Source organism: Vibrio sp. 10N.286.48.B8, from assembly GCF_003050085.1.
In the GTDB taxonomy this organism is placed as follows: Bacteria; Pseudomonadota; Gammaproteobacteria; order Enterobacterales; family Vibrionaceae; genus Vibrio; species Vibrio crassostreae.
In genome coordinates this window covers 1-43,127 of sequence record NZ_PIGD01000029.1, presented here as the reverse complement: position 1 = coordinate 43,127, position 43,127 = coordinate 1, and the positions used below count along the sequence as shown (strand labels likewise).

Annotated in this window: 35 protein-coding genes, 2 tRNA genes, 2 rRNA genes, 1 riboswitch and 1 other annotated feature; of the genes, 15 read left to right on the top strand and 24 right to left on the bottom strand. The window is 46.0% G+C overall.

Features of this window, described 5'->3' with window-relative positions:
• The 7 genes from CWO08_RS22365 to trxA form a co-directional block, all read right to left on the bottom strand.
• Positions 1-232 (bottom strand): 16S ribosomal RNA (locus CWO08_RS22365); the annotation flags it as partial.
• A gap of 585 nt (positions 233-817) precedes the next feature.
• Positions 818-1,531, bottom strand: a complete 714-nt coding sequence (fre, locus tag CWO08_RS22360; RefSeq protein ID WP_048661170.1) for an NAD(P)H-flavin reductase — start codon at positions 1,529-1,531, stop codon at positions 818-820.
• A 20-nt stretch (positions 1,532-1,551) separates the two neighbouring features.
• A complete protein-coding gene (locus tag CWO08_RS22355) occupies positions 1,552-1,821 on the bottom strand; it encodes a 2Fe-2S iron-sulfur cluster-binding protein (protein WP_008224727.1) in 270 nt (89 codons plus the stop codon).
• Positions 1,818-3,659, bottom strand: coding sequence for a 4-hydroxy-3-polyprenylbenzoate decarboxylase (gene ubiD / locus CWO08_RS22350; RefSeq protein ID WP_108021130.1), 1,842 nt, complete (start codon positions 3,657-3,659; stop codon positions 1,818-1,820). Before ubiD ends, CWO08_RS22355 begins: the two co-directional genes overlap by 4 nt.
• Before the next feature lie 98 nt (positions 3,660-3,757).
• Positions 3,758-4,753, bottom strand: a complete 996-nt coding sequence (locus CWO08_RS22345; RefSeq protein WP_108021129.1) for a hypothetical protein — start codon at positions 4,751-4,753, stop codon at positions 3,758-3,760.
• Between the two features lie 111 nt (positions 4,754-4,864).
• Entirely contained in the window at positions 4,865-6,124 is a 1,260-nt protein-coding gene (gene rho, locus CWO08_RS22340; RefSeq protein WP_017062978.1) for a transcription termination factor Rho, read from the bottom strand.
• Positions 6,125-6,324: 200 nt separating this feature from the next.
• Positions 6,325-6,651, bottom strand: coding sequence for a thioredoxin TrxA (trxA, locus tag CWO08_RS22335; protein ID WP_010440700.1), 327 nt, complete (start codon positions 6,649-6,651; stop codon positions 6,325-6,327).
• 111 nt (positions 6,652-6,762) lie between these two features.
• Between trxA and rhlB the strand changes: the two genes are divergently transcribed.
• Both rhlB and gppA read left to right on the top strand, forming a co-directional pair.
• Positions 6,763-8,073 (top strand): ATP-dependent RNA helicase RhlB, encoded by a 1,311-nt coding sequence (rhlB, locus tag CWO08_RS22330; protein ID WP_019820068.1) that lies wholly within the window; start codon positions 6,763-6,765, stop codon positions 8,071-8,073.
• A gap of 6 nt (positions 8,074-8,079) precedes the next feature.
• Positions 8,080-9,573 (top strand): guanosine-5'-triphosphate,3'-diphosphate diphosphatase, encoded by a 1,494-nt coding sequence (gene gppA, locus CWO08_RS22325; RefSeq protein ID WP_048661173.1) that lies wholly within the window; start codon positions 8,080-8,082, stop codon positions 9,571-9,573.
• A gap of 97 nt (positions 9,574-9,670) precedes the next feature.
• On the opposite strand, the gene CWO08_RS22320 is transcribed toward gppA, so the two are convergent.
• The 3 genes from CWO08_RS22320 to recQ all read right to left on the bottom strand — a co-directional run bounded on the left by CWO08_RS22320 (position 9,671) and on the right by recQ (position 12,782).
• Entirely contained in the window at positions 9,671-10,342 is a 672-nt protein-coding gene (locus CWO08_RS22320; protein WP_055319880.1) for a 7-cyano-7-deazaguanine/7-aminomethyl-7-deazaguanine transporter, read from the bottom strand.
• Between the two features lie 211 nt (positions 10,343-10,553).
• Positions 10,554-10,865: a DUF3630 family protein gene (locus CWO08_RS22315; protein WP_108021128.1), complete on the bottom strand. Its 312-nt coding sequence runs from the start codon at positions 10,863-10,865 to the stop codon at positions 10,554-10,556.
• Between the two features lie 78 nt (positions 10,866-10,943).
• On the bottom strand, positions 10,944-12,782 hold the full coding sequence (recQ, locus tag CWO08_RS22310; RefSeq protein WP_055319881.1) for an ATP-dependent DNA helicase RecQ: 1,839 nt from the start codon (positions 12,780-12,782) through the stop codon (positions 10,944-10,946).
• Positions 12,783-12,961: 179 nt separating this feature from the next.
• On the opposite strand from recQ, the gene rarD reads away from it, so the two are divergent.
• From rarD to tpx, 7 genes are all read left to right on the top strand, one after another.
• Positions 12,962-13,867 (top strand): EamA family transporter RarD, encoded by a 906-nt coding sequence (gene rarD / locus CWO08_RS22305; protein ID WP_102480838.1) that lies wholly within the window; start codon positions 12,962-12,964, stop codon positions 13,865-13,867.
• Positions 13,868-14,233: 366 nt separating this feature from the next.
• Positions 14,234-15,736: a DUF1800 family protein gene (locus CWO08_RS22300; RefSeq protein ID WP_102480839.1), complete on the top strand. Its 1,503-nt coding sequence runs from the start codon at positions 14,234-14,236 to the stop codon at positions 15,734-15,736.
• 3 nt (positions 15,737-15,739) lie between these two features.
• Entirely contained in the window at positions 15,740-17,503 is a 1,764-nt protein-coding gene (locus tag CWO08_RS22295; RefSeq protein WP_108021127.1) for a DUF1501 domain-containing protein, read from the top strand.
• A 181-nt stretch (positions 17,504-17,684) separates the two neighbouring features.
• Complete coding sequence (locus tag CWO08_RS22290) at positions 17,685-18,479, top strand: AraC family transcriptional regulator (RefSeq protein ID WP_108021126.1); 795 nt, start codon at positions 17,685-17,687, stop codon at positions 18,477-18,479.
• Positions 18,480-18,577: 98 nt separating this feature from the next.
• The gene (locus tag CWO08_RS22285) at positions 18,578-19,240 is read left to right on the top strand and encodes a LysE family translocator (protein WP_048662855.1); all 663 of its coding nucleotides are present in this window, start codon (positions 18,578-18,580) and stop codon (positions 19,238-19,240) included.
• Positions 19,241-19,331: 91 nt separating this feature from the next.
• Complete coding sequence (gene ggt / locus CWO08_RS22280; protein WP_102433030.1) at positions 19,332-21,089, top strand: gamma-glutamyltransferase; 1,758 nt, start codon at positions 19,332-19,334, stop codon at positions 21,087-21,089.
• 785 nt (positions 21,090-21,874) lie between these two features.
• Complete coding sequence (gene tpx / locus CWO08_RS22270; RefSeq protein ID WP_017069608.1) at positions 21,875-22,372, top strand: thiol peroxidase; 498 nt, start codon at positions 21,875-21,877, stop codon at positions 22,370-22,372.
• Between the two features lie 121 nt (positions 22,373-22,493).
• On the opposite strand, the gene uvrD is transcribed toward tpx, so the two are convergent.
• Positions 22,494-24,668 carry a DNA helicase II gene (gene uvrD, locus CWO08_RS22265; RefSeq protein WP_102433029.1) on the bottom strand — a complete coding sequence of 725 codons (2,175 nt, stop codon included), beginning with the start codon at positions 24,666-24,668 and terminating at the stop codon, positions 22,494-22,496.
• A 264-nt stretch (positions 24,669-24,932) separates the two neighbouring features.
• On the opposite strand from uvrD, the gene CWO08_RS22260 reads away from it, so the two are divergent.
• The 4 genes from CWO08_RS22260 to CWO08_RS22245 all read left to right on the top strand — a co-directional run bounded on the left by CWO08_RS22260 (position 24,933) and on the right by CWO08_RS22245 (position 27,342).
• Positions 24,933-25,193: a DUF2282 domain-containing protein gene (locus tag CWO08_RS22260; protein WP_060983713.1), complete on the top strand. Its 261-nt coding sequence runs from the start codon at positions 24,933-24,935 to the stop codon at positions 25,191-25,193.
• Positions 25,194-25,257: 64 nt separating this feature from the next.
• A complete protein-coding gene (locus CWO08_RS22255; RefSeq protein ID WP_102433028.1) occupies positions 25,258-26,118 on the top strand; it encodes a DUF692 domain-containing protein in 861 nt (286 codons plus the stop codon).
• Positions 26,115-26,882, top strand: a complete 768-nt coding sequence (locus tag CWO08_RS22250) for a DNA-binding domain-containing protein (RefSeq protein ID WP_102433027.1) — start codon at positions 26,115-26,117, stop codon at positions 26,880-26,882. The genes CWO08_RS22255 and CWO08_RS22250 overlap by 4 nt, the downstream gene beginning before the upstream one ends.
• A gap of 1 nt (position 26,883) precedes the next feature.
• Entirely contained in the window at positions 26,884-27,342 is a 459-nt protein-coding gene (locus tag CWO08_RS22245; protein ID WP_048661185.1) for a DoxX family protein, read from the top strand.
• A 67-nt stretch (positions 27,343-27,409) separates the two neighbouring features.
• Here the strand turns inward: CWO08_RS22245 and CWO08_RS22240 are convergent, their stop codons facing one another.
• Positions 27,410-27,691 carry a hypothetical protein gene (locus tag CWO08_RS22240; RefSeq protein ID WP_009848181.1) on the bottom strand — a complete coding sequence of 94 codons (282 nt, stop codon included), beginning with the start codon at positions 27,689-27,691 and terminating at the stop codon, positions 27,410-27,412.
• Between the two features lie 102 nt (positions 27,692-27,793).
• On the bottom strand, positions 27,794-28,993 hold the full coding sequence (locus CWO08_RS22235; protein WP_198591316.1) for a multidrug effflux MFS transporter: 1,200 nt from the start codon (positions 28,991-28,993) through the stop codon (positions 27,794-27,796).
• 101 nt (positions 28,994-29,094) lie between these two features.
• Between CWO08_RS22235 and CWO08_RS22230 the strand changes: the two genes are divergently transcribed.
• Positions 29,095-30,036 (top strand): LysR family transcriptional regulator, encoded by a 942-nt coding sequence (locus CWO08_RS22230; RefSeq protein ID WP_012605070.1) that lies wholly within the window; start codon positions 29,095-29,097, stop codon positions 30,034-30,036.
• 122 nt (positions 30,037-30,158) lie between these two features.
• A complete protein-coding gene (locus CWO08_RS22225) occupies positions 30,159-31,949 on the top strand; it encodes an aminopeptidase P family protein (protein WP_108021125.1) in 1,791 nt (596 codons plus the stop codon).
• 136 nt (positions 31,950-32,085) lie between these two features.
• On the opposite strand, the gene thiH is transcribed toward CWO08_RS22225, so the two are convergent.
• The 11 genes from thiH to rrf all read right to left on the bottom strand — a co-directional run bounded on the left by thiH (position 32,086) and on the right by rrf (position 41,093).
• Positions 32,086-33,198: a 2-iminoacetate synthase ThiH gene (gene thiH, locus CWO08_RS22220; protein WP_102433024.1), complete on the bottom strand. Its 1,113-nt coding sequence runs from the start codon at positions 33,196-33,198 to the stop codon at positions 32,086-32,088.
• Positions 33,199-33,205: 7 nt separating this feature from the next.
• Complete coding sequence (locus CWO08_RS22215; RefSeq protein WP_108021124.1) at positions 33,206-33,970, bottom strand: thiazole synthase; 765 nt, start codon at positions 33,968-33,970, stop codon at positions 33,206-33,208.
• 2 nt (positions 33,971-33,972) lie between these two features.
• A complete protein-coding gene (gene thiS / locus CWO08_RS22210) occupies positions 33,973-34,182 on the bottom strand; it encodes a sulfur carrier protein ThiS (protein ID WP_102433022.1) in 210 nt (69 codons plus the stop codon).
• Positions 34,179-34,961 (bottom strand): HesA/MoeB/ThiF family protein, encoded by a 783-nt coding sequence (locus tag CWO08_RS22205; protein ID WP_102433021.1) that lies wholly within the window; start codon positions 34,959-34,961, stop codon positions 34,179-34,181. Before CWO08_RS22205 ends, thiS begins: the two co-directional genes overlap by 4 nt.
• Positions 34,951-36,243, bottom strand: a complete 1,293-nt coding sequence (locus CWO08_RS22200; protein ID WP_102478837.1) for a thiamine phosphate synthase — start codon at positions 36,241-36,243, stop codon at positions 34,951-34,953. The genes CWO08_RS22205 and CWO08_RS22200 overlap by 11 nt, the downstream gene beginning before the upstream one ends.
• The gene (gene thiC, locus CWO08_RS22195; RefSeq protein WP_108021123.1) at positions 36,243-38,192 is read right to left on the bottom strand and encodes a phosphomethylpyrimidine synthase ThiC; all 1,950 of its coding nucleotides are present in this window, start codon (positions 38,190-38,192) and stop codon (positions 36,243-36,245) included. Before thiC ends, CWO08_RS22200 begins: the two co-directional genes overlap by 1 nt.
• Before the next feature lie 129 nt (positions 38,193-38,321).
• A riboswitch (TPP riboswitch) is annotated at positions 38,322-38,420 on the bottom strand.
• A gap of 62 nt (positions 38,421-38,482) precedes the next feature.
• Positions 38,483-38,866 carry a fluoride efflux transporter CrcB gene (gene crcB / locus CWO08_RS22190; RefSeq protein ID WP_004736665.1) on the bottom strand — a complete coding sequence of 128 codons (384 nt, stop codon included), beginning with the start codon at positions 38,864-38,866 and terminating at the stop codon, positions 38,483-38,485.
• 100 nt (positions 38,867-38,966) lie between these two features.
• Complete coding sequence (locus CWO08_RS22185; protein ID WP_102433018.1) at positions 38,967-40,349, bottom strand: multicopper oxidase family protein; 1,383 nt, start codon at positions 40,347-40,349, stop codon at positions 38,967-38,969.
• A gap of 347 nt (positions 40,350-40,696) precedes the next feature.
• A tRNA-Trp gene (locus CWO08_RS22180) sits at positions 40,697-40,773 on the bottom strand.
• A 60-nt stretch (positions 40,774-40,833) separates the two neighbouring features.
• Positions 40,834-40,910: transfer RNA gene (locus CWO08_RS22175), tRNA-Asp, on the bottom strand.
• A gap of 67 nt (positions 40,911-40,977) precedes the next feature.
• Positions 40,978-41,093 (bottom strand): 5S ribosomal RNA (rrf, locus tag CWO08_RS22170).
• 116 nt (positions 41,094-41,209) lie between these two features.
• Positions 41,210-42,960 (bottom strand) — a sequence feature (23S ribosomal RNA rRNA prediction is too short).
• Positions 42,961-43,127 lie beyond the last annotated feature (167 nt).

Genomic DNA, 43,127 nt, shown 5'->3' with positions numbered 1-43,127 from the left:
CGCGAGAGGCCCGAAGGTCCCCCTCTTTGGCCCGTAGGCATTATGCGGTATTAGCCATCGTTTCCAATGGTTATCCCCCACATCAAGGCAATTTCCTAGGCATTACTCACCCGTCCGCCGCTCGACGCCCATTAACGCACCCGAAGGATTGTTAGTGTCGTTTCCGCTCGACTTGCATGTGTTAGGCCTGCCGCCAGCGTTCAATCTGAGCCATGATCAAACTCTTCAATTTAAAGTTTTGATTACCTAAATTAATAGGTGTGACTCAACGAATACTGACTTCAAAACTAATATTTACCGAAGTAAATATGTAATTCTAAAGCTATTACCATTCCAACAGAATGGTAATGAATTGACTGTGCCGAATAACTACAAGTAGTTAAACGTATTGGTCACTCAGTTCATTGAAATCATTTTGTTACCGAAGTAACGGTTACTACCTAAGTAATAACGTTTTGATATTCATCAACGAGTGCCCACACATATTGATAGGTTTAAATTGTTAAAGAGCTTAACTTCTTAAGCGTTCCTTTTAAGTAAGGAGCCTCTCGAAGTGGACGGCCATTCTAGCGAATTAACATTCAGTGTCAAACACTTTTTGAAAATTAATTTTTTGTCGCTTTCCGTCTTACTGATTCTTGCTGAAGCCTTGTGGCGTCTGCCGTCTCAGTGGTGTCGCATTATAGGGAACCCTCTCAGCTTAGCAACTACTTTTTCATAAAAAATGAATAAATAGGGGTTAACTGCCTAATAGTTCACCTAAACGTAAAAAAGAGAGCATTTCTGCTCTCTTTTTACTCAAAATCTAAAGGTATTGTTAGATAAATGCGTAAGCATCAGCGTACATATGAGCACGCTTTGCTTCTTTATTCTGAGTAAATAGGTCTCTTGCAGCACCCGCCATTTCAAAACGACCTGCAATATAGATATCAAAATCAGCTAATGATTCGAAACTTTGCGTGATAGCCTCAAGCACATTACCTGTTTGACCGTGCCACACTTCCGGTGCTTCTTCTACTACTGGTACAAAATGTACGTTGCTATGCTTTTCTGCAATGCCAACCAGCTCTTCTTTCGCATATAACTGGCACTCATCTTTCGCGCCCCAATATAGGTAGATCTCTTTCGAGCTATTTTGCGCGATGCAATGATCCAGAATAGAACGCACGTAACTGAAACCAGTACCACCAGCAATCAATAATAGAGGGCGATCGCTTTCTTCTTTAATCCAAGCATCTCCGTGTGGAGCATCAATAGCAATATCGCCATTTTCAGCTTGTGCCTTCTTCATCGCTTCAACCACTTCTAGTGCGTAAGCATTGTGCTCAGCAGCGCCTATGTGTAGTTCAAGTTCACCTTCGTGACGGCAAGGGCTACTTGCGATAGAGAATGGGCGCTTATCTTTCTCGCCCATTTCAACCATCAGATACTGGCCCGCTTTAAAAGCGACGGGTGTTTCTGGGTGAAGTAGGATTTGGTAAGTATTACAAGCCAAAGGCTCGATAGACTTCACTTTACATTTAATAGTCATGTTCTTCCTCTTACTAACCCTTAATCGGCAAAGGTTAGAACTAAATTACTTTCTGCAAATGCTTGGCAAGCAAAAATCCAGCCTTGTTGCTGCTCTTTCTCTGTGAGCATGGGTTCAAGGTGGTAACTCACTTGCCCTTCTAATTTTTTGCACATACACATTGCGCATGCGCCAACTTGGCAACGGTTTGGGAAATAGATATCGCTGTTGAGCGCAGCATCCAAGACCGTTTGCCCTTTTTCTACGGTGAAACTGATGTTTTCTGGGTATAAGACTACTTGGTAGCTCATGAAATTCCTAGCTGTTCCCAGATGCTATCAATCTTTTTGACGACATCAGGATCTTTTGTGATTGGTACACCCCACTCACGAAGGCATTCACCTTCCCACTTATTGGTCGCATCGAGACCCATTTTGGAATGTCCATTTTCATTCTGTAGGAATAACGTATCTCTCTCCGGATCCATTCTTGTCGTTACCGCCCAAATAATGTCATTCCAATCACTCACGTTGACATCGCCGTCACACACGATAACAAACTTGTTCTCATCAAATTGAGACCAAACTGCTTCCATGATTTTCTTACCATTACCTGTAGCTTGCTTATCAATAGACACCACAACCATACTGGCGTTGTCGTTCTGTAGGTGAATATCAATAATTTCAGGGTGAGCCTTAGTTAACTCAGCCAAGCTACCCTCTATATATTCACTATTTGTAGGTGCTGATTGAATATCTGGAGATAGCGCTAACTCTGCATCCCACTTCTTAGTGATATCTAGGCCCATCTTAGAACCTAACCCAACCACGGGCGATGCAAAATCCAATGAATCGATCGGCGTGTTCTCTATCATCAAGCTATCACGTGACGGATCCATATGTTCGCACATCGCTGCGGTTACTTGAGACCAATCGCGTGCATTGACATCTTCATCGCACACCAATACAAATTTGGTGTACATGAATTGGCGTAAGAAAGACCATACACCCATCATCACTCGCTTGGCGTGACCTGGGTATTGCTTCTTCATGGTCACGACTGCCATTCGGTACGAACAACCTTCAGGCGGTAGATAAAAATCTTCAATCTCTGGGAACTGCTTTTGAAGAATAGGCACAAACACTTCATTTAGTGCAACACCCAATACCGCAGGCTCATCAGGTGGACGGCCAGTATAGGTGCTGTGATAGATAGGGTTTTCGCGCATAGTTACATGAGTAATAGTAAACACATGGTGCTTTTCTTTCTCGTTGTAGTAACCAGTATGGTCTCCGTAAGGCCCTTCATCCGCAAATTCATTCGGGTCGATGTAACCTTCCATCACGATTTCAGCACTTGCAGGAACCTCTAAGTCGTTGCTGATTGATTTAACGACCTCAGTTTTACTACCACGTAGTAAGCCTGCAAACGCGTACTCAGATAAAGTATCCGGCACTGGCGTAACCGCACCAAGAATGGTGGCAGGGTCGGCACCAAATGCTACCGATACCGGAAATGGTTTACCTGGGTTGGTTTCTATCCAATCGCGTAGATCCAGCGCGCCACCACGGTGGGCTAACCAACGCATGATGATTTTGTTCTTACAGATCTTCTGCTGACGATAGATACCTAAGTTTTGGCGTTTCTTGTTCGGACCACGAGTAACCGTTAATCCCCACGTTAGCAATGGCGCGACATCGTCAGCCCAACAGCTCATCACGGGGATTTTATCTAAGTCGACGTCATCGCCTTGCCATACCACTTGTTGACAAGCCGCTTTGCGAAGGCGTTTAGCTGGCATGTTTAAGACTTGCTTAAACACAGGCAGTTTATCAAGAGCGTCTTTAAAGCCTTTTGGTGGCTCTGGTTCTTTTAGGTAAGCAAGCAACTTACCCACTTCGCGCAGTTCTTTGACTTCCTGACGCCCCATACCAATAGCAACCCGATTAGGTGTACCAAATAGATTAGTCAAAACAGGCATGTCATAGCCTACTGGATTTTCAAACAAAAGAGCCGGGCCACCAGCACGTAGAGTACGGTCGCTAATCTCGGTCATTTCGTAGTCTGGATCGACTGGGTGAGAAATGCGTTTCAACTGACCAATACTTTCAAGATGGTCGATAAAATCACGTAAATCTTTAAAACTCATAGGACTTCTACATGCTGATTATTCTGCGCTCAGTATATCAAAAAGGGTGACGCTGAGATCCCCCTTTTTAGTGTGGTTATTGAGAGGCAAAATCCACTTTACGGTAATGCTTGCTCGATCAAAGAGCTCTTCACCTGAGGGTTATCATTGACGAGATCTTGCAACCATCGCGTATGACCTTGTTTGGCGAGTTCACGCGCGACTAATGGGGCTTCATCGGCAATCGCCATCCTAGAGACAAGAAACTGCTTCACCTCTTCTGATAACGGGTTAACCTTGGTGAGCAAGGTAATCGCTTCATCTTTCAAACGCGGATTTTTAGTCGCAGCCATTACTTGTTCTAACGCGAACGCTTGTTTGGTGCCAGCAAGGCGAACTAGCTCAGCTTGGCTATGATAATCGGCCTTCATTCGCCATAAAATCTTATAGGCCTCTGGATCTTCGCTCACTTGCGCTAATCGAACCACCACCTCAGTGGAAGGTAACCAGCTAACAATAGAAGATGCGGTGAGTTGCTTAGTTAGATAACCAACCGCTTCAGGAGACAAACTATCTAGCTCTCTAATGAGCAGCGCTTCTCGCGTTTGAACTTGATGTTCAGATCCAGATAACCACTCTTTTAAGTCGAGGTCCTGCTTCTCTGCATCTAGCACAAACACCAGTGTCTTCTGATCTTGACGCCACTGCTTGATGAGACGATTAGCAATTGAAGGATAATTAAAGGCAGGTACCGTAAACTCGTAACCATCTCCACGCTCTAATACTTGATAAGTGGGCGTGATAGCGAGTTGCTGCTCGATGAAGATAGACATCTTGGGTGTGAGTACGATTTTTTGCTGTTCAAGCTTCTTCAAGAGTTGGTAACGAGCCACCTCTTGCTGGGGAAATGTCAGGCGCTCAAGCGCAAAGCGTAGTGAGTTGACTTCGTCACGTGCGACAAGCTCGAGTAGTTCAGCAGTTTTCAGTTTTACTTGATCATTCTCAAGCCAAGACTCTACTGTAAGTGGAGACATCTCGGTGGCATAGCTCATACCAACCGGTGAAAATAACAGTGAAGTAGACAAGAGTAATGATGACAACAGTCCATGTTGCATTTTAACTTCCTTGTAACACTTTTGCTCATTCTGCAAGCTGCCGCTACAAAATGCAAATAAAAAGCGCCACCCGAGGGCAGCGCTTATTAAATAACGATCAGCTAATCAATATTACTGACGACGCATTGCGTCAAAGAACTCATCGTTCGTTTTGGTCATTGCTAGCTTGTCGATAAGGAATTCCATTGCATCGATTTCGCCCATTGGGTGAACAATCTTACGCAGGATCCACATCTTCTGTAGTTCATCGTTCTTGGTAAGAAGCTCTTCACGACGAGTACCAGAACGATTGAAGTCGATAGCTGGGAATACGCGCTTTTCAGCAATCTTACGGTTAAGGTGCAGTTCCATGTTACCTGTACCTTTAAATTCTTCGTAGATAACTTCATCCATCTTAGAACCAGTATCAACCAGTGCTGTTGCGATGATCGTTAAGCTACCGCCTTCTTCTACGTTACGTGCCGCACCGAAGAAACGCTTTGGACGATGTAGAGCATTCGCGTCAACACCACCAGTAAGAACTTTACCTGATGAAGGGATCACAGTGTTGTAAGCACGAGCTAGACGAGTAATAGAATCCAGTAGGATAACTACGTCTTTCTTGTGTTCAACAAGGCGTTTCGCTTTCTCGATAACCATTTCTGCAACTTGTACGTGGCGAGATGCTGGCTCATCGAATGTCGAAGCAACTACTTCGCCTTTAACTAGACGCTGCATTTCCGTTACTTCTTCTGGACGCTCATCGATAAGCAGAACCATTAGTTCACACTCAGGGTGGTTACGAGCAATGCTTTGAGCAATGTTTTGCAGAAGCATTGTCTTACCCGCTTTAGGCGGAGCAACAATCAGACCACGCTGACCTTTACCAATCGGAGATGCAAGGTCAAGAATACGAGCCGTAATATCTTCAGTTGCGCCATTACCCGCTTCCATCACCATACGTTCGTTGGCGTGAAGAGGAGTAAGGTTTTCGAAAAGAATCTTGTTACGAGCGTTGTCTGGCTTGTCGTAGTTAACCGTATTTACTTTAAGCAGTGCAAAGTAACGTTCGCCATCTTTAGGTGGACGGATTTTACCGCCAATAGAGTCACCTGTGCGAAGGTTAAAACGACGAATTTGGCTTGGAGATACGTAGATATCATCTGGGCCAGCCAGGTATGAACTGTCGGCGCTACGTAGGAAACCAAAACCGTCTTGAAGAATTTCTAGAACACCATCACCAAAGATGTCTTCACCACTTTTTGCATGCGCTTTAAGGATGGAGAAGATAATGTCTTGTTTTCTTAGGCGAGCTTGATTTTCAAGACCTAAGCTTTCGCTAAGTTTAACAAGCTCAGACACAGGTCTGTTCTTCAGTTCAGTAAGATTCATAGTGGTGGAAGTTTGTTTAGTCAAAATAGGATCTGTTTTCTTAAGTTAAGAAGGATTTGGTCACAGGATCGACCAAGAAGAGAAATTCGTTCAATTAACGTGCGATAAATTAGCACTAAAACTAAGACTAGTCCATAGCTTAGAAAAAACAAAACCGCGCATTTGTTAACTGCACGGTTTCTTTTCAAATGCTGACCTGATTAAAGGTTAGCGTCTAAGAACTCTTTAAGTTGAGTTTTAGATAATGCACCAACTTTAGTCGCTGCTACGCCGCCATCTTTGAAAAGAAGTAGCGTTGGAATGCCGCGAATACCAAATTTTGGTGGAGTACCAGCATTTTGATCGATATTTAATTTACCGATTGTGAGCTTGCCTTCGTACTCGTCTGCGATTTCGTCAAGAATCGGCGCAATCATTTTACATGGACCACACCATTCTGCCCAAAAATCAACAAGAACAGGGCCTGCAGCGTTGATTACATCGTTATCAAAACCGTCATCAGTTAGCTGCAAAATCTTATCACTCATCTTCCACTCCAATGTGTTTTTTAGAACTGGTTGGATGATAACCAGTAAATAGATGCCCTATTGGAATGTATTTACTTTCGTATTGCAAGCTTAAGCTGATATTCTATAGCAATGAAAAAGACGCATATCACAGAGCAAAAGTTCGCCGACTTGGATTTACTTCCGCAAGTCATTGAAGGATTGGAGAAAAAAGGGTTCGATTATTGTACCCCTATCCAAGCCTTGGCGCTCCCGGTACTGCTCACCGGCCAAGACATTGCAGGCCAGGCCCAAACGGGTACTGGTAAAACGCTTGCGTTTCTTACTGCTACTTTTAACCACCTGCTAAAAACACCTGAGCATGAAGGGCGTAAGCCTAACCAGCCACGTGCGATTATTATGGCACCAACGCGTGAACTCGCGATTCAGATCTACAACGATGCTGACTCTCTGGTTGAAAGCACAGGTATCAAGGCAGCACTTGCTTACGGTGGCGAAAGCTACGACAAGCAACTAGGTAAGATCGAAGAAGGCGCAGATATCTTAATTGGTACGACTGGCCGCATCATCGATTTCTACAAGCAAAAGGTATTTAACCTTAACCACATTCAAGCTGTTGTTCTTGACGAAGCCGATCGCATGTTCGATCTTGGTTTCATCAAAGACATCCGCTTCTTGTTCCGCCGTATGCCTGAGCCAAAAGATCGCCTGAACATGCTGTTCTCTGCGACATTGTCTTACCGCGTACAAGAACTAGCGTTCGAACACATGCACAACCCAGAGCATGTTGTTGTTGAGCCAGAGCGTAAAACAGGTCACCGTATTCAGGAAGAGCTATTCTACCCATCAAACGAACACAAAATGGCACTGCTACAGACGCTAGTTGAAGAAGAATGGCCAGAGCGCGCTATCATCTTCGCTAACACTAAACACAAGTGTGAGTCTGTTTGGGGTCACCTAGCTGCAGATGGTCACCGCGTTGGCCTGCTAACTGGCGATGTTCCTCAAAAGAAACGTGAAAAGATTCTTGAGCAATTCACTAAAGGTGATGTTGACCTGCTTGTCGCAACCGACGTTGCAGCACGTGGCCTACACATTCCTCAAGTAACACACGTATTCAACTTCGACCTACCAGACGACTGTGAAGATTACGTTCACCGTATCGGCCGTACAGGTCGTGCTGGCGCAAGTGGTCACTCGATCAGCTTTGCTTGTGAAGATTACGCAATCAACTTGCCACCAATCGAAGAATACATTGAGCACGCTATCCCTGTGTCTGACTACGACTCTTCTGCACTACTAGAAGATCTACCAGCACCATTGCGCTTACGCACACGTAACCCGCAACAGCGCCGTTCAAACAACAATGGCCCACGCAACGGTAACCGTAAGCCAAACCAAAACCGTCGCCCACGCCAACCGCGTCATAACAAGGAAGCTTAGTCGCTTATGAGTCAAACAGTGTCACCCCCGCTTTACGCTGCAATCGACCTCGGGTCGAACAGTTTTCATATGCTCGTTGTGCGTCATATCGATGGCAGCGTACAAACCATGGCTAAAATTAAGCGCAAAGTGCGTTTAGCTGCAGGCTTAGATGAAAATAATGCGCTTAGTACTGAAGCCATGCAGCGCGGTTGGGACTGTTTGAGTCTCTTTGCAGAGCGACTGCAAGATATTCCGAAAGAAAATATCCGCATTGTCGGTACAGCGACCCTACGTACCGCTATCAATGTGGATATCTTTCTAAAGAAAGCGAACCAGATCCTTGGTTACGACATCAATGTTATCTCTGGTGAAGAAGAAGCTGCGACTATCTATAAAGGCGTAGCGCACACTTCTGGTGGCAGCGGCCGCCGACTGGTTGTTGATATTGGTGGCGCAAGCACCGAGATGATCATTGGTGAAGGCTTCTCAGCGAAAGCACTAACCAGCCTAAAGATGGGCTGTGTTACTTGGCTTGAGCGCCACTTTAAAGATCGCCAATTAACCGCAACTAACTTTAACAACGCCATTGAAGCGGCGAAGTCGACGTTAGCTCCTATCCTCGATAGCTACACTGATATCGGATGGGATGTGTGTGTGGGTGCCAGTGGTACTGTTCAGGCACTGCAAGAAATCATGTTGGCTCAAGGCATGGATGAAGTCATTACTCATGCCAAACTTAAGCGCCTACAAAAACAAGCCATGATTACTGAGCGCTTGGAAGAGCTAGAAATCGAAGGACTGACTCTTGAACGCGCATTAGTGTTCCCGAGTGGCCTTTCTATTCTTATTGCTATTTTTGAGTTGCTTGAAATAGATTCAATGACACTCGCAGGCGGTGCACTCCGTGAAGGCCTAGCCTACGAGATGGTTGATGAGCTGCGCCAAGAAGACATCCGTGCACGTACCATCAAGAGTGTTCAATCGCGCTATCAAATGGACGTAAGCTACGGTGAACAAGTTGCTGTAGTTGCACAAACGCTGTTAGATCAAGCGGGCGCCGAAGCGTGGGTTTCAGAACCTCAAGCTGGTGTCCTACTGCAAACTGCAGCTAAGCTTCATGAGATTGGTTTAACCATCGATTTCAAAAAAGGCGGCGAGCACAGCGCTTACCTACTGCAGAACTTAGACCTACCAGGCTTTACTCGAGCGCAAAAGCACTACTTGGGTGAGTTAACTCGTCGCTACCGCGAGCAGTTAACCTCATTGCCAGAGCAGCACGCAATCTCAGGAACGAGTAGCAAACGTATCTTACGTATTCTGCGTTTGGCTATTTTGTTGACTCACCGTCGTAATCCAGCGCTAGAACCTGAGTTCAAGCTGACGACGGATGATAACAATCTAACCTTGACGCTTTCTAAGCAATGGTTAGCAGATAACCCGCTTACTGCTGCAGAACTAGAGATCGAGTCGAATAGACAAACCGATATTGGCTGGCCACTGAATATTGAATGCCTCTGATATTAATATCTGACGCTAGACATTAAAAAAGCCCAAGTTAGTAGACTAACTTGGGCTTTTTCTTATCTTGGCATTAATGCGTTTCTAACCTGAATCCTTAAACGTTCACGCCTGTCGCTTTAAAGTCTGGGTTTACCGCCGTCAGCTTTTTAACGATGTAGTTCAAAAGCACGCCGTACATCGGAACGAATAAACCTAAGCTGATGATAAGTTTGAAGCCGTAGTCGACTAAGGCAATCTCAGTCCAATGCTCGGCCATGAATGGATCTGGGCTTTGGTAGAAAGCAATCGCAAAGAAAGCGATGGTATCAATCGCATTACCGAACAACGTTGAACACGTTGGGGCAACCCACCACTGTTTAAGCTGACGTAAGCGGTTGAAAACATGCACATCCAAAATCTGACCAAGCAGGTAAGCCATGAAGCTCGCCGCGGCGATACGTGCAACAAACAGGTTGAACTCGCCTAGTTGGTTAAACCCTTGGAATGAACCTTCAAAGAACACAACTGACAAAAAGTAAGAAACTGCCAGTGCAGGTAGCATCACTAAGAAAATGATTTTACGAGCAAGCTGCGCACCAAAAATGCGTACAGTCAGATCAGTCGCTAGGAAGATAAACGGGAAAGTGAAAGCACCCCAAGTGGTGTGCATACCGAAAACGGTAAAAGGTAGCTGAACCAGATAGTTGCTTGACGCAATGATGACTAAATGGAACAAAACTAATAGTGCTAGGGCTTTGCGCTGTTGCGCAGGGGTAAAGTTACTCATGCTGTACCTTTTTAGTTTGGTTTGGGGGTGAGGGAACCCAAATCGAGTCATTTCTTCGAATAAACTAAGAAAGCTCTTACCAATAATGTGAATTTAAAATGTTTCTAAAATTTGCTCTATCGAGCGGCGGGCGATTATACATTAATCAATATTGGCTGCAATGGTGAGAACAGACGCAAACGTTTATTCTCACTTTTATTGGTGAGCGAAGTTAAAAACCGCGTTTGAAAAGCGTCGCGAGATAATCAAACTCTTCTCTGCTTTCTTCAGCGTTTAGCGACTCAAACCAGATTGATTCACTGTAATGCTCAGACTTTAAGAACATCCGACAATCTTCAAAATCAATCAACCAAGAGTGCATGTCAGCGTCCCATTGTTTTTCAACCACAGAAGCAGATGACAATGCCACTAGCTTTTCACCTAATACTTCATAAGAATCAAAATCAAAACTTGGAGACGTAATCAATAAACGTCCTTCCTCAGCCAAATACTCTCTTAAGCCAAATTCTGTTGGTGTCGTCATGTCCCTATCAACCTTATTCTTGTTCTATGATCCAATCGTTTTTATAAACTATGACTTATCTGAAAACGATCCTGAAAATTAGCCGTGTGTCGTGATGTGTTCTTGAATCAAATCTAAGAATGGATCGGCGTACTTATCGAGTTTACGCTGACCAACACCGTTAACCGCCAGCATCTCACCGTATGAGGTAGGCAGTACTTCAGCCATATCAATCAAGGTCGCATCACTGAATACCACATAAGGTGGCAAACCATCTTCATCAGCAATCGACTTACGCAGCTTACGCAGTTTGGCAAACAACTTCTTATCGTAATTCTTGCTGCTGAGTTTATCGGACTTAGCATTACGCACCGCCGTATCCAAACGAGGCACCGCCAATTCCAAAGACATCTCACCACGCAGTAGCGGACGCGCTTCTTCTGTTAACTGTAAAGTCGAATTACGGGTGATGTTCTGGAACAACAAACCTTTATGGATTAACTGACGGAAGATACTGATCCAGTAATCATGGCTGTGGTCGCGGCCAATACCATAGGTAGAAAGCTTGTCATGACCATTATCGCGGACACGAATGTTCTGCATACCGCGCATCACTTCAACCACGTAGCCCATACCAAACGACTGATTCACACGGTACACACAAGACAACGCCTTCTGCGCTTCTTGAGTCGCATCAAAGTGCTTAGGTGGATCGAGGCAGATATCGCAGTTACCACATTGCTTCTCGCGATATTCGCCAAAGTAGTTAAGCAGAACCTGACGACGACAGGTTTGCGCTTCAGCAAAAGCACTCATCGCATTCAGTTTGTGCATCTCAACCTGCTTTTGCGGGCCTTCTTCTTTCTCATCCAGCATACGACGCAGCCAACCCATATCAGCCGGATCAAACAGCATCATTGCTTCTGCTGGCAAACCATCACGACCCGCACGGCCTGTTTCTTGATAGTAAGATTCGATGTTGCGTGGGATATCAAAGTGCACCACAAAGCGCACATTGGGTTTGTTGATACCCATACCGAAAGCTACAGTCGCGACAACGATCTGAATATCATCACGTTGGAAGGCTTCTTGAACATAAGCGCGCTCATCGGTGTCCATACCAGCGTGATAACCCGCGGCGCGAATACCGTTGTTGCAGAGCTTCTCAGTCACCATCTCCACTTTCTTACGGCTACCACAATAGATAATACCGCAATTGCCTTTCTGTGTTTCTAAGTAGCGAACCACCTGTGACACGGGCTTATGCTTCTCGACGAGGTTGTAGCGAATGTTAGGACGGTCGAAGCTGCCCAAGTAGGTATGCGGATCCACAAGCTGCAGACGCGAGATAATGTCTTTACGTGTTGCATCATCAGCGGTTGCCGTCAGCGCCATATAAGGCACATGCGGGAAATATTGCTTAAGTTGACCTAATGATGCGTATTCCGGACGGAAGTCATGTCCCCATTGAGAGATACAGTGCGCCTCGTCTACCGCAATCATCGAAAGCGGTAAACCTTGCAGACGCTCGATAAAGTCGCGCATCAACACACGCTCTGGTGACACGTAAACCATCTTCAATTGGCCTGAATTCATACGATTGAACACATTCAGCAACTGGTCACGGGGCATGGAAGAGTTAATACACTCAGCTGCAACACCATTGGCCTTCAGTTGGTCGACTTGGTCTTTCATCAGCGAGATCAGCGGTGAGATAACCAGAGTCAGACCTTCACGAACTAAAGCGGGGATTTGGTAACACAGAGATTTACCACCACCGGTTGGCATTATCACCAAGCTGTCTTTGCCTTCAACGGCCAGGTCAATGACCTCTTGCTGACCATCGCGAAAGCTTTGATAGCCAAACACATCTTGTAAGATGGTTTGCGCATCATTCGCGGGAGTTGGTATTTGCTCAGCAATCAGAGTGGCGGTCATTGTGGTTCCTAATCGAGGTATGAAATCAGCAAGCATCTTCGGCAAGCAAGTCGCACATTGTAGAGGGGAACGCTGGTGAATTAAACCGCAAATTGTTAGGTGAAAAGGGTTATCGCTCCTATACTGACCAACTCTCTTATAAATCTTATTAATAAGCACTCTGTGCTAGAGAAAGATGCATGACTCCAGAAGAACAACAACGTACGCGCCAAGGTATTTTGCTTGCTGTCGGTGCTTACACCATGTGGGGTATCGCCCCTATATATTTCAAATCTTTAAGTGACGTTTCCCCGTTAGAGATCCTTAGCCACCGTGTAGTATGGTCTTTTTTCCTACTCGCTTTTTTACTACACATTGGTCGCAGCTGGCGTAAAGTTCGCGACACCTTGACATCAAAACCAAAAATGCTCTATTTGGTGGCGACCTCTACTTTAGTGGGTGCCAACTGGCTGATCTTTATCTGGGCGGTCAACTCCAATCACATGCTTGATGCCAGTTTGGGGTATTACATCAACCCGCTGATTAACGTGTTGCTCGGTATGCTCTTCCTAGGCGAACGCTTGCGCAAACTACAATGGTTTGCGGTTGCTCTGGCTGCCATTGGTGTATTAGTCCAACTGATTGCATTTGGCTCAGTGCCGATCGTCGCCATTGCCCTAGCCTTCAGCTTTGGTTTTTATGGTTTGCTACGTAAGAAAGTCAGCTTAGAAGCGCAAACAGGATTGTTCATTGAAACTCTGGTGATGCTACCTCTCGCAGCTACCTACTTACTGTTTATTGCTGATAGCCCAACTTCAGACTTATCGATGAACCCGATGCAACTCAACCTATTACTGATTGCTGCAGGTGTTATTACAACCATTCCACTACTGTGTTTTACTGGCGCTGCAACTCGCTTGAAGCTATCAACACTCGGTTTCTTTCAGTACATAGGCCCAAGCTTGATGCTACTGCTGGCCGTGCTGATTTATGGAGAAGCATTCACCCAAGATAAAGTAGTCACCTTCGCCTTTATCTGGGGCGCGCTGCTTGTCTTTACCTTTGATGCGTATCGAGCGAATAAAAAGAGCAAAAAGCAACTCTAACCTCAAGCGTATAATCAACCTAAACATCAAATCAGAGCTTGGTAATCACACCAAGCTCGCCCCCCTTTAGCTATAAGCCCTGCTACAGCCCACTCACAACAAATGACTCAAAGTAACTCTAAGTGACATTCACCGAATTGATCTATCCAGTAAATTCATACACATAGATAGCATTCCACTTCAACATTTTAATATGAAACACCGAGCATTTCATTGGGGTTTTCACACAGGTTCACACTCTCGGGAAACCCTCAACTTCTGACTAGATTCACCTCCTTCTAGCAACTAATCCTTAATACACCAGAAATATAACTGGAAACCAGCTATTCATTTTCTGGGGATCACTATTTGGCTAGAGGAAATCATATGGATAACTTAACTCACCAACAGGCTTCTCGATTCTTAGACTTGGCAACCATGGGGGTTCGTCAATCGGAGTTAAATGCGTTTAAAGAACAAGACGATCGTTCTTATTGGATAGATCAACAAATTGCTAAACCATACATGCGCCATCTTGAGCGAACTTATCATCAAGCGAACCGAAGGAATCTCACCAACCCAAATCAGGAGTGTCGTGTAGGGGCATGGTTTGACACTGCGTTATGGGACGAAGCACAACTACGTCAACGGATCGCGTTCGCGCTAAGTCAAATATTTGTAGTCAGTGAAAAAGATGCCAACCTTGCTACCGATCCAGAAGCGTTAGCAAATTACTATGATTTGCTTGCCGACAATGCCTTTGAATCATTTGCTACGCTACTTAAGCACATCACTCTCTCTCCTGCTATGGGACAGTATCTCACCATGAATGGTAATAAACCGGAAAGCGTGACCGGACAAGCGCCCGATCAGAATTACGCCAGAGAAGTCATGCAACTCTTTACCATTGGGCTTTATGAGTTAAACCAAGATGGAACTCAAGCCACTTACCCAGATGGTAGCGTTATCGAGACGTATGATGATGTCGATGTAGAAGGTGCTGCAAGAGTCTTTACCGGTTGGGATATCACCAATAACAACACGCTTGAACCCATGACTGCAGACAACTCACTGCATGACATGGATGAAAAATGGGTACTTGGTCAGTATTACCCTCCCGGCCAAACTGCTGAAGAAGATCTTGACCAATTCATTGCCCAAATCACCACCCATACCAATGTCGCGCCTTTTATTTCAATAATGCTGATTAAACAGTTAACGACCTCCAACCCAACTCAAGCGTACGTTTCTCGCGTATCCGCTGAATTTATTAATTCAGGTGGAAATTTAGGCTCGGTGATCAAAGCAATTTTAACCGACTCAGAGTTACTCAAAACTAGTGATATCAATGTCACCAAAGTCAGAGAGCCTATCCTAGCGATGACCTATCTCTATAGAGCAATGGAAGCGTACGTAGGTGGCAGCGGAGATATTGTTTATGACCCAATGAACTATAAAGAAAGCTTTAATCAGTACCCACTTGGGTCTAATTCGGTATTTAATTTTTATCAGCCGAGTCACAGCCCACAAGGCGCGCTTGCAGATGCAGGCCTAACAGCACCCGAGTTAGAGATTATTGACTGGAATCAACTTATCGACATGAACAACATTTTTTACAGAACACTCAAAGACTTTGGGCAGAACCGTGGAAATAGCAACAACAATAAAGAGCTCTATATTGCTCCTTCTGATTTAGAAGATTTAGCGAGGGCAGAAAATGAAACTGAGCTTATTCAAGCGATTAATTTACGCATTCTCAATGGACAAGCATCCCAGGAAATTACTGACCTACTATCCACTATCTATCACGGTCATGGGAACAAATATTACGCAGTACCCAAGATGCTGTTCATGGCGTTCATTTCACCCGATTTCATGGTTCAGGAGTAGATTATGTCAATTACACGCAGAAGTTTTCTCAAAGGAGCCTCAGGTACAGCCGTATCTGGGATGGTCCCACTCTCTTTATCCATCCCAGTCAGCAGCGCCTTTGCTAATGAACAAGGTGGATATAAAGCGTTGATCTGTCTTTTCTTACATGGCGGAAATGACTCGTTCAATATGATCGTACCTACCGACGCTAACAACCAAAGTAACTACCAAACCGCGAGACCAAACATCCAACTCGCCAGCTCTGAAATCTTAGCTATTCCAAGCACAGAATCTGGGCAAGCGCTTGGCATCAACGCCAGCATGTCTAACCTTGCCAGCATGATGAGTTCAGGCCAAGCCGCAGCCATAGTTAACGTAGGACCATTAGTAGAGCCAACCAACAAATCCAACCTTTACGATGTCAGGAAGCCATCGAATCTTGGGGCCCACAATAAACAACAAGCCGCTTGGCAGTCGAGTTGGGGAGGTAATGGTTACCATAGCTACGGTTGGGCAGGAATGATGATGGATGTCCTTCGCAGTGAAACAGCGATCATTTCCGACTCCATTTCATTTGCTGGAAATGAACTATTAACTGGCGCAAATTCTAAAGATATCTCAATGTCTTCTGGTGGTGTAAGAGCTATGGATGCTCTTGGGCATTCAAGTGCAATAAACAATAACTTCATCAAATTGGTTAATGCACCTTACGGTTCACCGTTCAAACAAGAGTATACAAAACGGCTGAAAGGCATATTAGATTTCCAGCAGGAGATCCAACTCGTGCTCGATTCATACCCAGAAGACGGCTCCATTCCAAGTAGCTCACTAGGCTCACAGCTAAAAATGGTCAGACGAATGATCCAAGCATCATCCGATCTCGGTCATAGCCGTCAGGTCTTTTTTGTTAATATTGGTGGATTTGATAATCACAGTAACCAACGTGGACGCCATGATGGGCTTCTTTCTACCATCGACCAAGCCGTTAGCGCTTTCCATGCCTCTCTTGCTGAACTTGGCTTGGAAGACAGTGTTGTGACATCGACCATGTCAGATTTTGGGCGAACCATAGAAAACAACAGTAAATCAGGCACCGACCATGGTTGGGGGAGTAATCAGCTAGTGGTCGGTAATGCCGTCAATGGAGGTAACAGCTATGGGCGATACCCCGAATTTATCAAAGATGGTCAAGATGCTTGGGGCAATAAATTTATCCCGAGCCAATCCTCAGAACAACTTGCTGCGACCTTATGTCGTTGGATGGGGTTGAGTGAACAAGGTGTGGATGTCATTTTCCCTTCGCTTTCGCCAGCCAACAGCAATCCATTTGCTAGTCGATATCTTGGCGTTCTGGGAGATTATCATCAGGAAGGACAGGAAAACGAACTATCCATTGCTAACGTCAGTGCCACTGAAACTCGCACCGACCATACACCGCAAATGGCCGTAGACGGAGACAGTACAACCAAGTGGACGGCGAAAGGGCAAGGTATTCAATATCTAATTGAACTTAGCACGGCAGCGAACGTCACTAAGGTCCTCTACTCTCAAGCTAAAGGGGATGTTCGACAATACCTATTTGATCTCGAAGTGAGTAGCGATGGCATCAACTTCGGTCTGGTAACCAGCGTCTTGACGCCTGGAACTACAACCAATTTGGTGGAACAAGCCGTGAATAGAGCATCGGTTAAGTTTATTCGCCTCACTTGTAACGGTAACAATGGCGATGTTTCAAGCTTAGTTCTATGGAATAACTTCCAAGAACTCAAAGTGGTCGGTTATTAGTATCACGACACTTCAATAATCAGACAAAGCTTTTATTCTCTTTCTCTTTCTCTTTAAGGGATCGATCCTATAAAAACTCAGTCAGAAACAACTAGTACTGATCGTTTTTTACAAGACAATCGCTGAATACGAAGATAAGCTTGGTTGAATTGATGACTATTTAACCAAGCTTTTTTATGCCATGGATAAAGTCCACTACTATTCGACACCTAGCCAAGATATCAGCCTGATCCAAGCTCAATACCAAGAGTTTGCCTTTCAGCGCCACTATCATTTGGACTTTCACATCGGTTTGATTACCCAAGGGCAGCAAAAATTCGCCTATAAAGGGACGAGCCACCATGTTGGTGCTGGCCAAGTTGTTATCATGCCACCTGATGAACTGCACGATGGCCATTCAAAGCTAGAATCTGGCTACCAAGTGAGTGTGTTTGCTGTCTCGCCGCAATGGTTGGGCGATCTTGCCGATCACAGCGGAAATTGTCACGCTTTAGGCTTTTCGGAGTTGATCCTCTCCGATCAAGCGACTTTTTTACAATTGTGCAACCTTCATGGGCTACTTATCAATCCAAACATCAGCCAACTCGCTCAAGATTGCCTACCGTTCGAAGGATTCTCGACAATAGTTGATCGTTACGCTCAGTTTGGATCGAAAACTCAGGTGCAACTTGGTACTCAGTCGGTTAACACGCTAAAAGACTATTTGATGGCAAACCTCGACCAACCGGTACGCCTAGAGCAGCTGTCTGAATTGTGCGATCTCACCACCACACAGTTTCAACGCCACTTTAAAAACAAGATGGGCATTACCCCATACGCTTGGCTGAGCCGTTTACGCATGGAGCAGAGCATGCGCCTGATTAAGTCTGGGATATGTGGTACCAAAGTCGCGCACCAAGTGGGCTTCTATGATCAAGCACACTTCTCCAAGGCGTTCAAAACCACATTCGGTGTACCACCCTCACAAATCAACTAAGTGTTGATAATTTACAATTGCTCGATTTCAAATCACGGTAAGCTACGCTCAATACGATTACTTATTTAAAAATAGCGGCAACGTTATTGAGAACTGACATGAACGAAGTCACCATACTGATCACCCTCGCCTCTATCCACTTCATCGCTTTGATGAGCCCCGGCCCAGACTTTGCGTTAGTCGTGCAAAATGCGACGCGTCACGGGCGCCAGACAGGCTTGTACATTGCGCTTGGTTTATCTTGCGGAATCTTGCTGCATTCGTTACTGAGCTTGACGGGAATCAGTTACCTAGTCCACCAGCAACCAACCATATTTGCCATTATCCAATTGGCTGGCGGTAGCTACTTGCTGTACTTAGGCTACGGTGCACTTAAAGCAACCTGGCAAATCATTCAGAACCACGACGATGACGACGATACGGTCAATTCGAAAGATCTAATTCTAACCAACAAGCGCCAAGCATTTTCGAAAGGCTTTGCGACCAATATTCTCAACCCAAAAGCATTAGTGTTCTTTATCAGCTTGATGTCGAGCCTAGTACCTGCCGACATGTCTCTATCCGGTAAAGGCTTTGCTCTGCTTATCCTATTCGGCCTTTCGCTATTCTGGTTCTCGCTACTGGCTTGGATGCTTTCAACTAAAGCACTGCAGAAAAAGCTGAGCGAAGCAACGGTATACATTGATGGCTTATGTGGCGTGGTATTCAGCCTGATTGGCCTGAGTATTCTTTGGCAGTCGTTGTCTGGTTTAATCGCTTAAATTCGAATCAAGATTACAATTCGTTAACAACATACTGGCTATCTTATCTTTCCACTGCCAATCTAGCTCTGCATATTAAAAGGAGAAGATCATGCAGTGGAAAACAAAACTAACAACCCTCGCCACTTCTACCCTACTTTTTGCCTCTCACGTCAGTTGGGCAAATCAAGCTGCCGATTCCGTCGCTCCCGAACAAAGTAGTGGTTTAGAAACCAAACAACTCGTTAAAGCCAACGACTGGATGGTCACTGCGGCTAACCCACTGGCGACCCAAGCGGGAGCCGATGTACTTGCTCGTGGTGGTAACGCGATTGACGCCATGGTTGCTGTGCAGCTTATGCTTGGCTTAGTGGAACCTCAGTCATCAGGTATTGGTGGTGGCGCGTTCCTTGTTTATTTTGATGGCAAGGACAAGCAACTCAAAACCTACGATGGCCGTGAAACCGCACCACTTGATGCAACACCACGTCTGTTCCAAGACGAAAACGGTCAACCACTTAAGTTTTATGATGCCGTAGTTGGTGGTCGTTCTGTTGCTACACCGGGTACAGTCCAACTATTGTGGGACACTCACCAGAAATACGGAAAATTAGAATGGTCATCCCTAATCAAACCTATCGCTCAACTGGCTGAGAAAGGTTTTACCATCAGTCCACGTTTAGCCACCTTGATTGAAAATGACCAAGAAAGACTAAGCCGCTTTGCCACAACCAAAGCCTACTTCTTTAATGCCGATGGCAGCCCGAAAACCGCAGGTACGCTACTTAAGAACCCAGAATACGCGGCAACGTTAAACGCTATCTCAAAAGATGGTGCTAAGGCTTTCTATCAAGGCGAAATTTCCGCTGACATCATCAATACAGTTCAAACCGCCAAAGGTAATCCTGGCGTATTGGCACAGAAAGACTTCGATGCGTATTCAATTAAGCAACGTGAACCGGTTTGTTCCGCGTATGAGAGTTACGATATATGCGGAATGGGACCACCGAGTTCAGGTGCATTAACGGTTGGGCAGATCTTAGCGATGACCGAACAGTTTGATCTTAAATCATGGGGGCCAAACGACGCGAGATCTTGGCAAGTGTTAGCGGACGCTTCTCGTCTAGCCTTTGCAGACCGTGGTATGTACATGGCAGACCAAGATTACGTTCCGATGCCAACCCAAGGGTTAGTGAATACTGACTATTTGCAGGAACGTGCCCAGTTAATTACTGCTGGAAAGGCACTAGACAGTGCACCATCAGGTACCCCACCGTGGGATCATGCCATGCTGCGCAGCAAAGATGTATCTATTGAATTGCCGTCCACCAGCCACTTCAATATTGTCGATAGCGATGGCAATGTCGTATCCATGACCACCACCATTGAGAATGCATTTGGCTCACGCCTGATGGTAAGAGGCTTCCTACTGAATAACGAACTGACCGACTTCTCATTCAAGACTCATAACGATGGCAAGCCTATCGCGAACCGATTAGAACCAGGCAAACGTCCACGCTCTTCGATGGCACCGACCATCATCATGCAAGACGATAAGCCTTACATGGCAATTGGTTCTCCGGGTGGCAGCCGTATCATAGGTTATGTGTCGCAAGCGATCATTGCCCATACCCAGTGGGACATGGATATCCAGCAAGCGATCAACCAACCGCACTTCCTAAACCGTTTCGGTACGCTAGATTTGGAAAAAGGAACATCAGCGGAAAACTTCAAACCTGAGCTAGAAAAGATGGGATTTGAGGTCAACGTTCGCGATCTTAACTCTGGTTTACACGCGATTCGCATCACAAAAGATGGTTTAGAAGGCGCTGCAGACCCTCGTCGTGAAGGTGCAGCCATTGGTCAGTAGGGAATAACCCTCCCTTTTTACTCGCTGCCTTGTGCGAGATCTCTCACAAGGCAGTGAGTAAATATCGATATTTGATGACGAAATTAGTCACCTAGATATCGTAACCAATTGAAATAAAAAGATACGTACATTTATCATTCAAATAATTATATAGAAATTCGCTTATGCACCATTGCTGATAAATAAGGAATCGGTAATATGAATGGTGTCGGAAGGATGCTGACACGGAACAGGAAACACCAAGGACTTGGTTATCTTCAGGATGAAGATTCGATTACTCAGGATGAATAATCGGCATGGATAGCGAAATGGACATTGAATGGACGCAATAGTAACTAGGATGGTTGCTACTAAGGAAAGACAATGGACACCTCCGGACGAGGAAAGGACTGAACATCAGGATGATGTAAAGGACACCGCTCAAGGAACAAGTGACGCGCGCTAACGAGGATTGTTGGCAGATCAGGATAAGATCAAGGACACCGCTAGGAAGGCGACGAAAGGAATACGCTGAAGGATAACAGCACACTATCATGGATTTGATGCATGGAGCACACTTAGTAGCCGGATTGCTGCGAGTAAGACTATAGACCCCGATGAGCGCAAGCTCTCGGGGTTTTTCTTTATCTGTCGTCTCACCTTTTCTTCATCTAAAACAAATAAATCAAAGACCTTTGATTACAATTCTGACATTTAAACCATTCACTTCTTAACCACTTCCGAGTAACGTAAGTCTTACTAGGCTCAACTAGTTTCATAACCATAATTAAATTAAGGACAAATTCATGTCACACGTTACCTTCAAAGGCGCTGCTGTACCGCTAACTGGCACATTCCCACAAACTGGCGAACAGGCACCAAGCTTTGCACTGACTGCAGGCGATCTTTCTGCACTGACTCTTGCTTCTCTTGCAGGCAAGAAAGTGGTTCTAAACATCTTCCCAAGCATCGACACTGCAACTTGTGCAACGAGCGTACGTACGTTCAACGCAAAAGCGGCAGAACTTGAGAACACGGTGGTTGTTTGTATTTCTGCTGACCTACCATTTGCTGCGGGTCGCTTCTGCGAACTAGAAGGCATTGAAGGCGTTCAACACGCTTCGACTTTCCGCTCTCCTACATTCGCATCAGACTACGGCGTAGCGATTGCTGAAGGCCCACTAGCAAGCCTAACAACGCGTGCAGTTGTCGTTGTGGATGAAAAAGGTGTGGTAACACACAGCGAGTTGGTTGCAGAGATCACTGAAGAACCAAACTACGAAGCGGCACTTGCAGCACTGTAAGATCCCCTCTAGTCAGTCATGTATTGTGATCGCTTAAGGCGGTACACAATAAAAAAGAGCAGCCATTGGCTGCTCTTTTTGTTTTCAATAATGAACGGTTATTAGATGCAGAAGTAATAGATTAAAGCTGCTCTAAACGCGCGTAAGCAGTTACTAACCACTTAATCCCTTCACCGTTAAACGCCACTTGAACTCGACTCTGTGGGCCACTTCCTTCGAAGTTGATGATAGTGCCTTCGCCAAACTTAGGGTGCTTCACGCGAGAACCCAAGCTAAAACCAGTTTCATTGAAGTTCTCTTTCACAGCGGTTTGACTAAAGCGACCACTGCTTGCAGGGCGACTGACTTGCGCTTTCATACGCACTTCATCCAGACAGGTTTCTGGTAGCTCACGAATAAAACGTGATGGTTTGTGGTACTTGTCCTGACCGTACAAACGACGCATTTCTGCGTAAGTGATGTAAAGCTTCTCCATCGCACGGGTCATGCCTACGTAACACAAGCGACGCTCTTCTTCTAAACGCCCCGCTTCTTCGGCCGACATCTGGCTTGGGAACATGCCTTCTTCGACACCCACCATGAATACCATTGGAAACTCTAGGCCTTTGGCACTGTGCAATGTCATTAACTGAACCGCATCGTCAAACTCATCGGCCTGACCTTCACCCGCTTCCAAAGCTGCGTGAGTTAAGAACGCCGTCAGCATGCTCATCTCATCCGCATCTTCCGGCTTTTCAAACTGGCGCGTTGCCGTTACCAATTCTTCCAAGTTCTCAATACGTGCCTTCGACTTCTCACCCTTCTCTTGCTCGTACATCGCAAACAGACCCGACGATTTGATCACGTGGTCAGTTTGTTCATGCAGACTCAGTTCTAAAGTGTCATCTTCAAGCGCATTAATCAGCTCGATAAAGCGGCTCAATGCACCCGCAGCACGACCGGGTAGCACTTGCTCTTCTATCAAAGCAACACTTGCTTCCCACATGGTTGCACCACGATCACGCGCTGCAAGACGAATCGTTTCTAACGTTTTATCACCCAAGCCACGCGTTGGCGTGTTTACCACACGCTCAAACGCCGCATCATTACCGCGATTGCTCATTAGGCGCATGTAGCTCAAGGCGTCTCTAATTTCTTGACGCTCGAAGAATCGCATGCCGCCGTAAATTCGATAAGGTAGACCAGCTTGGATCAAAGCTTCTTCAAGAACACGCGATTGTGCGTTGTTACGATATAGCATTGCCGTATCTTCTAACGCACCGCCTTTCTCCTGCCACTCTTTGATTTTGCTAACCGTGAAACGCGCTTCATCGAGCTCGTTGTATGCTGAGTACACAGAGATTGGCTCGCCATCGTTACCATCGGTCCACAACTCTTTACCCATACGTTCAGTGTTGTTCGAGATAAGCTCGTTCGACGCCTGCAGAATGGTTTTGGTTGAACGGTAGTTTTGTTCGAGTCGAACCGTTGAAGCACCTGGGAATTCATCCAAGAACTTCTGAATATTTTCGATTTTAGCGCCGCGCCAGCCATAGATAGATTGGTCATCATCACCCACGATCATCACACGGCAATCCGGGCCTGCCATCATACGTAACCAAGCGTATTGGATGTTGTTGGTATCTTGAAATTCGTCGACAAGAATGTGCTTGAAACGAGCTTGGTAGTGCTCGCGGATGTGTTTCTTATCGCGCAATAGTTCATGCGATCTCAACAAGATCTCAGCAAAGTCGACCAAGCCAGCACGATCACATGCCTCTTGGTAAGCAGAGTAAATCTTTAACCACGTTTGAGTTATTGGATCATGGTAGGCGTCAATGTGACTTGGGCGCAGCCCTTCGTCTTTCTTGCCATTGATCCACCAAGAAGCTTGCTTGGCAGGCCACTGCTTTTCATCAAGGTTTTGCGCCTTGATTAAGCGACGTAGTAAGCGAATCTGATCATCTGAGTCAATGATCTGGAAGTCTTCTGGCAGTTTTGCATCTAGGTAGTGAGCACGAAGAATACGATGACAGATACCGTGGAAGGTGCCGTTCCACATACCTGACGAGCTGCCCATCATCAACTCTTCAATACGACCACGCATCTCTGCTGCCGCTTTGTTGGTGAAGGTAACCGACATAATAGAGAACGGTGATGCTTGCTCTACACTTTGCAACCAAGCGATACGATGCACCAACACTCGCGTTTTACCACTGCCAGCACCTGCCAGAATAAGTAGGTTTTCTAAAGGTGCCGCGACCGCCTCACGTTGTTTATCGTTTAGGCCATCGAGTAAAAGCGAAGGATCTATCATTGGATATGCTCACTACTGGGTATTTATACATAAAAGTTGATTATAACCTAAACACTAGGCTGCGTTTAGGATAATAAGAAGAAAAAACCATCAAAAATTAACATCATTAATTCAACAACTTAAAAGATAAAACATCATTAATATTGATATTTTTTATAATGCCGTGAAATTATTTCCCGGTTGTTCCTATCCTTTTTAGTAAGCAAGTTAACAAGCCATTAACCTGCGATGTGAAAATACTATTAAGTCCTAGAGGGAATGACTATGAAAAATTCTAATCTTGCTGTTACAGCTGCAATCACAAGTGTACTAGCGTTCGGCGGTGCAGTTCTTACATCAGCACCTGCGGAAGCAGCAGCAAAAGAAAAATGCTACGGCGTGGCAAAAGCTGGCCAAAATGATTGTGCAACCAAAACAAGCTCATGTGCGGGTACAGCAAAAGAAGACAACCAATCCGATGCATTCGTGGTCGTACCTAAAGGGCTATGTGGCAAATTATCAGGTGGTAGCACTCAATCTTCTTAATTGAGCAGCTTAGTATGGTGGGCTGACATACAGCTCACCTCCACTTCTTGTTAGGAGAATCGTTGTGACTCAAACTCTTCACCCCAACGCAGGGGTTGGCCTTAGAACACCACACTTGGACTTCTTTAGCCAAAATCCAACCTTAATAAGTTGGTTAGAAGTTCACAGCGAGAACTACTTCTTAGCTCAATCACCGCAACGTCAACAACTCAGAGAAATTCGTAGTGCCCACAATATAAGTTGTCACGGTGTTGGATTGTCTCTAGGTTCTGTTGAGCGCATCAACCCAAATCACTTACTGCAGTTAAAAGATCTGATTGATGATATCGAGCCGTTCTTGGTTTCTGACCACCTCAGCTGGAGTCAGACCGGCGGTCATTACTTCAATGACTTATTACCGCTGCCTTATACCGAAGAGGCGTTGGAAGTCTTTTGTCGAAATGTATTAGAGGTTCAAGACAACCTGCAACGCCCTATGCTGATTGAGAACCCATCGAGTTACCTTGCCTTCAAGCATTCAACCATCCCAGAATGGGAATTTTTGGCCGAGGTACAGAAGCGCACCGAATGTCGCCTACTGCTCGATTTCAATAATATTTTCGTCTCATCTTTTAATCATGGCTTTAGTTGTGAAGAGTACTTAAGCGGAATACCTGCAGACAAAGTGGAAGAGATTCACTTGGCCGGTTTTACCAAAAAGAAACTTGAACAAGGTGAGATCTGGATAGACACACACAGTAAACCTGTCTGTGACGAAGTGTGGAAACTCTATACTGACTGGATAGCACAACATGGTTCACGCCATACCTTGATTGAATGGGATCTCGATATCCCAGAGCCACAAGTTTTATTGGCTGAAGCAACCAAAGCCAGTGACATCTTGTATCAACACGACAAGTTCAACCAAAGGAGTTGCGCATCATGAGCCACTCCCTAGCAGATGTTCAATTGGAGTTTGCTAACGCCCTGCGCTATCAAAACAATGGTGAGCACTGCGACATAGTGAGCGACCATTTTACCGATGAACAGCGAATCCAGATTTACCGCAATAACTTTGTCATCAGCTTGAGCGAAGTTTTGGCAGCAACCTACCCACTCACTGAAATGTTGGTTGGAGAGGAGTGCTTCCAACAGATGGCTCGTCAACATGTCTTAAGTTATCCATCGACCTCTGGTGATGTCAGTGGTTACGGTGAACACTTTGCACAAACTATCCAAGCCTTTACTGCCGTTATTGAGGCTGCACCTTATCTCAGTGAAGTGGCGTTGTATGAATGGCAGAAAGATAACCTGATGAGGTGCGCTTCAGAATCACATGTCGACCAACGTCCTCTTTCTTGTTTAGCCGATGTGCCACCAGAGCAACAAAGCGCTTTAGTCTTTCACCTCAAAAATTCAATAACGCTAATTAGCTCTAGTTACACGATTATCGCGCTTGAACAAGCTATCTATCAGCAACAACTCGACGGGTTAGACATCAACCAACCTGAATTTGGGGTGTTAATCCGAGCCGAGAATTCACAGGTTGAGAGTCATTGTTTGACAGAAGAATGCCACCAACTATTAACTGAATTGCAATCGGGTCAAACGCTCGCTGAGATTGACCCTTCACGACTACAACACCTGAATACTGTCATGGCGCTTAACGTCATCTCAGGTTTTTCAATCGATGCCGAATTGGAGACATAATATGGATAACAACACAGTCACGAACATGATGGCTCAATACGACAATTTGATTGAGAAATCACAGGCACTTTTTGTTCCTGTCCTACTTCTGTTTTGCCGCCTATGGGTGGCGTGGGTCTTCTTTAATTCTGGGTTAACCAAAATAGCAACTTGGGATAGCACTCTTTACTTGTTTGAGTTGGAATACCAAGTCCCACTGTTACCTTGGGAATTAGCAGCTTACATGGGTACTGCCGCTGAGTTAATTCTGCCAGTGTTTTTAGCACTCGGTTTATTAACACGACCGATGGCCGCAGTGCTGTTCGTGTTCAACATCATAGCTGTCGTGTCTTACCCGGTGCTGTGGGAACAAGGTTTCTATGATCATCAGTTGTGGGGATTAATGATTCTTATCGTTGTGGTATGGGGAGCCGGACCATTTTCATTGGATAGAATCTTAAAGAAGCAATTTAGCAACTAGTCCTCATCGCAAGCCCAAAACGCAAAAAACCACTCAATTGAGTGGTTTCTTTTTAACTGGGATAGGCTTACTTATTCAGAAAAGCTTGTAGCTCTTCAGCAGAGATACCTTGCTCGGCTAGCTCTTTTGCGAGTAGCTGAACCTGCTCTCCCTTACGAGACTCTACCACTCGCTGAAATTGGTAAATGATATCTCGCAAAGTATCGATTGGAACTTGTTTTGCCGCACTGCGAATACGCTCTTCACTTTGGTTGCCTAGCTCTTTAAGCAGTTTACCAAACATGACCTTTTCAGGTGCATCTTCCATTTGTTCTAAGACGCGCGCCATTTCGTAGGTTGTTAATGACATTACAGTATTTTCCGTTGGGGACTAACGTTTCAATGAGTGACAAATATACCATGTTTTAACGTTTCGCAAACCGCCATTTGTATATTTTGTCACCCTTGTAACTTATGCCTTAGCAAACGTTGCGTGCCAAGACTTACCCGCCTTGCTCGCAAGCACTAGTAATGCAGGAACAATCAGGAACATTTGCAACGCGATCATCACTTGCGACGTTAAATCAAGACGTTGCATGGTACCCACAAGAAGTCCTGAACCACTCATTTGGAACAAGCCTAGTAACGCAGCTGCGGTGCCCGCACGGTCACCGAAAGGTTCCAGAGCTTTACCCGCCGCAGCACCAAGAATCCAAGCAAAGCCAACCGACGATAAGAAGATCGGTAGCATGAACGCGATTGGAGTCGCGTGTTCAGCAAGCACCAACATAATCACACCCGCTAAGCCCAGCGTTGAAATACCAACAACCAGTGCTTTATAAGTACCAAAACGGTCCATGAACTTCGGTGCAGTGAATGCAGCCGTGATGTTGATAACCGCATTAATACCAAACCAGAAGGTAAACTCGTTCATCGTCAAACCTAGGTTCTCCATCAACACAACCGGTGCAGAGGTAACGTAAGCAAGGATTACTGCCATCGCCATCAAGCACAATGTCGCATGGAAGATGAATGATGGTGTTTTCAGCACTGACCAGTAACGCTCTAGTTTGAACACAGCAACCTTCTCTGTCGCCGGGTTAGACTCTTTCATTTGGAAGAATAAGATACTGCCAACGACTACCGCGAAGCCAGCCATAAAGCTGAAGTTCGAGCGCCAGCCAAATTGATGCGTTAACCAAGCGCCAAGAATTGGTGCCAATGCAGGGATAAAACAGATCGCACCATTGAGGTAACTGATCATTCGGCCACTCTTCTCTGGGCCAAATAGATCGCGAACCGTTGCAAAGGCTGCTACAGAAGTCGCACAAGCTCCTAAGCCTTGTAGCAGCCGAGCTATTAGCATCATATCAATCGATTGAGCTGCCCACGCCAAGCAAGCACTCAATGCATAGATACTAACACCTCCCAATGCAACGGTTCGACGTCCTAACTTATCAGCCAAAGGGCCAGCAAACAGTTGGCCGACACCCATGGCAAATAAAAACCAAGTAATCGTATCTTGTGCTAGTGCATGTTCCACGTGAAACGCTGTCGAAATTTGTGGCAGAGCTGGTAGGTAGATATCAATAGCCAAAGGGCTAAATAGAACCAGCATTGCCAATAAAGCAACCTGCAGTTTACTAGGGGTAGGAAGCGCGTTAGAAGGCACAAGATTCTCCGAATGAGTTAATTTAGGTGCATAATAACCAACTAAAGATATGAACAAAAATGGCATATACTCATTAGCATTATTCCAAATAGGAAACTCACATGAATATCGAGAAACTATCGCGCCTCGACCTAAATCTATTAGTTTGCTTACAAGTACTGATGGAAGAGCTGAGTGTTACTCGCACTGCGCATCGATTATGCCTTAGCCAGTCAGCAGTGAGTAAGTCATTGGCCAAACTTCGTGAGCAATTTAATGACCCCCTTTTTACGCGAAGTGCTCATGGTCTGCGACCAACACCAAAGGCAGTCTTTCTCAAACCTAGATTAGAAACGCTGATCAACCAACTTGATGTGCTCACCCAACCAGAGACGTTTATTCCCAACAACAGTGACCACAGTTTTCACATTGCAGCGGTTGAAAGTGTCTACCCGTTGATTCTTCCTCACTTCTTACCTGCAATCTTTCGACAAGCCCCTAAGGTGAATATCAACACCCATGCTTGGACAGAGCAAACCTTTAAAAAATTGCAGCTTGGTGAACTGGATATCGGACTCACGGGTAAAGACATCGACATCAACGACGCGCGTTTAACCATGTTGCCGCCAGATGATATTTGCGAACAAGAGATCTACCGAGATGCACAGATGTGTGTGCTAAGACGCAACCACCCTGCTCTGAGTGGCAAATGGGATCTGGAAACCTACCTTGCACAGCGTCATGTACAAGTAAGGTGTGACGGTAACGATCGTTGGTTACTCGACTACAAACTTGCCGACCTTGGCCACCAACGTGATATCGCTATTTCTGTTCCTGACTTCAATAGCGCCGCAAGCCTGTGCACCTACACTGACTTTGTGTTTACCGCACCAAGTCACTTCACCTACCTTGTCGCCAAGCAACTCGACTTAGTTGTTGTCCCTCTGCCGATGGAATTTCCACCGATGGCATACACTCTGTTTTGGCACCGCGATAGAGAAAATGACCCGGCGTTAACTTGGTTGCGAGATATCATCAAAGAAAAAACTCTGCACCTTAGATAAAAATGGCGTACAGCGTTTGCAGCAAACGAACAAAAGCGCTAGCTTATTGACCTAATAAGTCCCCTCACATGTATATCTACTGTGAGTGTTAACAAGGACCCTAACAATAAGGATAAACACAGATGCACAATATCACTGCAGAACGCGTTACTGCGGTTCGAGCTTGGCTTGAAGTAAACCAACTAGATGCGGTTATCATCCCACACGAAGATGAGTACCTAGGCGAATACGTTCCAGCTCATAACGAGCGACTTCACTGGTTAACTGGTTTCACTGGCTCAGCAGGTGCAGTGGTTATCACTCGTGAAAACGCTGCTATTTTTGTTGATGGTCGCTATACCGTTCAAGTTCGTAAACAGGTACCAGCAGAGTTATTTGAGTATCGCCACCTTATTGAAGAGCCGGCTTTAGGTTGGATCATCAATTCACTAGCCCAAGGCAGCAAGGTTGCATTTGACCCACGGATGCATACAGCAGCTTGGTTGAAAGGCGCACAAGCGAAACTGGCTGATAAAGTCGAACTCACCACATTAACAGCAAACCCTATTGATGAGCTTTGGTCTGATCGTCCTGAGCCTGTTGTATCTGATGTTCGCCTAATGGCTACTGACGCCGTTGGTCAATCAAGTGAAAGCAAACGCGCTGAAATTGCAGGTCTACTAAAAGCCAAAGGTGCGGATGCCGCTATCCTTACTGAACTAGACTCTATTTGCTGGTTACTCAACGTTCGCGGTTTGGACGTGTCTCGCCTGCCGGTTGTCTTGTCTAATGCCATCATTCACGCAGATGAAAGTGTCGATTTCTTCTTAGACCCGGCTCGTATCCCTGCTGGCTTTGAAGCGCACGTTGGTAATGGCATTCGTGTTTCTCACCCATCCGAACTTGAAGCACGTCTTTACTCTTTAGAAGGTAAGAATGTGTCAGTTGATTCAGGCACAAGCAATGCTTGGTACACGCTTGTTCTACAAAACGCTGGCGCTCATATCATTGAAGCAGCTGACCCATGCTTAATGCCAAAGGCTGCTAAGAACGCAACTGAAATTGCAGGTATGAAAGCGTGTCACATTCGAGATGGCGTTGCGATGGCCAAGTTCTTGTCTTGGATTGATGCTGAAGTCGCGCAAGGTAACCTACACAACGAAGCGGTATTGGCTGACAAAGTACAATCGTTCCGCGAGCAAGACCCAACGCTGATGGACCTAAGTTTTGACACCATTTCTGCAGCAGGCGGAAACGCAGCTATGTGTCACTACAACCATGAGAACCAACCTGAACCAGGTCAGCTAGAACTGAATACTCTGTACCTAGTCGATTCAGGCGGTCAGTACTTAGATGGTACAACCGACATCACCCGTACTATCGCAATTGGCCAACCAAGCGACGAAATGATTCAGCAGTTCACATTAGCGCTTAAAGGTCACATAGGCATTGCACGTGCGCGTTTCCCACAAGGTACTCGTGGTTTCCAACTTGATATCCTAGCGCGTCAGCACTTATGGGCAGAAGGCTTCGATTACGATCATGGTACTGGTCACGGTGTTGGTCATTTCCTAAGTGTTCATGAAGGTCCGCAAAGTATCTCTAAGAAGCTTATCGACGTACCTCTTGTTGAAGGTATGGTGTTATCAAACGAGCCGGGTTACTACCGTGCTGATGAGTTTGGTATCCGCATCGAGAACCTAGAATTGGTCGTTGAGCTTCCTACTCAAGGTGACTTCTCAGTACTAACGTTTGAATCGCTAACACGTTGCCCTATTGATAAGCGCAACATCAACGTCGATCTACTGACACGACCTGAGCTTGCATGGCTAAACGATTACCACCAGAAAGTATGGAACGATGTTAGCCCATTAGTTGAAGGTGATACGTTGGAATGGCTACGTCAATCAACAACACCACTTGCTCACGCTTAATACATTGCTAGGCAGGTAACTGAACCAAAACTAGTTGCCTCAGTTAGATATTAAAACGGCTACCCTTAGGTAGCCGTTTTTGTTTGTCGATTTCACATCATTGATGTTTCACGTGGAACATCAGCCAAGATGTTAATTAGCCTGAGTAAGCGCTATGCCAATCGCGCCACACCGGGTCGAAGCCGCGTTTACGAATCATAGCCTCAACATCAGCCGCACTTCGTTCATCACTTATCTCAAACTGTTCAAGCTCTTCCTCACCCGAAGCATAACCACCAGGTTGAGTTTTTGACGCGGCAGACATGCTAGTGATACCTAACGGCAACACGTTATCGCGGAACGTTGCAGACTCACGAGTCGAAAGAGACAGCTCAACTTCAGGGTTTAATAATCGATAGGCACAGATAAGTTGTACTAACTGCTTATCACTCATAATCGACTTAGGCTGCAAACCACCCTCACACGGACGAAGGCGTGGGAATGAAATCGAGTAACGCGTTTGCCAGTAAGTTCGCTCTAAGTAATCCAAGTGAGCGGCCACGAAGAAGCAATCGGTACGCCAGTCTTCCAAGCCGATCAAAGCACCAACCCCTATCTTATCAATACCCGCTTTTGCCAGACGATCAGGCGTTTCGAGTCGGTATTCAAAATCCATTTTGTTGCCACGCAAGTGGTGCTCAGCATAAGTACTTGGGCTATAGGTTTCTTGGTAAACCATCACAGCATCTAAGCCAAGCGTTTTGAGCTCCGCGTAGTCGTCTTGATCAAGCGGCTGCACTTCCATCGCAAGGTAGTTAAATTGCGCTTTGATATTCGGCAGCACCTCGCGGAAGTATTTCATCCCAACCTTGGTTTCGTGCTCACCGGTCACCAACAATACACTATCGAATTTCATCTTTTTGATGGCCGCGCTCTCGGCATCAATTTCATCCAAAGTTAATGTGCGACGCTTGATGCGGTTCTCCATCGAGAAACCACAATAGGTACACGCATTCGCGCACAAGTTAGATAGGTACAAAGGAATATATAGCGACATCGTATTACCGAACCGTTTACGCGTTAGCGCCAACGATTGTTGTGCCATCTGCTCTAAGTAAGGTTCTGCCGCTGGAGAGATCAAAGCCTTAAAATCTTCTAAGTCACGTTTAGGTTTACTCAGAGCACGTTCAACATCCGCCGCCGTTTTACTGAAGATGGACATACCAATGTCATCCCAGTTGAGCTGTTTAAATCGATCAACAAACGTCATGGCAATACTACTCGTCTAGGAATGAGGTTAGCGGGCTGGAAGCAACCGCGTGAGATACCTGACCAGCGAGACCAGCAAGGTAAGCCATACGACCCGCTTCAACTGCCAACTTGAAAGCAATCGCCATTTCAACTGGCTGTTGAGAAGCAGCTATCGCCGTATTCACTAACACAGCGTCAGCACCCATTTCCATTGCACGCGCCGCGTGTGAAGGAGCACCAATGCCAGCATCAACAATCACAGGAACATTAGCTTGGTCGATAATGATCTCTAGGAAGTCGGCTGACGCGATTCCCTTATTAGAACCAATCGGTGCACCGAGTGGCATCACCGCAGCACAACCAACCTCTTCTAAGCGCTTACACAATACAGGGTCGGCATGGCAATAAGGCAACACAACGAAGCCATCTTTCACCAACTGCTCAGCAGCGTTAAGTGTCTCGATTGGGTCAGGCATCAAGTACTTTGGGTCCGGGTGAATCTCAAGTTTTAGCCAGTTAGTACCTAGTGCTTCACGAGCCAAGTGTGCGGCGAAAATCGCATCCTTCGCGTTCTTCGCACCAGAGGTATTTGGAAGTAGATTAACGCCAGCATCAATAATTGGCTGTAAAATATCATCTTGTTCAGAACGAATATCGACCCTCTTTAGTGCCATGGTTGCCAGTTGCGAACCTGAGGCTTCGATAGCACTCGTCATCAAATACTTGTTTGCGAACTTGCCTGTACCAGTGAACAGTCGTGATTGGAATGTTTTATCTGCGATGGTTAACATGGTTAGCCCCCTGCAATAGCTTGAAAAAGAGAGACAGAATCGCCTTCATTGACGATGGTTTGTTGCCACTGGCTACGCGGTACAACCGCATTATTGATAGCAAATACACATCCCAAATCAGGTAGCGATAGTGCTTGGATGATGTCTGAAAGAGACGACGATTGCGCGACCTGCTCTGGTTGCTCGTTTATAGAAATAGTTATCTGGCTCATTGTGTTTCTTCTTCTAGGTGTTGGATCGCATCTGTATTGCAAACCGGACATTCGCTATCTTGCGTGACCATTAGGCTTTGCCAGTTCATGGCCTGGCCATCGAACAGCTTTAGCTGATGCGTCGCGACTTTAAACTCGCCACTGCTAATGCGCTGAATAGCAGCGAGAGCCTGGAGGTTGCCTATAGTTCCAACCACTGGGCCAATGATGCCGCTATCACCGCAGCGCGTTGTTTGTGGATGGTGGTCGAACGGGAAAAGGCAGTGGTAACACCCTTCCTGGTTCTGATAATCAAAGACAATAAATTGACCTTTCCAGCCGATTGCAGAACCTGATATCAAAGGTGTATTAGCTTTGAAACAAGCTTGGTTAACTTGCTGGCGTGTGGCGAAGTTGTCGGTACAGTCCAACACAACATCAGCTAGCATCACTTCAAGCTTTAACTGGCTTTCGGCCATTCGCTTGTTGATGGTCCTAACTTGGCTTCTACCATTTAGCTCACTCAGTTGTAGTTTCAATGAATCGACTTTAGCTGTACCAAGATCGCTTTCTTTGAACGCGACCTGTCGTTGTAGATTGGATGAGTCGACACAATCATCATCAACCAACACGATTTTTCCGATGCCAGACGCTGCTAGATAAAGAGCCGCAGCATTCCCCAAACCACCACAACCAATCACCAACACATGACCGTTTAGTAGATTTCGTTGTCCTTGTTCACCAACCTCAGGCAATGCGATTTGGCGTTGATAACGAATGAATTCGAAATCACTCAGCATGACTTAGCTCCTGAGTTATCTCTTTAGCAGCACTTGTAGAACTGTCAGCCATTAATACTTCGAAGAACTCAATCACTTGTTTGGGGTCTTCGGCTAACGTAATCGCACGTACAACCGCTAAGCTCGATACACCACACTCCCAAACCTGCGCAGCTGTCGATTGGTCAATACCGCCAATAGCAACCGTCGGATAACCAGTAAGTTCTTCTGTGTATGGGATGGTATCAATTAGTTGTTGGTACAGAGATAAACGCACCAAGCCTTGAGGCTTTGATGGCATCTGTTTCGTCGTGGTCGGAAATATATGGCCTAGTGCAATGTAGCTTGGATTGATTTGGACGATACGTAGCAACTCATAATAACCATGAGTCGATAGACCGATCTTAATACCCGCTTGGCTCAGTTGGGACAGATTTGACTCTTCAATATCCTCTTGCCCCAGGTGTACACCAAAAGCGCCATGCTTGAGTGCAAGCTGCCAGTAATCGTTAATGAAAACCTGAGCGTTATGTTCTCGACCAAGTTCGATAGATCGCGCGACTTGTTGTTCTAAATCGGCTTGTTGAGGGTTCTTAATACGCAGCTGGACGGTATTAATCCCGAGCTTGAGCAACCTGTCTATCCACTCGACATCATCAACCACCGGGTATAAGCCGAGGCTATTCTTAGTCAACTCAGGGAAAGAAAGTGATGTCCCTTGGTTAGCCCAACCAACGCTTATATTCAGTCGTTCATCTTCAAGGACAGGGATAGGAAAACTTTGATAATGTGCTGGCCATGTTCCACGTGAAACATTCGATGCAGCGCGAGCCAAAACCAACGCATCTTCCAATGGAAACTCTAATGCTAATAACGTAAGTAACCAAGCAAAGTGGCCACGATTATCTAATTCTTGATGAGCTGTAGTTTCACTCTTGATAACACGATTAGCATCTAAGTGTGACCAGATATCTAACACAGCTGAATCATCGGAGACTCCGATATAGACGGTGTTCGAAGCTTGAGTCAAAGCAGCACAAACATCGGTTAACGCAACTGAATTACTGTAATCAACAACATGGTTCAGTTCCGCTAACTGACACTCCGCCAATGAATCAACATCATGAGCAAAGCCAATAGATAACGCCTGCTGAGTGTCAACGATAGAGAAGTATTGAGTTGGGCTTACACCCAACTCAACTGCATCGGTTGCCAAGCCTTGTCGCTTAGCAACCAATAGACAGTTCTGCACCTCTCCCGTTAACTCAATATTTTGAGATGGGATGAGTATCTTCACTGTCACTATTCCTCTAATTGAGCTTCTTTTGCACCTATTGCAGGGTGGTAAAGTTCAGACCCAGTATCACGGAACTCTTGTGATTTCTGACGCATCCCTTCCAACGGGTTATCTAGCATCTTAATCTCAATAGCCTGATCCGCGGCTACTTGTTCTGTATCTTTCGCATACTCTCGGACTTCCTGAGAGATCTTCATCGAGCAGAATTTAGGTCCACACATTGAGCAGAAGTGAGCAACCTTACCGGATTCTTGTGGCAGAGTTTCATCATGGAAAGAACGGGCTGTTTCCGGATCTAAAGCTAGATTAAATTGGTCTTCCCAACGGAATTCAAAACGTGCTTTAGATAATGCATTATCTCGGATTTGTGCGCCTGGATGTCCTTTTGCCAAATCCGCAGCATGTGCTGCCAGCTTGTAAGTAATTAAGCCGGTCTTCACATCTTCTTTGTTTGGTAAGCCTAAATGCTCTTTAGGCGTTACATAACAAAGCATCGCACAACCGTACCAACCAATCATCGCCGCGCCAATTCCAGAGGTAATGTGGTCATAACCCGGTGCGATATCTGTAGTCAGCGGGCCTAGTGTATAGAAAGGCGCTTCATGGCAGTGCTCTAACTGCTCGTCCATATTCTCTTTAATCAGGTGCATTGGTACATGTCCAGGGCCTTCAATGATCACCTGAACGTCATATTCCCAAGCCACTTTAGTCAACTCACCTAGAGTACGTAACTCCGAGAATTGAGCCTCATCATTAGCATCTGCAATTGAGCCCGGGCGTAAACCGTCACCTAATGACAGAGCAACATCGTACTTCGCACAGATCTCACAGATCTCACGGAAGTGGGTATAAAGGAAACTTTCTTGGTGATGAGCAAGACACCATTTCGCGATGATGGAACCGCCACGAGAGACAATACCAGTCACACGCTTAGCGGTCATTGGTACGTAACGAAGCAGTAAACCTGCGTGGATAGTGAAGTAATCAACACCCTGCTCTGCTTGTTCAATCAAGGTATCACGCATTACTTCCCAGTTAAGGTCTTCCGCAACGCCATTCACTTTTTCAAGCGCCTGATACATAGGAACCGTACCAATTGGTACAGGGCTATTACGTAGGATCCATTCGCGAGTCTCGTGGATATTACGGCCGGTGGAAAGGTCCATCACGGTATCGCCACCCCAGCGAGTCGACCAGACTAGCTTCTCAACTTCTTCTTCAATCGAAGAGCTTACTGAAGAGTTACCGATATTAGCGTTCACCTTCACTAAGAAGTTTCGACCAATAATCATCGGTTCTGATTCTGGGTGGTTGATGTTTGAAGGGATAATAGCTCGACCTTCAGCAACCTCTTTACGCACGAACTCAGGAGTGATTTCTTTCGGCAGGTTTGCACCAAAGTTATGGCCAGGGTGTTGATGGTTAAGCTGCTCATCAGCGAACTTCTGACGTCCCATGTTCTCACGTATGGCAATGTACTCCATTTCAGGTGTGATAATACCCTGACGAGCATAGTGCAGCTGAGTAACACATTGGTCGCCAGTCGCGCGACGAATTCGAGGCAGGTTTCCGTAACGAAGGTCGTCTAGGGTTTCATCTTCTAAACGTTCTTTGGTGTAAAAAGAGCTTACATCATCAAGCAATTCCGTATCACCACGCTCTTCAATCCATTGCTCTCGCAACTTAGGAAGGCCGCTATAAAGGTCTATTTCATGCGTAGGATCGGTATAAACACCGGAGGTGTCGTAGACATGAATAGGCTCATTAGGTTCGAATACAGGCTCTTTTTTGGTACCACCAACAAGGCTATCTGCGAGTGAAATTTCTCGTACAGGGACTTGAATGTCCTCTCGAGATCCTTGGATGTAAGCTTTTTTTGAATTTGGATAAGGTTGTACGGATAAAGAATCAATGAAATTCTTCGCTTCCAGTCTTGCTTGTTTACGACTCGACATAGCATTTTTCCTTGGCTTTTAGCCATTATTTATAGGGATAAAAATGCTTGACGGATAAGATGCTACAAGAGGGATCACGGTAAGAAATACAGTTGTGATCTGGAGATAGATCTCTAGAAGGATTCTAGTTAGATATCTACTCTTGTTCCCTTCGCAGGTATTAGCCTGATCAGGTTCAACGGATCCCGAGTTAACGGTCTCAGCCATATGGCACTCCGACAAGTACGATCGAGTATATAAAAACGGCTTGGATAAACCAAGCCGAGTTGTTAACAAATAGTAAGAAAGTTTTAAGACTTTATCAAAAGTTGGAAGCCGATCCATGCGGCTGAAATACTGAGAACCACATTGAGCAGTACATTGAGTCCCATCTTGAAGAACGCGCCCTGCTGCATAAGAAGCACGTTATCCATCGAAAACGTAGAAAATGTTGTCAGGGCTCCAAGGAAACCAAGACCAATAATTTGTCTCCATGGCTCCGTCGCGACCATCTCATTTTCAAACGCGGCGATGAGCAATCCCATAATCAAAGAGCCAATTACGTTAACAGTCAGCGTACCGTAAGGAAAACCACGCCCTAACATCACAACGCATAACTCTGAAATCAAGTAACGTGAACAAGCACCAAACGCGCCACCGATGGCAATAAAACCTAGAATAGATAACTGACCCATGAATCCTCCCAAACAATAATCCCTATATTCTAGCTTTAACGCCGATAAAAGCGAGGGTAGAAACTAAGAATGCATGCGCAAATATTAAACGTTACAGGTGTCACTTAACTTCAATATATCCCATCAAACCCGTTTTCATGTGTTCGATAACATGACAGTGATACATCCAGCGGCCAGGGTTGTCGGCAACAAATGCGGCTTTCGCTCGACCATTCTTTCCAAGTAACACAGTATCGGTATGGAAGGGCTCTTCTATTTTTTTACCATCAAGTTCCAATACAGTGAATGTATGACCATGAATATGAATTGGGTGATGGTACTGAGTGACGTTCTTGAGGTCGAATATATAAGTTTTACCTAACTCCAAAGTCGCCAACGGGTCTGGAACACTGTCTTTACTCATTCCCTCCCACGCACGTTTATTCGTAAGCCAAAACTTAGGCATCGACTTCCCATCTTTAGATACCGGTGATACCGCCCCTTCCCACTCAAACACAAAATCGATTTCTTCTGCATTAGCGAGGTTTAAGTTAGGCACAGGATTGAGGGGCAATAAAGGAAGTGTTTGGCCTTCGATTAACGTTGAATCAACAGCCTCAAACTCACACAAGGAAAAAGGAAAACGCCCTTTCATTTGAAGGACACTCACTCGCTCCCCCGCCTTAGGAGCAATCAGCCCGAGATCGACACGCATACCTGGGCCAATCTTGTGTTGAGTCAGCTTATAAGGTGTCTTTACAGGGTTACCATCAATAGCAATGACCCATGCCTCAGCCCCCTCAATGGCTATAGGATAGGTAATCGTGTTATCAACATTAGCGATACGCAGCCTAGTCGTTGCATGCTGCTTCAATTGATAGATAGGTTCATGTACTCCATTAACGCTACTCCACTCTCCTGGCGTGCCCATACGAGCGCTGAGGCGAGGGATCATCAAGTCTTTCCACTGACCTTGTTTGTCGATATGCCAATGTTTAAGCATCAGAGCATGCTCTTCATCGAACTGAACTGCCGCACTCTCTTCGACAATAATAAGCCCGACCAAGCCCATACCAAGTTGCTTAACACTGTTCATGTGTGGGTGATACCAGAATGTACCCGCATCTGGTGGCGTGAACTCATAGACAAACGTTTCACCGGGCATAATCGGAGGCTGACTTAAGAAAGGAACCCCGTCCATTTCAATCGGAATTCTCAGGCCATGCCAATGAATTGTGGTCGGTTCTAATAGCTTGTTGGTAAATCGAATCGTTACCTTTTCGCCTTGTCGACAGCGAATAATCGGCGCTGGAGTCTGTCCATTAAAGGCTAAAACATTAGTACTAAATCCCTTCACCAACTCAGCGGTTGAAGGCTCAGCTGTTAAGTCATAAACGAACTTTCCTTGCTCATCAACAGACCGCTTCATTGAGCAAGCTGGTAGGACGGTTAGTGCAGATATAGCGAGAGATGATTGAATAAACTTACGACGGGAAATATCCATATTTGTTGCCTTTTAGTAATAACGACCAAAATGTAACAAAATATTGAGAATAATTCTCATAAAGAAGTATGGTTTGTGCTGTCGATTGTTTATAAAAGAAGCTGAGATAAGTAAGCACTTACACTTTTCAGGCTAGGTTCTGTTAAAGATAGGAATTGTCGACAAAAAAAATCGAACAAACAGAAAGCAAAAAGGCTCCAGCATTTCTGATGGAGCTTTAAATATGGCAGGGGTGGACTGGGCCGGCACTCCGGAGATTTGACCGGGCTGGCGATTCTGCTCACAACATTGCTTCGTAGAAGCAACAGATATAAAAAAGCCCCAGCATTTCTGCTGAGGCTTTGATATGGCAGGGGTGGAGAGATTCGAACTCCCAACACGCGGATTTGGAATCCGCTGCTCTGCCAATTGGAGCTACACCCCTAAAACTTTTTACTACTTCAGATTCGAAAAAACCTCGCACTAGGCGAGGTTATCGAATAAGTGGCGGAGTGGACGGGACTCGAACCCGCGACCCCCGGCGTGACAGGCCGGTATTCTAACCAACTGAACTACCACTCCGCAGTGGTCAACTCACTAAGTGAGCGTCCATATCTCCAGGTTGGTCAACCTAAAGATTTAATTTAAAGCCTGGCGATGTCCTACTCTCACATGGGGAAGCCCCACACTACCATCGGCGCTATTGTGTTTCACTTCTGAGTTCGGCATGGAATCAGGTGGGTCCACAATGCTATGGTCGCCAAGCAAATTTTAAAATTCGGAAAGCTGCTTCTCTATTTAATAGAGCTTTAAAAGTTTCTCTTCAAACTCATTCAAGCGTTTGGTATTTCTTTGAGTCCACAAAACCCCTTGGGTGTTGTATGGTTAAGCCTCACGGGCAATTAGTACAGGTTAGCTCAATGCCTCGCAGCACTTACACACCCTGCCTATCAACGTCGTAGTCTACGACAACCCTTTAGGACGCTTATAGCGCCAGGGAAAACTCATCTCAAGGCTCGCTTCCCGCTTAGATGCTTTCAGCGGTTATCGATTCCGAACTTAGCTACCGGGCAATGCCATTGGCATGACAACCCGAACACCAGAGGTTCGTCCACTCCGGTCCTCTCGTACTAGGAGCAGCCCCTTTCAATTTTCCAACGCCCACGGCAGATAGGGACCGAACTGTCTCACGACGTTCTAAACCCAGCTCGCGTACCACTTTAAATGGCGAACAGCCATACCCTTGGGACCGACTTCAGCCCCAGGATGTGATGAGCCGACATCGAGGTGCCAAACACCGCCGTCGATATGAACTCTTGGGCGGTATCAGCCTGTTATCCCCGGAGTACCTTTTATCCGTTGAGCGATGGCCCTTCCATTCAGAACCACCGGATCACTATGACCTGCTTTCGCACCTGCTCGAATTGTCATTCTCGCAGTCAAGCGGGCTTATGCCATTGCACTAACCACACGATGTCCAACCGTGTTTAGCCCACCTTCGTGCTCCTCCGTTACTCTTTGGGAGGAGACCGCCCCAGTCAAACTACCCACCAGGCACTGTCCGTAATCCCGATTCAGGGACCAACGTTAGAACATCAAAACTACAAGGGTGGTATTTCAAGGACGACTCCACCACATCTAGCGACGCGGTTTCAAAGTCTCCCACCTATCCTACACATGTAGGTTCAATGTTCAGTGCCAAGCTGTAGTAAAGGTTCACGGGGTCTTTCCGTCTAGCCGCGGGTACACTGCATCTTCACAGCGATTTCAATTTCACTGAGTCTCGGGTGGAGACAGCGTGGCCATCATTACGCCATTCGTGCAGGTCGGAACTTACCCGACAAGGAATTTCGCTACCTTAGGACCGTTATAGTTACGGCCGCCGTTTACCGGGGCTTCGATCAAGAGCTTCGACCGAAGTCTAACCCCATCAATTAACCTTCCGGCACCGGGCAGGCGTCACACCGTATACGTCATCTTACGATTTTGCACAGTGCTGTGTTTTTAATAAACAGTTGCAGCCACCTGGTATCTGCGACTCTCGTCTGCTCCATCCGCAAGGGACTTCACTGATAAGAGCGTACCTTCTCCCGAAGTTACGGTACCATTTTGCCTAGTTCCTTCACCCGAGTTCTCTCAAGCGCCTTGGTATTCTCTACCCGACCACCTGTGTCGGTTTGGGGTACGATTCCTTACAATCTGAAGCTTAGAGGCTTTTCCTGGAAGCATGGCATCAATGACTTCACTACCGTAGTAGCTCGACATCGTATCTCAGCGTTAGTAGCGGTCCGGATTTACCTAAACCACCCGCCTACGTACTTGAACCTGGACAACCGTCGCCAGGCCCACCTAGCCTTCTCCCGTTTCGCGTCATCGTTTTCGATGGTGCCCGTCGCGGTCTTATCACCAACGGTCAGCGTGAACGTTTCATCGCTTTCCAGAACCGTATCTTCCGCACCCGCTACCGTTACCGTGAAGCTCGCCGTATTCGCTGGGACGGTGATCAGGCCTGTGACCGCATCGTACGTCACGCCGTTGCTGAACGACACTGTGCCGTAGTCGGTGTTATCCGTTTCGTTATCCGTCAGGCTGAACGCGTACGTTTGTGCCGTGTCGGCCGTATTGCTTAGGGTCACGTCGAACGCCAGTGCGTCGCCTTCTTCCTCGCTCACATCCGCGATGTCATTGATCGTCGGTTTCGCGTCATCGTTTTCGATGGTGCCCGTCGCGGTCTTATCACCAACGGTCAGCGTGAACGTTTCATCGCTTTCCAGAACCGTATCTTCCGCACCCGCTACC

Bases quoted from the DNA above. Each gene is read 5' to 3' on its own strand.
- CWO08_RS22240 (WP_009848181.1), bottom strand. From the start codon at position 27,691: ATGTCATTAACAACCTACGAAATGGCGCGCGTCTTAGAACAAATGGAA.
- CWO08_RS22185 (WP_102433018.1), bottom strand. From the start codon at position 40,349: ATGGATATTTCCCGTCGTAAGTTTATTCAATCATCTCTCGCTATATCT.
- rho (WP_017062978.1), bottom strand. From the start codon at position 6,124: ATGAATCTTACTGAACTGAAGAACAGACCTGTGTCTGAGCTTGTTAAA.
- trxA (WP_010440700.1), bottom strand. From the start codon at position 6,651: ATGAGTGATAAGATTTTGCAGCTAACTGATGACGGTTTTGATAACGAT.
- CWO08_RS22285 (WP_048662855.1), top strand. From the start codon at position 18,578: ATGAACGAAGTCACCATACTGATCACCCTCGCCTCTATCCACTTCATC.
- ubiD (WP_108021130.1), bottom strand. From the start codon at position 3,659: ATGAGTTTTAAAGATTTACGTGATTTTATCGACCATCTTGAAAGTATT.
- thiH (WP_102433024.1), bottom strand. From the start codon at position 33,198: ATGACGTTTGTTGATCGATTTAAACAGCTCAACTGGGATGACATTGGT.
- CWO08_RS22260 (WP_060983713.1), top strand. From the start codon at position 24,933: ATGAAAAATTCTAATCTTGCTGTTACAGCTGCAATCACAAGTGTACTA.
- CWO08_RS22320 (WP_055319880.1), bottom strand. From the start codon at position 10,342: ATGAGTAACTTTACCCCTGCGCAACAGCGCAAAGCCCTAGCACTATTA.
- CWO08_RS22290 (WP_108021126.1), top strand. From the start codon at position 17,685: ATGGATAAAGTCCACTACTATTCGACACCTAGCCAAGATATCAGCCTG.
- CWO08_RS22225 (WP_108021125.1), top strand. From the start codon at position 30,159: ATGCACAATATCACTGCAGAACGCGTTACTGCGGTTCGAGCTTGGCTT.
- recQ (WP_055319881.1), bottom strand. From the start codon at position 12,782: ATGACCGCCACTCTGATTGCTGAGCAAATACCAACTCCCGCGAATGAT.
- CWO08_RS22205 (WP_102433021.1), bottom strand. From the start codon at position 34,961: ATGCTGAGTGATTTCGAATTCATTCGTTATCAACGCCAAATCGCATTG.
- gppA (WP_048661173.1), top strand. From the start codon at position 8,080: ATGAGTCAAACAGTGTCACCCCCGCTTTACGCTGCAATCGACCTCGGG.
- CWO08_RS22215 (WP_108021124.1), bottom strand. From the start codon at position 33,970: ATGTTAACCATCGCAGATAAAACATTCCAATCACGACTGTTCACTGGT.
- CWO08_RS22345 (WP_108021129.1), bottom strand. From the start codon at position 4,753: ATGCAACATGGACTGTTGTCATCATTACTCTTGTCTACTTCACTGTTA.
- rarD (WP_102480838.1), top strand. From the start codon at position 12,962: ATGACTCCAGAAGAACAACAACGTACGCGCCAAGGTATTTTGCTTGCT.
- CWO08_RS22250 (WP_102433027.1), top strand. From the start codon at position 26,115: ATGAGCCACTCCCTAGCAGATGTTCAATTGGAGTTTGCTAACGCCCTG.
- uvrD (WP_102433029.1), bottom strand. From the start codon at position 24,668: ATGATAGATCCTTCGCTTTTACTCGATGGCCTAAACGATAAACAACGT.
- thiC (WP_108021123.1), bottom strand. From the start codon at position 38,192: ATGTCGAGTCGTAAACAAGCAAGACTGGAAGCGAAGAATTTCATTGAT.
- CWO08_RS22315 (WP_108021128.1), bottom strand. From the start codon at position 10,865: ATGACGACACCAACAGAATTTGGCTTAAGAGAGTATTTGGCTGAGGAA.
- crcB (WP_004736665.1), bottom strand. From the start codon at position 38,866: ATGGGTCAGTTATCTATTCTAGGTTTTATTGCCATCGGTGGCGCGTTT.
- CWO08_RS22300 (WP_102480839.1), top strand. From the start codon at position 14,234: ATGGATAACTTAACTCACCAACAGGCTTCTCGATTCTTAGACTTGGCA.
- CWO08_RS22230 (WP_012605070.1), top strand. From the start codon at position 29,095: ATGAATATCGAGAAACTATCGCGCCTCGACCTAAATCTATTAGTTTGC.
- CWO08_RS22295 (WP_108021127.1), top strand. From the start codon at position 15,740: ATGTCAATTACACGCAGAAGTTTTCTCAAAGGAGCCTCAGGTACAGCC.
- rhlB (WP_019820068.1), top strand. From the start codon at position 6,763: ATGAAAAAGACGCATATCACAGAGCAAAAGTTCGCCGACTTGGATTTA.
- ggt (WP_102433030.1), top strand. From the start codon at position 19,332: ATGCAGTGGAAAACAAAACTAACAACCCTCGCCACTTCTACCCTACTT.
- CWO08_RS22245 (WP_048661185.1), top strand. From the start codon at position 26,884: ATGGATAACAACACAGTCACGAACATGATGGCTCAATACGACAATTTG.
- tpx (WP_017069608.1), top strand. From the start codon at position 21,875: ATGTCACACGTTACCTTCAAAGGCGCTGCTGTACCGCTAACTGGCACA.
- CWO08_RS22355 (WP_008224727.1), bottom strand. From the start codon at position 1,821: ATGAGCTACCAAGTAGTCTTATACCCAGAAAACATCAGTTTCACCGTA.
- thiS (WP_102433022.1), bottom strand. From the start codon at position 34,182: ATGAGCCAGATAACTATTTCTATAAACGAGCAACCAGAGCAGGTCGCG.
- fre (WP_048661170.1), bottom strand. From the start codon at position 1,531: ATGACTATTAAATGTAAAGTGAAGTCTATCGAGCCTTTGGCTTGTAAT.